Source organism: Thiocapsa sp. UBA6158 (assembly GCF_002423035.1).
Lineage (GTDB): Bacteria > Pseudomonadota > Gammaproteobacteria > Chromatiales > Chromatiaceae > Thiocapsa.
Genome location: NZ_DIUM01000020.1, coordinates 1 through 56,941 on the forward strand (window position 1 = coordinate 1; position 56,941 = coordinate 56,941).

51 protein-coding genes and 2 pseudogenes are annotated in these 56,941 nt (G+C 65.3%); 21 read left to right on the plus strand and 32 right to left on the minus strand.

Annotation, left to right across the window (positions count from 1 at the left end; translation table 11 throughout):
* Positions 1–200: 200 nt before the first annotated feature.
* Positions 201–551: a hydrogenase maturation nickel metallochaperone HypA gene (locus B4N44_RS02815; RefSeq protein ID WP_296696732.1), complete on the minus strand. Its 351-nt coding sequence runs from the start codon at positions 549–551 to the stop codon at positions 201–203.
* A 3-nt stretch (positions 552–554) separates the two neighbouring features.
* The gene (speA, locus tag B4N44_RS02820; RefSeq protein WP_296696734.1) at positions 555–2,435 is read right to left on the minus strand and encodes a biosynthetic arginine decarboxylase; all 1,881 of its coding nucleotides are present in this window, start codon (positions 2,433–2,435) and stop codon (positions 555–557) included.
* Positions 2,436–2,480: 45 nt separating this feature from the next.
* Between speA and B4N44_RS02825 the strand changes: the two genes are divergently transcribed.
* Positions 2,481–3,536 carry an esterase/lipase family protein gene (locus B4N44_RS02825; RefSeq protein ID WP_296696736.1) on the plus strand — a complete coding sequence of 352 codons (1,056 nt, stop codon included), beginning with the start codon at positions 2,481–2,483 and terminating at the stop codon, positions 3,534–3,536.
* Between the two features lie 91 nt (positions 3,537–3,627).
* Here the strand turns inward: B4N44_RS02825 and B4N44_RS19860 are convergent, their stop codons facing one another.
* Positions 3,628–5,061: a sigma-54 interaction domain-containing protein gene (locus tag B4N44_RS19860; protein WP_422664309.1), complete on the minus strand. Its 1,434-nt coding sequence runs from the start codon at positions 5,059–5,061 to the stop codon at positions 3,628–3,630.
* Between the two features lie 199 nt (positions 5,062–5,260).
* Here B4N44_RS19860 and B4N44_RS02835 point away from each other — a divergent pair, with 199 nt between their 5' ends.
* From B4N44_RS02835 to B4N44_RS02860, 6 genes are all read left to right on the plus strand, one after another.
* On the plus strand, positions 5,261–6,760 hold the full coding sequence (locus B4N44_RS02835; RefSeq protein WP_296696738.1) for a cytochrome c: 1,500 nt from the start codon (positions 5,261–5,263) through the stop codon (positions 6,758–6,760).
* On the plus strand, positions 6,757–7,980 hold the full coding sequence (locus tag B4N44_RS02840) for a hypothetical protein (protein ID WP_296696740.1): 1,224 nt from the start codon (positions 6,757–6,759) through the stop codon (positions 7,978–7,980). Before B4N44_RS02835 ends, B4N44_RS02840 begins: the two co-directional genes overlap by 4 nt.
* A 2-nt stretch (positions 7,981–7,982) precedes the next feature.
* Entirely contained in the window at positions 7,983–8,606 is a 624-nt protein-coding gene (locus B4N44_RS02845) for a c-type cytochrome (protein ID WP_296696741.1), read from the plus strand.
* On the plus strand, positions 8,603–9,964 hold the full coding sequence (locus tag B4N44_RS02850; protein WP_296696743.1) for an NAD(P)/FAD-dependent oxidoreductase: 1,362 nt from the start codon (positions 8,603–8,605) through the stop codon (positions 9,962–9,964). Before B4N44_RS02845 ends, B4N44_RS02850 begins: the two co-directional genes overlap by 4 nt.
* A gap of 14 nt (positions 9,965–9,978) precedes the next feature.
* Complete coding sequence (locus B4N44_RS02855) at positions 9,979–10,725, plus strand: c-type cytochrome (RefSeq protein WP_296696745.1); 747 nt, start codon at positions 9,979–9,981, stop codon at positions 10,723–10,725.
* 359 nt (positions 10,726–11,084) lie between these two features.
* Positions 11,085–11,270, plus strand: coding sequence for a hypothetical protein (locus B4N44_RS02860; RefSeq protein ID WP_296696746.1), 186 nt, complete (start codon positions 11,085–11,087; stop codon positions 11,268–11,270).
* 18 nt (positions 11,271–11,288) lie between these two features.
* Here B4N44_RS02860 and B4N44_RS02865 read toward each other — a convergent pair whose 3' ends face one another.
* The 8 genes from B4N44_RS02865 to glgC all read right to left on the minus strand — a co-directional run bounded on the left by B4N44_RS02865 (position 11,289) and on the right by glgC (position 17,818).
* Entirely contained in the window at positions 11,289–11,954 is a 666-nt protein-coding gene (locus tag B4N44_RS02865; RefSeq protein ID WP_296696748.1) for an EF-hand domain-containing protein, read from the minus strand.
* A gap of 204 nt (positions 11,955–12,158) precedes the next feature.
* Positions 12,159–12,854 carry a class I SAM-dependent methyltransferase gene (locus tag B4N44_RS02870; protein ID WP_296696749.1) on the minus strand — a complete coding sequence of 232 codons (696 nt, stop codon included), beginning with the start codon at positions 12,852–12,854 and terminating at the stop codon, positions 12,159–12,161.
* 93 nt (positions 12,855–12,947) lie between these two features.
* On the minus strand, positions 12,948–13,757 hold the full coding sequence (locus tag B4N44_RS02875) for an ABC transporter permease (RefSeq protein ID WP_296696751.1): 810 nt from the start codon (positions 13,755–13,757) through the stop codon (positions 12,948–12,950).
* Complete coding sequence (locus B4N44_RS02880) at positions 13,754–14,473, minus strand: ABC transporter ATP-binding protein (RefSeq protein WP_296696753.1); 720 nt, start codon at positions 14,471–14,473, stop codon at positions 13,754–13,756. Before B4N44_RS02880 ends, B4N44_RS02875 begins: the two co-directional genes overlap by 4 nt.
* 13 nt (positions 14,474–14,486) lie before the next feature.
* Positions 14,487–15,188, minus strand: a complete 702-nt coding sequence (gene trmB / locus B4N44_RS02885) for a tRNA (guanosine(46)-N7)-methyltransferase TrmB (protein WP_296696824.1) — start codon at positions 15,186–15,188, stop codon at positions 14,487–14,489.
* Between the two features lie 273 nt (positions 15,189–15,461).
* Complete coding sequence (locus B4N44_RS02890) at positions 15,462–16,265, minus strand: thiazole synthase (RefSeq protein WP_296696756.1); 804 nt, start codon at positions 16,263–16,265, stop codon at positions 15,462–15,464.
* A gap of 67 nt (positions 16,266–16,332) precedes the next feature.
* A complete protein-coding gene (thiS, locus tag B4N44_RS02895; protein ID WP_296696759.1) occupies positions 16,333–16,533 on the minus strand; it encodes a sulfur carrier protein ThiS in 201 nt (66 codons plus the stop codon).
* Positions 16,534–16,546: 13 nt separating this feature from the next.
* Positions 16,547–17,818 carry a glucose-1-phosphate adenylyltransferase gene (gene glgC / locus B4N44_RS02900; RefSeq protein ID WP_296696762.1) on the minus strand — a complete coding sequence of 424 codons (1,272 nt, stop codon included), beginning with the start codon at positions 17,816–17,818 and terminating at the stop codon, positions 16,547–16,549.
* A gap of 271 nt (positions 17,819–18,089) precedes the next feature.
* Here glgC and glgB point away from each other — a divergent pair, with 271 nt between their 5' ends.
* The 3 genes from glgB (at position 18,090) to B4N44_RS02915 (ending at position 21,506) form a co-directional block, all read left to right on the plus strand.
* Entirely contained in the window at positions 18,090–20,363 is a 2,274-nt protein-coding gene (gene glgB, locus B4N44_RS02905) for a 1,4-alpha-glucan branching protein GlgB (RefSeq protein WP_296696764.1), read from the plus strand.
* 14 nt (positions 20,364–20,377) lie between these two features.
* A complete protein-coding gene (locus B4N44_RS02910) occupies positions 20,378–20,836 on the plus strand; it encodes a YaiI/YqxD family protein (RefSeq protein WP_296696765.1) in 459 nt (152 codons plus the stop codon).
* A 97-nt stretch (positions 20,837–20,933) separates the two neighbouring features.
* Positions 20,934–21,506: an NnrU family protein gene (locus B4N44_RS02915; protein WP_296696766.1), complete on the plus strand. Its 573-nt coding sequence runs from the start codon at positions 20,934–20,936 to the stop codon at positions 21,504–21,506.
* Between the two features lie 7 nt (positions 21,507–21,513).
* Here the strand turns inward: B4N44_RS02915 and B4N44_RS02920 are convergent, their stop codons facing one another.
* Both B4N44_RS02920 and B4N44_RS02925 read right to left on the minus strand, forming a co-directional pair.
* Positions 21,514–21,768 carry a hypothetical protein gene (locus B4N44_RS02920; RefSeq protein WP_296696768.1) on the minus strand — a complete coding sequence of 85 codons (255 nt, stop codon included), beginning with the start codon at positions 21,766–21,768 and terminating at the stop codon, positions 21,514–21,516.
* 49 nt (positions 21,769–21,817) lie between these two features.
* A complete protein-coding gene (locus tag B4N44_RS02925; protein WP_296696770.1) occupies positions 21,818–22,243 on the minus strand; it encodes a hypothetical protein in 426 nt (141 codons plus the stop codon).
* Positions 22,244–22,481: 238 nt separating this feature from the next.
* On the opposite strand from B4N44_RS02925, the gene moaE reads away from it, so the two are divergent.
* Positions 22,482–22,952, plus strand: a complete 471-nt coding sequence (gene moaE, locus B4N44_RS02930; protein ID WP_296696772.1) for a molybdopterin synthase catalytic subunit MoaE — start codon at positions 22,482–22,484, stop codon at positions 22,950–22,952.
* Positions 22,953–23,030: 78 nt separating this feature from the next.
* Here the strand turns inward: moaE and ureG are convergent, their stop codons facing one another.
* The 4 genes from ureG to B4N44_RS02950 all read right to left on the minus strand — a co-directional run bounded on the left by ureG (position 23,031) and on the right by B4N44_RS02950 (position 26,092).
* Positions 23,031–23,645, minus strand: coding sequence for an urease accessory protein UreG (gene ureG, locus B4N44_RS02935; protein ID WP_296696774.1), 615 nt, complete (start codon positions 23,643–23,645; stop codon positions 23,031–23,033).
* Positions 23,646–23,655: 10 nt separating this feature from the next.
* The gene (locus tag B4N44_RS02940; RefSeq protein WP_296696775.1) at positions 23,656–24,342 is read right to left on the minus strand and encodes an urease accessory protein UreF; all 687 of its coding nucleotides are present in this window, start codon (positions 24,340–24,342) and stop codon (positions 23,656–23,658) included.
* Positions 24,326–24,784, minus strand: coding sequence for an urease accessory protein UreE (ureE, locus tag B4N44_RS02945; protein ID WP_349681059.1), 459 nt, complete (start codon positions 24,782–24,784; stop codon positions 24,326–24,328). Before ureE ends, B4N44_RS02940 begins: the two co-directional genes overlap by 17 nt.
* Before the next feature lie 90 nt (positions 24,785–24,874).
* A complete protein-coding gene (locus B4N44_RS02950; RefSeq protein ID WP_296696779.1) occupies positions 24,875–26,092 on the minus strand; it encodes a phosphatase PAP2 family protein in 1,218 nt (405 codons plus the stop codon).
* Between the two features lie 169 nt (positions 26,093–26,261).
* Here B4N44_RS02950 and mgtE point away from each other — a divergent pair, with 169 nt between their 5' ends.
* Positions 26,262–27,674: a magnesium transporter gene (gene mgtE / locus B4N44_RS02955; protein ID WP_296696780.1), complete on the plus strand. Its 1,413-nt coding sequence runs from the start codon at positions 26,262–26,264 to the stop codon at positions 27,672–27,674.
* A gap of 140 nt (positions 27,675–27,814) precedes the next feature.
* Here the strand turns inward: mgtE and B4N44_RS02960 are convergent, their stop codons facing one another.
* The 6 genes from B4N44_RS02960 to B4N44_RS02985 form a co-directional block, all read right to left on the minus strand.
* Positions 27,815–28,390 (minus strand): universal stress protein, encoded by a 576-nt coding sequence (locus B4N44_RS02960; protein WP_349681058.1) that lies wholly within the window; start codon positions 28,388–28,390, stop codon positions 27,815–27,817.
* Positions 28,273–28,791, minus strand: coding sequence for a universal stress protein (locus B4N44_RS02965; RefSeq protein ID WP_296696783.1), 519 nt, complete (start codon positions 28,789–28,791; stop codon positions 28,273–28,275). The genes B4N44_RS02960 and B4N44_RS02965 overlap by 118 nt, the downstream gene beginning before the upstream one ends.
* 48 nt (positions 28,792–28,839) lie before the next feature.
* Complete coding sequence (locus B4N44_RS02970; RefSeq protein ID WP_296696785.1) at positions 28,840–30,204, minus strand: hemolysin family protein; 1,365 nt, start codon at positions 30,202–30,204, stop codon at positions 28,840–28,842.
* A 22-nt stretch (positions 30,205–30,226) separates the two neighbouring features.
* The gene (locus B4N44_RS02975; RefSeq protein WP_296696786.1) at positions 30,227–31,579 is read right to left on the minus strand and encodes a hemolysin family protein; all 1,353 of its coding nucleotides are present in this window, start codon (positions 31,577–31,579) and stop codon (positions 30,227–30,229) included.
* Entirely contained in the window at positions 31,572–32,915 is a 1,344-nt protein-coding gene (locus B4N44_RS02980) for a hemolysin family protein (protein WP_296696788.1), read from the minus strand. Before B4N44_RS02980 ends, B4N44_RS02975 begins: the two co-directional genes overlap by 8 nt.
* 248 nt (positions 32,916–33,163) lie before the next feature.
* The gene (locus tag B4N44_RS02985; protein ID WP_296696790.1) at positions 33,164–34,615 is read right to left on the minus strand and encodes a glycosyltransferase family 2 protein; all 1,452 of its coding nucleotides are present in this window, start codon (positions 34,613–34,615) and stop codon (positions 33,164–33,166) included.
* Between the two features lie 364 nt (positions 34,616–34,979).
* Here B4N44_RS02985 and B4N44_RS02990 point away from each other — a divergent pair, with 364 nt between their 5' ends.
* On the plus strand, positions 34,980–35,363 hold the full coding sequence (locus B4N44_RS02990; protein WP_296696793.1) for a hypothetical protein: 384 nt from the start codon (positions 34,980–34,982) through the stop codon (positions 35,361–35,363).
* Between the two features lie 43 nt (positions 35,364–35,406).
* On the opposite strand, the gene B4N44_RS02995 is transcribed toward B4N44_RS02990, so the two are convergent.
* The 7 genes from B4N44_RS02995 to B4N44_RS03025 all read right to left on the minus strand — a co-directional run bounded on the left by B4N44_RS02995 (position 35,407) and on the right by B4N44_RS03025 (position 42,329).
* Complete coding sequence (locus B4N44_RS02995; protein ID WP_296696794.1) at positions 35,407–36,318, minus strand: Tim44 domain-containing protein; 912 nt, start codon at positions 36,316–36,318, stop codon at positions 35,407–35,409.
* 121 nt (positions 36,319–36,439) lie between these two features.
* Positions 36,440–38,182: a gamma-glutamyltransferase gene (ggt, locus tag B4N44_RS03000; protein WP_296696797.1), complete on the minus strand. Its 1,743-nt coding sequence runs from the start codon at positions 38,180–38,182 to the stop codon at positions 36,440–36,442.
* Positions 38,157–38,408 carry a YfhL family 4Fe-4S dicluster ferredoxin gene (locus tag B4N44_RS03005; RefSeq protein WP_296696798.1) on the minus strand — a complete coding sequence of 84 codons (252 nt, stop codon included), beginning with the start codon at positions 38,406–38,408 and terminating at the stop codon, positions 38,157–38,159. Before B4N44_RS03005 ends, ggt begins: the two co-directional genes overlap by 26 nt.
* Positions 38,409–38,476: 68 nt before the next feature.
* The gene (gene coaD, locus B4N44_RS03010) at positions 38,477–38,953 is read right to left on the minus strand and encodes a pantetheine-phosphate adenylyltransferase (RefSeq protein ID WP_296696800.1); all 477 of its coding nucleotides are present in this window, start codon (positions 38,951–38,953) and stop codon (positions 38,477–38,479) included.
* 86 nt (positions 38,954–39,039) lie between these two features.
* Positions 39,040–39,618, minus strand: coding sequence for a 16S rRNA (guanine(966)-N(2))-methyltransferase RsmD (rsmD, locus tag B4N44_RS03015; protein ID WP_296696826.1), 579 nt, complete (start codon positions 39,616–39,618; stop codon positions 39,040–39,042).
* Positions 39,605–40,963: a M16 family metallopeptidase gene (locus B4N44_RS03020; RefSeq protein ID WP_296696802.1), complete on the minus strand. Its 1,359-nt coding sequence runs from the start codon at positions 40,961–40,963 to the stop codon at positions 39,605–39,607. Before B4N44_RS03020 ends, rsmD begins: the two co-directional genes overlap by 14 nt.
* Positions 40,953–42,329: a M16 family metallopeptidase gene (locus B4N44_RS03025; protein WP_296696804.1), complete on the minus strand. Its 1,377-nt coding sequence runs from the start codon at positions 42,327–42,329 to the stop codon at positions 40,953–40,955. Before B4N44_RS03025 ends, B4N44_RS03020 begins: the two co-directional genes overlap by 11 nt.
* 297 nt (positions 42,330–42,626) lie before the next feature.
* Between B4N44_RS03025 and ftsY the strand changes: the two genes are divergently transcribed.
* From ftsY to B4N44_RS03065, 8 genes and pseudogenes are all read left to right on the plus strand, one after another.
* A complete protein-coding gene (gene ftsY, locus B4N44_RS03030; RefSeq protein ID WP_296696806.1) occupies positions 42,627–43,916 on the plus strand; it encodes a signal recognition particle-docking protein FtsY in 1,290 nt (429 codons plus the stop codon).
* Positions 43,917–43,928: 12 nt separating this feature from the next.
* Positions 43,929–44,597 (plus strand): cell division ATP-binding protein FtsE, encoded by a 669-nt coding sequence (gene ftsE / locus B4N44_RS03035; RefSeq protein WP_296696808.1) that lies wholly within the window; start codon positions 43,929–43,931, stop codon positions 44,595–44,597.
* Positions 44,598–44,599: 2 nt separating this feature from the next.
* Positions 44,600–45,580: a permease-like cell division protein FtsX gene (gene ftsX, locus B4N44_RS03040; RefSeq protein WP_296696810.1), complete on the plus strand. Its 981-nt coding sequence runs from the start codon at positions 44,600–44,602 to the stop codon at positions 45,578–45,580.
* Positions 45,581–45,704: 124 nt separating this feature from the next.
* Positions 45,705–47,117, plus strand: a complete 1,413-nt coding sequence (locus B4N44_RS03045) for an SLC13 family permease (RefSeq protein WP_296696812.1) — start codon at positions 45,705–45,707, stop codon at positions 47,115–47,117.
* A 50-nt stretch (positions 47,118–47,167) separates the two neighbouring features.
* On the plus strand, positions 47,168–49,099 hold the full coding sequence (locus tag B4N44_RS03050; protein WP_296696814.1) for a sensor histidine kinase: 1,932 nt from the start codon (positions 47,168–47,170) through the stop codon (positions 49,097–49,099).
* Complete coding sequence (locus B4N44_RS03055) at positions 49,096–49,581, plus strand: response regulator (RefSeq protein ID WP_296696816.1); 486 nt, start codon at positions 49,096–49,098, stop codon at positions 49,579–49,581. The genes B4N44_RS03050 and B4N44_RS03055 overlap by 4 nt, the downstream gene beginning before the upstream one ends.
* 521 nt (positions 49,582–50,102) lie before the next feature.
* A complete protein-coding gene (gene rpoH, locus B4N44_RS03060) occupies positions 50,103–50,942 on the plus strand; it encodes an RNA polymerase sigma factor RpoH (RefSeq protein ID WP_296696818.1) in 840 nt (279 codons plus the stop codon).
* Between the two features lie 251 nt (positions 50,943–51,193).
* A pseudogene (locus B4N44_RS03065) lies at positions 51,194–53,523 on the plus strand (YgiQ family radical SAM protein).
* On the opposite strand, the pseudogene B4N44_RS03070 reads toward B4N44_RS03065, so the two are convergent.
* Positions 53,405–54,604: pseudogene (locus B4N44_RS03070) on the minus strand (BPSS1780 family membrane protein); the annotation flags it as partial. The pseudogenes B4N44_RS03065 and B4N44_RS03070 overlap by 119 nt on opposite strands.
* A 222-nt stretch (positions 54,605–54,826) precedes the next feature.
* Positions 54,827–56,788 carry an SEC-C domain-containing protein gene (locus B4N44_RS03075; RefSeq protein WP_296696822.1) on the minus strand — a complete coding sequence of 654 codons (1,962 nt, stop codon included), beginning with the start codon at positions 56,786–56,788 and terminating at the stop codon, positions 54,827–54,829.
* Positions 56,789–56,941 lie beyond the last annotated feature (153 nt).

The window sequence follows — 56,941 nt, forward strand, 5'->3', positions numbered from 1 at the left end:
TTTTCATATCCTAAAGCGCGTCTAGAGCGAGATGCTCACTTTCGAGTGAGGTCGGCGTTTGGTGCGTCCACGGCTCTTGGCGGGGGCGCGGTTTAAAAGTTTATTATTTTTAATCTCTTAAGCCGCGCCGTCTCCAGCGGTCGTCAAATCCGTCGGGGCCGATCCCATCCAAAAACAGCCTATACCGCACTGGGTGCGGTTTAGTCCGGGATGGTCAGCTCCAGGTTTGCCAACAACAGCTCATCCCCGCTCACCAGGCGCGTCTTGTAGCTGCCGCAGTCCCCGCACAACAGTCGATTCGGGGTGGCGTCGGTCTGCGCGCCGCAGTCGTTGCAGGCCACGCGCACCGGGGCCGTCTCGATCACCAGCTCGGCGTTCGCCGCGATGGTCCCGGCCGCGGCCAGGGGATAGGCGTGCAGGAGCAAAGGTCCCTCCACACCCGAGAGCGGGCCGACCCGCAGCAGGATGCGCTCCACGGCGCTGGCTCCGTGCTCGACGGCGATCCGCTCGACCTGATCGAGCAGCGCCTGACAGATGGAAAGCTCGTGCATGGATCAGCTGCCCAGATAGGTGTAGCCGTAGAGCCCGGCCTTGAGCTCGACGAAGAATTGCTCGCGTGTCGCCCGGTCCAGGCCGGCGGCGTCCAGCTTGCGTCGATAGTGTGCGAGCAGGGTGCGCGGCTCGAAATGGACATAGCTCAGAAGCTCGTCGGTGGAGTCGCCGCGCTCGGCATCGAGCAGACGGTAGCCGCCCGGCGCGCTCGCATCCAGCTCGACATTCACGGCATCCGTGTCGCCGAAGAGGTTGTGGATGTCGCCGAGGATCTCCTGATAGGCGCCGACCATGAAGAAGCCTATGAGATAGGGTGACCCCGACCCGGCGCCGGCATGCACCGGCAGACTTGCCTCCACGCCGCCCTCGTCGACATAGTGGTCGATACAGCCGTCGGAGTCGCAGGTCAGATCGTGCACCATCGCCCGTGCCAGCGGCAGCTCGTCGAGACGCTGGATGGGCACGATCGGGAAGATCTGATCGAGCGCCCAGACGTCCGGCATCGACTGAAACAAGGAGAAGTTGCAGAAGAGCTTGTCGGCCAGCAGTGCATTGACCTCGTCCGCCAGCTCGCGGTGGCGTCGGATGGCCGGGTCCAGCCGTCCGGCCAGTCGCCGACAGATGGCGAAGAAGAGCTCCTCCGCGCGCGCCCGCCCGGTCAGGTCGAGTCGATCCGCTGCAAAGCGCTCGCGCGCTGCCCCCATCAGCTCGCGTGCCTCCGAATAGACCTCTTGGGGCGGTGCCTCGTCCGCAGCGCGCAGCTGTTCGGCAAGCGCATCGAGCAGCGGATCCCCTTCCTCGGACTTGGGCTGGACGCCTTGGCCGCCGGCCTCCTCGCGATCGATCACGTTGGTGATGAGCACGGCATGATGCGCGGTGAGCGCGCGACCCGATTCGCTCAGCAGATCCGGCTCGGGCAAGCCCCGTCGCCGACACTCGGCCGCGACGCTTTCGACGATCGCGCTCGCGTAACCGGCGAAGCTGTAGTTGACCGAGCAGTAATTGCGCGTGCGGGTCCCCTCGTAGTCGACACCCAGCCCGCCGCCGACATCCAGAACGGTGATCGGCGCGCCCAGTCGGCGCAGCTCGGCGTAGAAACGCACCAGCTCGGAGACACCGGAGCGGATGTCCTGAAGATTCGGGATCTGTGAACCCAGATGGGCATGCAGCAGATTGAGCCAATGCAGCCGTCCGGCGGATTCGAGCGTGTGGACCAGGTCCAGGATCTGGTTGGCCGAGAGACCGAACTTGGCCTTCTCCCCGCCGCTGCTCTGCCAGTTCCCCGCCGCCGCGGCGGCGAGCCGCGCACGCACGCCGAGCAGGGGCTCCACGCCCAGCCGCTCGGCCTCCTCCAGGATGAGCGCCACCTCGGAGGGCTTTTCGATCACGATCTGCACGCGTAACCCGAGCCGTCTGCCGATCAACGCGAGCCGGATATACTCGCGATCCTTGTAGCCGTTGCAGACCACCAACCCCTCGGGGGGCGAGAGTGCCAGCACCGCCATCAGCTCGGGCTTGCTGCCGGCCTCCAGACCCGCATGACCGGAGCGCAGGATCTCGCGCACCACGCCGGCCTGCTGGTTGACCTTGATCGGATAGACAGGTTGGTAGCGACCGCTGTAGCCGCTCGTCGCGCTCGCATCGACGAAGGCTTGGTGAAGCGACTCGACGCGATGGCGCAGGATATCGTTAAAGCGCACCAGCACCGGCAGGGAGAGACCCTCCGCGTCGAGCTGTTCGGCCAAGAGGGCCAGATCGACCTCGGTCGCGCCTTGCGGGTTCGGTCGCGCATAGAGATGACCGGCGGGATTGATCCCGAAATAGCCCTCGCCCCAACGGTCGATGGCATAGATCTGATTACAGCGCTTCACACCTTGGTCCATTGCGACGGGTCTCGTTCGGTGATGTCGATGGGAGGATGGTAAGGCATGAACGCGAAATCCGTGCGGTTCCGCCGTCGTCTGGTGCTGCTCCTGATCACGATCGGTCTCCTGCTTGGGGTCGCCGTTTGGACCTGGTGGGCCGAGGGGCATCCGCGCGAGGAGCGGCGCCTGCGGGTGCTCGTCCATGACCGGCTCGACGCCTGGTTTCCGCAGGCGATGGCGCCGGTGGACGGCTGGCATGGTCTCATACCCCGCATCCAAGTCGTCCCGGACGGGGCGGATGGTGCCCTGCCGCTGGTTCTGCTCGTCCACGGGCTCGACGAGCCCGGCGACATCTGGGACGACCTCATCCCCGTGCTCGGCTCGGCCGGTTTCGAGGTCTGGGAGTTCCGCTACCCCAACGACCAAGGTGTGGACCGCAGCACGGACCTCCTTGCCGCGCATTGGCCCGAGCTTGCCTCCGACCGGCCGGTCGCCTTGATCGGACACAGCATGGGCGGGCTGATCATCCGCGACTTCGTCACCCGCTGGCGGAACCCGGTGGGCGCGCCGGCACGTGTCGAGGATGCGGCCGTGCGCGGCGTCATCCTGGTCGGCACACCCAATCAGGGCTCGGAATGGGCGCGTCTGCGCATCTGGTTGGAGCTGCGCGACCATATGGCCGCCGGACCGGAGCGTCGTTTCTCGCTCTTCGCCGGACTGCGCGACGGCATCGGCGAGGCCAAGATCGACCTGCGACCCGGCAGCGCCTTTCTGGAGGAACTCAACGCGCGGCCCTGGCCCGAGGGCGTCCCGATCCGTTTGATCGGCGGTCTACTCACCGAGCCGCCCGAGTCGATGGCCGAGAGTCTCGAAGCCATCTCCGCCGAGCTCGGATCGACCGACCTCGCCGAGGTGCTCGAAGACTGGTGGTCGAGCCTCGGCGAGGGTCTGGGCGACGGCGTCGTGCCCCTCGCTTCGCTGCGGATCCCCGGCGCTCCGCCGCCGGTGCTCGTACAAGCCTCCCATCGCGGGATGCTTGCGCGCCTGTTCCCGAACGATCCCGAGCCGGAGGCGATCCCGCACATCGTCGCGATCCTCAAGGGTTGGTCCGGGCGATGAGCCTCCGGGATTGTACTGCCGCCTGCACTCCGCGATGCGGCCTTCAAACCGGACACCGCCGACGTCAAACGGCCGGTTCGAGATGCTCAACCTAGCCCATACACTCGCCCGAGGCTTCAGCCTGGGTCCAGCCTCCGCAGGCGTCGGTACAGGGTCCGCTCGCTGATGCCGAGCTTTTCGGCAAGGGTTCGGCGGCTGCCCCGGTGCTGCTCCAGGGTANNATGTCGAAGGTGCGCTCGTCGGTCTCCTGAGTCGGGTTCGGCATCGGAGCAATGCACCCTGCAACTGTGCGCGTCCACTCCCCGCAAGGCTCGGTGTCGAAGTGTCTCGGCTCAATCAGCGTGCCGTCGCACATCAGACTTGCCCGCTCGAGCAGGTTGCGCAGCTCTCGTACGTTGCCCGGGAAGGGATACCGACTCAGGTGCAGCAGGGCTGCCTCGGACACCTGCAAGCGACGGCCGCGGGCGACGCGGGTGAGCAGAGTCTGCGTGAGCAGCGGTAGATCCTCGAGCCGGTCGCGCAGGGGTGGCACAAGGACGGGAAAGGTGTTGATGCGATAGTAGAGATCCTGGCGGAACTGCCCTTCTCGGACCATGAGCTCCAAGGGGCGGTGCGTGGCGGAGATGAGTCGGATATCGGCCTGATGCAGCTCGCTGGAGCCGACGCGGCGGTAGGCGCCCGTCTCGAGCAGCCGCAGCAGCTTGACCTGGATGCCCAATGGGATGTCACCCACCTCATCCAGAAACAAGGTGCCGCCGGCAGCGGACTCCACCAGCCCGGTCTTGCGCGCGATGGCGCCGGTAAAGGCCCCGCGCTCGTGACCGAACAGCTCGCTCTCGAACAGGGTCTCGGTGAGGCCCGAGCAATCCACGGCAACAAAGGGCCCGTCCGCACGTGCGCTGGCCTTGTGCACCGCTTGAGCGACCAATTCCTTCCCGGTGCCGGATTCACCCAGCAGCAGGACGCTGGCCTCCGCCGGCGCCACCCGCGCGACCAGCTCAAGCATGCGCCGGAACGCCGGCGAGCGGCCGATGAGCACGCGGTGCCCCGTCTCGTCCCAGGCCCCGCGCAGGCGCTCCATCTTCTCCACGAAGCCGATGATCTCGCCGGCCTGATCCAGCACCGGCGTGAGCTCGATGTTCACATACTTTTCGCCATGCGGGGTGTGGTGCAGGTGCAGCACGCGCTCGCGCTGGCGCGACTCGAGGCTCGCGGCGAGGGGGCAAGACTCGCCGGCGCGATCGCAGGGCACCTCGTAGCGATGGGAAGCGCTGTAGCAAGTCTTACCGACCAGAAGGCCGCCTCCGCAATGCTGACGGTAGCTGGCATTGGCAGCCAGGATGCGGTAATCGCGCCCCAGCACAATGTGGGGCTCCGGCAATTGCTCGATGTCGGCGATCAGGTTGGCAAGGTCGGGTAGATCGAGGGGCATGTTCCGCAAGCGTTGGAGGCCATTGGCCTCGTCAAGGAGTAAGCCATCGCGGGGGATGTCCGCGCACTGACAGGACTGTCGATAGACTGCCATCCATGGCAGCACATCATCCTGGAGATCCGTCAATCGTGGCAGCCCGGCCAAGGTTCGCGATGCGTCAAAACTTCACCGCTCTGATTCCAAAAGCCCATCAGGGATGGTGAAAGTTGGCGTCCTTATTGCTCGGAGCGCGGACTAAGACTCCGCCTCGCGTGGGGCGGTTCTTCAGAAACAGCACAAAGCAGGCTAAGCGATGGATTTCATAGGTCTTTATCCCACCTGGTTCGAGCCGGGTGTGGGCAGCGGCTGGATCGTCGGCCTCATCGCCACGGTCCATGTCCTTTTCTCCCATACCGCCGTCGGCGCGGCCATCTTCTTCGCCTTTCTGGCGAGCTATGCCCACCGCAACGAGCGTCCGGACCTGCTGGAATTCATCCGTCGCTACGGTCTCTTCCTGCTTGTCTTCAGCTACGTGCTCGGCTCCATCACGGGGCCCGGCATCTGGTACTCCACCACGGTAGCCAGCCCCCGCGGCATCTCGGCCCTGATCCACAACTTCGTCTGGATGTGGGCCACCGAGTGGGTCTTCTTCGTCATCGAGGTGGTGGGCGTCTACATGCTGGTCTATCTCGCCAGCCGCGTGGACCGGCAGACGCACCTGCGGCTGTCGATCATCTTCGGCCTGACCTCCTACACCACCATGCTGGTCATCGTCGGGATCCTGTCCTTCATGCTCTGGCCAGGCAAGGCGGACTGGTTCACCGATACCGGGGTGCTCAACGGCTTCTTCGGCCCCAATACCTTTGCCCAGCTCGCCATGCGCACGGCCTTCATGTTCACCATGACCGCCGTGGTGGGCGGCATCGTCGCCGCGGGCTTCAAGGATGCGCAGTTCAAGCGCGATGTGGCGCGCAAGCTCGCCTGGCTCGGCATCGGCTCGGCCGTGTTGGGTGTGTTGTTCTTCCGCTGGTATCTGATGACCCTGCCGGAGACGGCCACCCTGATCATGAGCAACCGCATGCCGGAGTGGTTCCCCATCGGTGTCATGGGCATGCTGGCCGCGGTGGCGGCCTACTTCATCATGACCCTGATCCAGCCGCGCATGCTGGTGGCCTCGGGCGCTGCAGTGATGACCCTGGTGGTGCTGGTGTTCGGTCTCTGGCCCGGAGAGGTCACGCGTGAGTCCATCCGCAAGCCCTGGGTGGCGGGTCAGTATGTCTACTCCAATCAGGTCATCGGCCGCGATGTGCCGGGCCGGGGCATCCAGTCCGAGATCCCGCTACTCGAGGAGCAGGGCTTCCTGCGAAGTCTGGTCTTCGTGCCGGAGCATCTGCGCGAGGTGACCCCGGACAATGCCGTAGCGGCCGGACATGCGGTGGCGCTGGCCGCCTGCTCGAACTGCCATTCGCTCACGTCGACCGGCATGCGGCCGCTGCAGCATTACTTCACGGCCGACAGCGACGTCGAGGCCATCGTCGATTATCTGCATGCTGGTCTGGCCTCCGGAAACACCCTGTACATGCCGCAGATCCCCTTCACCGACGACGAGGCCTTCGCCCTGGCACGCTTCATCACGACCCTGACCGCACCGGAGTCCGGCACTGACGCGACGGCGAATGCCGCGACACCCCCGGTGCGCGATGCGCCTTCCGTCGCCAACCCCGACTCAGACGAGCCTTCCAGTGATGCCGCCGGGCAGCCCCTGGCCGCTCTGGTCTCCAGCCCAGCCGCCCCGCGGGAGATGCACCCATGACCCCCGAGATCCTCTATGCACTGCGCGACCCCGCCGGGGTCCCGACCCATCCCTGGCTGTTCCTGATCCTCGGCGCCCTGACCCTGGCCCTGCATCTGGCCGCGGTCCATGTCATGCTCGGCACCGGGGCGCTGACCCTGCGCGGGGCCTACAGCCAGAGCGCGCATTGGCGCAGGCTGGCAGCGCATATGCTGACCACCTCGAAGATCGCCGTCTCGGTGGCCATCGTCATCGGCGTCGCCCCGCTGCTGTTCGTTCAGGTGGTCTATGACCCCTTCTGGTACACCTCGAACGTGCTCTCCGGCTGGTGGGTGATCGGCTTCATCCTGATCCTCATCGCGGGCTACATCGCGCTCTATGCCTACTACTGGAAGAACCACCATCTCGAGACCCAGGGCGGGCGCTCCGGGCATTGGATGGTCTTGTCGCTGGCCCTGCTGCTCGGCGTTGGCTTCATCGTGCACTCGCTGACGAACCAGATGCTCTTCCCCGAGAACTGGATGGCCTGGTATGCGCCGGACGGCAATATCGAGCCGACCGGGCGACAGCTTCATTATGCCCATCCGCTGCGCTTCGGTTTCTTCATTGCCCTTTCGCTACCGGTCACCGGTGCCTGGCTGCTGGCCTACCGCCGCTATCAGCAGGGCCGGCCCGATCCGGACGCGGCCTACATCGCCTGGCTCAAGCCCCTGGCCATGCGTCTGCTGACCCTGGGCGGCGTGCTTTCTGTCGTGCTCGGCGCCCTCTGGATGCTGACGCTGCCCGAGAAGATGGCCTGGTTCGCCCTCTCGCCCTGGTCCATGCTGGCGCTGGCCGCGCTACTGATCACGGTCGCCGTTCCGCTGCTGCTCGGCGCGCGGATCGACCGCGGCATTTGGGGCTATGTCACCTTCGGCGTGGGCGCCGTCGCCCTGATCGTCGTCTGCGCGGTGCGCGAGGTCTTGCGCTACGTCACCCTGGTGGGCAGCCACGGCTACGATGCCCTGGACTACACGGTGCATATGGACTGGTACAGCCTGCTGCTGTTCCTGCTGACCTTCGCCGTGCTTGGCGGCGTGACCCTGGGCTACATGCTCACGGTGGCCTGGCAGGCCGGTCAGAGCACGGGCCGCTACAGCCCGAGTCCGGCGGTATCGCGGCTTGGAAACCTGTCCATCGGTCTGCTCGGGATCTGGATCCTGGCCTACTTCGGCATCGGCTTCTACGTCTGGGCGAGCTGAAGATGAGGACGATCGTCAAGCACCTTTCCATGGCCCTGGGGCTTTGTCTGGTCATGCCGGCGGGCATCGTCTGCGCGGTCGACGAGGTCTTGCCCACTGAGCCAACGGGGGCGGACATGGCCCACACCTGCGCGGCCTGCCACGGCACCAACGGCGAGCTTGGGGATGAGTATTTCATGTCCCTGGCCGGCATGCCTGTGGAGCAGTTCGTGACCAGCATGCTGGAGTTCCGCAGCGGCGCGCGCGCGGCCACCCTTATGGGCTTCGTGGCCAGCGGCTTCTCCGATGCCGAGATCCAGTCCATGGCCGAGTTCTTCGTCACGGCGCCGGAACTTCAGCCGATGCCGCCAACGGAGCCGACCGGTGCGGACATGGCCCACACCTGCGCGGCCTGTCACGGCACCAACGGCGAGCTTGGTGACGAGTATTTCATGCCCCTGGCCGGCATGCCCGCAGAGCAGTTCGTGACCAGCATGCTGGAGTTCCGCTCGGGTGCGCGCGCGGCCACCCTCATGGGCTTTGTGGCCAGCGGCTTTTCCGATGCGGAGATCGCGGCCATGGGTGAATTCTTCGCGGCCCTCGAGCCGCCGGCGCAGCCCGAGCTTGCGCTAGGAGTGACACAATGAATCTGACCAATCCTGAACGCCGCCGCTTCCTCGCGGCCTCCCTCGGCCTGGTGTCGCTGAGCGCGTTGCCGACCTGGGCGCGACCGCTGCCGAGCACCGGCAAGGCGCACGTCGTCATCGTCGGCGGCGGTGTCGGCGGCTGCACCGCGGCCAAGTACCTGAAGCTCTTCGATCCCGGGCTGCGCGTGACCGTCGTCGAGCGCAATCCACTGTACCTTCGCCCCTACGGATCGAGCGAGGTGCTGACCGAGCATGTCACCATGCAGGACCTTGAGGTCAGCTACGACGCACTGAAGGGCAAGTATGGCATCGAGCTCATCATCGATACCGTCACGGGCTTCGATCCCGAAGGACGCACCCTGAGCACCGACGGTGGTCAATCCATCGGCTACGACCGGCTCATCCTCTCCCCCGGCATCGAGCTGCAATACGACGCCTACGAGGGGCTGAATGCGCAGGTTGCCGACAGCAGCATCCCGGCGGCCTGGATCCCGGGCCCGCAGACACAGGTGCTGGCCAGGAAGATCCAAAACATGCGTCAGGGCGGCACCTTCGTCGTCGGCGCACCACCGAATCCCTACCGCTGCCCGCCCGGCCCCTACGAGCGTGCCGCGCTGGTGGTGGAATGGCTGCGCCGGAACAATCCCCGCGCCAAGGTCATCCTGTTGGACCCGAAGGACAGCTTCGTCACCGACGAGACCATGCTGCTCGGTTGGAATCGTCTCTACGACTTCAATGTCCCGGCGGACTACCGCGAGCGACTGGAACAGAAGGTCGAGGTCATCGAGCACTCCAAGACAAGCATGCTGAGCTGGGTGCGCGGTCAGGATGGCGGACGCATCCTCGCCGTCGACGCCGAGAACAACCAGGTCGAGACCGAGGCGGGCGTCGTGGACGCGGACGTGATCAACATCATCCCGCCCATGAAGGCCGGCCGGCTGGCCATGGACCTGGGGCTGGCTGATGCGAGCGGCTGGTGTCCGGTGGAGCGGCGCGACTTTTCCTCCAGTCTTCAGCCAAACGTGTATGTCATTGGCGACGCCTGCATCGCCGACGCCATGCCCAAGTCCGGTTTCTCGGCCAACACCCAGGCCAAGACCGTCGCGCGTGCCATCGTCGAAGAATTGGCGGGCCGTCCAAGTCCCGAGCCGGTCTGGGAGAACACCTGCTATGCCCTGGCAGGCACCGACTACGGTCTCTTCGTTGCGGACGTCTTCCGTCTCGTGGATGGCAAGATCGCTCGGGTCAACACCGCCGGCCGTTACCTGCCCTTGGATGCGTCCCCGATGCAGATCAGGCTGGCCGCGCGCTACCAGCAGAGCTGGCTGCGCACCTTTACCGAGGACTGCTTCGCGTGACCGGAGACCCCACGATGATCAAGCCCACTGTCAAAACACGTCTCTGCACGGCCTTGCTCTTGGCCGGTCTCGTCGGAGGCGGGCCAACCCTGGCCGCCGGGCATGCAGCGCCTACTTCGGTAGAGAACTGGACCCCGGCCAGCTTGCGCAAGGCCTTGGATGCCATGCCCGCCGGTGACACCGAGCGCGGCCGAGAGCTCAATCAGACCCTCTTCTGCGCCTCCTGCCATGGCAATGAAGGCGTCGCGCCATCGATGAACTGGCCGCATCTGGCGGGGCAAAAGGCGGACTACACCATCAAGATGATGCTCGACTATCAGAGCGGCTTGCGTCACGAAGGCCTGCGCGCCCGACTCATGCATCACGTCGCCGTGCTCGTCTCGGCGCAGGAGATCGCCGATCTGGCCGCCTTCTATGCCAGCCTGCCGGCCCCGGCGGAGGCGGTGACACCGCGGCCCGAGGTCCGTCTGGCTGCCGGCGATCTGCCTGCAGAGGTACTGGTGCGCAAGGGCGACCCCGGGCGTCTGATCACGCCCTGTGCCAGCTGCCACGGCGCCACGGGCGAAGGCGGCCGGCGCGAAGCCCCGGAGCTCGCCGGCCAGAACCCCATGTACTTTGTGCGCACCATGCATGACTATCATGCTGGTGTGCGTGCCAACGACGGCAAGAAGACCATGCGCGCCTTCGCCTACCGCCTGACCCCGGCCGAGATCGACGACTTGGCCAACTTCTACGCCGACTTGCCGCTGAGCTCGCTGTAAGTCCAGCCTGCCCCTGGCTCGCAGACAGGGGCAGGGTACGCCGGCCGATGATTCGGCGGGATCGGCGAAGGTGCGAGGCAACGCACCGCTTTGTCCGACCTTGCCATCGAGCTGGCAGCGAAGTCAGCCGGCCCGCGTCGGAGCCTATGGTCCGGCATCGTCAGCGCCTTGGCCGATCTGGTGCGGTCGATGAATTGTGACTACAGCAACCTGATCGAGGGGCACGACACCCACCCAATCGACGTCGAGCCTACGCCAACCAGGGAGCAACGGGCGCCATCCCAGCTGCGGCGACGGCGCACCACCGACTCTTGTTGATACATCCGTTCCTGGACGGGAACGGTCGGGTTGCGCCCCTCATGTCCTACGCCGTTCTGCGTCGGACCCTGGAGGCCGGCGGTCTCTGGTCCGTTGCCCGCGGACTGGCCCGCAACGAGTGCACCAACAAGTTACTGCTTGCCAACGGCGACCTTCCATGTCGCAACGATCTCGACGGGCGCGGACATCTCGGCGAGGAAGCCCTCGTCTTCCCCGATCGGCATTGAGCGTGGCCCGATCGCGACTCAGGGCGCCCGCATACCCTGTCGGTGATGCTGCGCTTGAGCGGCGGTAAATTCGTCGGGTGTAATTCGCCCGTCGCCGTTCTGATCGATCGCCTCGAACGACGGCGCGTTCGCGAGGTTTCGCATCGGATAGCCTTGCTGCGAGCGCTCTTTGATGCGATTGGCCCGCGCCTCGTAAAATTCCTGCTCGGTCAAAGCGCCGTCGCCGTTCAAGTCGAATTCGGCGAAGGCGGGCATGTTTCGACCCATGCCTGCGCCGGGTCCCATCCCCATCCCTGGCCTTCCGCCTGGCCCCATACCGCTAACGGGTCCCATTCCGCCGCCCGGTCCCATACCCCCGCCGGGCCGTCCCTGCATTCGCGATTGCTGAACGGTTGCGAGCTCCTCCGGCGTCAGCCGCCCGTCGCCGTTCAGGTCGAAATCCGAGAAGGCCGGTGCGTTCGCAGCCCCCCGCATCGGCGCCCCCTGAGCGGCGCGCTCCGCCATGCGTTGAGCCCGCGCGGTGTCGAACTCCACCTCGGTGACGATCCCGTCTCCGTCGATATCGAACGCGGAGAAGCTCATTGGGCCGCGCGGCGACGCGGGTTGCTGGGCGAAGGCCAAGGGTGCGGCGCAGGCCGCCGCGACCGTCACTGCCATGATGGATCTACACATCGTTGTCTTCATGGAAACCTCCGTGGTTCGATCGGATGAAGGTCCGCGCCGGTATCGGCGTGACCCGCTCATCTCTAAACCGCGTCCAGAGCGAGATGCTCACGTTCGAGTGGGCTCGACGTTTGGTGCATCCTCGGCCCTTAGCAGGGACGCGGTTTAATCCTTATTGAAGCACCTGAAGATGCAGAGAGTGTGAAAACGCATGGGTGCCGAACCTCAGGCATCGACCTTTCGAAAAAGCAGGAAATAATTCAAACGCAGCTTGATCGGCTCGTCGATCAGCTTGAAACCGGCCTGCTCCACCTCGCCGATCACCTCCTCCCGACCGGCCCTCACGTGCCCCAGGATCCAGCGATGACTCACCCCCGGCTCACGCCTGAAGTCGATGATCGCCAGTATCCCGCCGGGCACCAGTGCCGTGCGGATCGAGTCGAGCATGGCGCGCGGATACTCGAAGTGGTGATAGGTATCCGATGTGAACACCAGGGCCACGCTCCCGGGCGGGAGCTCGGTGCTCTTCTGTTGGCTGAGCACCGGGAGCACATTGCCGAGGCCCGCCTGCGCCGCGCGAGCCGCGATCGCGGTGACGAAGCTCTCGGAGATATCCACCGCGAACACCCGTCCGCTCGGACCGACCGCCTCGGCAAACAGCATCGTGTAGAGCCCCGAGCCGGCCCCCACGTCCGCGATCCGCATGCCGGGTCGGATCTTCAACGCCTCCAGGATCTCGAAACGCCGATCGTAGACCTCTCGCCCGTCGCTTTCGAAGATGTCGCGCCAGCGGTCATGGTCGGCCCCGTGATAGTAAGCGTTCATGTCCGGGCCGACGGCGGGGGACTCGGCATGGGCGGAGAGCTGGCCGAGTAGAATCAGGGGTAGCAGCAGGGCCGCGCGGTAGCGGTGTAAGGGCATGCGGGAGGCTCCCGGAATGGTGCGAGGACATGAAGGACACCGATTGGGGCGGTGCCGGCAAATGGGAGAGCCGAAGAAGCGGAACGGTTGCTCTCAACTCGACCGGCTCGCCGCGGCGAGCCGGTCGAGACGCAGTCGCTGGCGGTCGTCGAACAAGCGGCGCGAGCCGATCCAGACCGCGGCCATCGAGCCGAGTCCGGTGCCGGCGGCGATGAGGAACATGATGAGGAGCTGGTATTTGGCGGCTTCCATCGGCGGGCTGCCCGCGAGGATCTGCCCGGTCATCATGCCGGGGAGACTGACCAGGCCGGCGGTGGCCATGGCGTTGATGATGGGGATGAGGCCCGAGCGCAGGGCGTCGCGACGCACCTCCTCGATGGCCTCGTCCCAGGTGCCGCCGGCGAGCAGGCGTGCCTCGATGCGTCCGCGTGAATCCCAGGCCTGGCGGGTCAGGCTGTCGAGCGCGATGGCGATCCCGCTCATGGTGTTGCCGAGCAGCATGCCGAGCAGCGGGATCAGATACTGCGGCTGATACCAGGGCTCGACCCCGATGATGACCGTCAGGGCGAGCAGCGTCACGGTGAAGGCCGAGAGGAACATCGAGAGTGCGCCGATCCCGTAACCCCAAGCGCCGCGGTATCGTCGCTTCTGGCGCTGCATCACCTCGTAACCGGCAACCGAGAGCATCACCAGGGCCATCAGGCCGATCAGCGGAAGACTGGTCTGGGCGAAGAGCACCTTCAGCACCAGTCCGACGAGCATGAGCTGGAGCGTGCTGCGCGCGGCCGCGATCAGGACTCGGCGCTCGATCCCGAGGCGCAGCCGCCAGGACATGCCGGCGAGCAGGAGGACCAGGATGGAGGCCAGTCCCAGATCGAAAGGGCTCAGATGGATGAGGGTCACGCGTCGGGCTCCAGGCGCTCGTTGCGGATGACCAGCGAGCGCCCGCCGATCCGACGGCGTTGCTCCGGATCGTGACTGACCCAGAGCACGGCCGCGCCCTGCGTCTTGCGATAGATCTCGACAACGGATTCCACGCGTGCGCGGTTGCTCGGATCCAGGTTGGCGGTGGCCTCGTCCAGCAGGAGCGCCTCGGGTGTCTGTGCGAGCAGGCGCACCAGCGCCAGGCGTTGACGCTCGCCGGTCGAGAGACGCGTCACCGACCAGCCGAGGACGTCGGGCGCGAAGCCGAGGCGATCGAGCCAATCGGTGATGGTCGAGGAATCCGGCAGGGCAGGGTGATTCGAGACGCGTCCGGGCGGGCGACGAAAGGGTTTGGGCAGACCTCGGGTGGCCGGGTGAAGCGTTGGCGTAGCCTGATCCGCGGCGGTGCTGCGGTCAACCGGCAGATGCTCCCCGACGGTCTCGGCCCACCAGAAGGCCTCCGCAGGGAGAAGACCGACCCGCCGACGCCAGTGTGCGGGGGCGATGCGCGAACGCGGCTCTTCGCCAAGCCAGACCTCGCCGTCGTGCGGATCCAGGTCGGCAACCGCGCGCAGCAGAAGGCTCTTGCCCGAGCCGGACGGTCCCGACACGAAGACCAGCTCGCCTGCAGCGACCGTGAGATCGAGCGGTCCGAGTGCGCGCGATCGGATCCTGTCGAGCCTGAGTCCGGACATCGGCGTCCCGGTCTCAGCGCCGTCGAAACATCAGGTCGCGAACCCGATGGCCGAGACGCTCGCCACGTTGCTCGAAGCGGGTGAGCGGGCGTGCCGCCGGGCGGGGCGAGAATCCGTCGGCTCCGGCGAGATTCTCGAAGCTCTCCGAGGAGGCCTCCAGGATCTCCAGCATCTGCTCGGCATAGGGCTCCCAATCGGTCGCCGCGTGAAAGACGCCGCCCGGGCGCAGGGCGTGCGCGAGCAACCCGATCAGCTCGGGCGTCAGGATGCGCCGCTTGTGATGACGGCGTTTCGGCCAGGGGTCGGGAAAGAAGAGCTGAACGCGGTCCAAGCTGCCGGGTGCAATGCCTCGGGCGAGCACCTCGACCGCGTCGTGCCGAATCAGCCTCAGATTGGTCAACCCACGCCGCTCGATCTCGAGCAGCAGGTGCCCGACACCGGGGCGATGCACCTCGATCCCCAGCCAATTGCGCTGCGGATCTTGCTCGGCCATCTCGGCGAGCGAGGCACCGTTGCCGAACCCGATCTCGAGGACGACGGGGCGTGGGTTGCCGAAGAGCCCCGCGAGGTCGAGCGGCGCGTCCGGCGTCCAGTCCACACCGTAGAGAGGCCAAAGGTCTCGAAAGGCGCGCTCCTGCGCGGAGGTCAAACGACCTTCGCGCAGGACGAAGCTCCGGATGGGGCGCAGGAATTTAGGCGTGGTCTCGGCCGTCATGAGGTCCTTACAACCGGCCTCTCGGCCGTACATCACTCGGCCGCTTTCGTGGCCGGAGCGCTCGCAGGCGATTTCCGTGATTAGGCATCACGACTGCGCATGCCCGGGAAGGTGTGTAGGGCGAATAAATTCGCCCCTCTACGCGGATAGTTCCTGTGCGAAAATCATCAAACCATTGGATTCAACCATTTTGAACCGCGTCGGGCACGTACCCCGGTCGTAACCGCGGACGCCCGCCTCACGGCGACCATCGCAGTCCGCTCGGGACGCGGTTCAGTGTTGGAAGAACAGCCCTTCGATCGGCGAGGACGCCGAGGCAAAACGCTTCGGCGCCATGCGTCCGGCAAGGTATGCCTCGCGCCCGGCCTCGATCCCCTTGCGCATGGCGCTGGCCATCAGGATGGGATCGCGTGCCGCGGCGATCGCGGTGTTCATCAGCACGCCATCGCAGCCGAGTTCCATCGCGACGGCGGCATCCGATGCCGTGCCGACACCTGCGTCGACCAGGATCGGGACACGGGCGTTCTCGACGATGGTGCGGATGTTGAGCGGGTTGCGGATGCCCAGACCGGAGCCGATCGGGGCGGCCAAGGGCATGACGGCGATGCAGCCGATCTCTTCGAGCTGCCGAGCGACGATCGGGTCGTCGTTGGTGTAGACCATGACCTGGAAACCGTCCTTGACCAGCTCCTCGGCCGCCTTGAGCGTGGCGATCACGTCCGGGAAGAGTGTCTTCTCGTCGCCCAGGACTTCGAGTTTGACCAGGGTGTGGCCGTCCAACAGCTCGCGCGCCAGTCGGCAGGTGCGCACGGCAGTCTCCACATCGTAGCAGCCTGCCGTATTGGGCAGGATGGTGTAGCGTTCGGGCGGCAGGATATCGAGGATATTGGGCTCGCCCGGGGTTTGGCCGAGGTTGGTGCGCCGCACCGCGACCGTGACGATCTCGGCGCCGCTCGCCTCGATGGCCCGTGCAGTCTCGGCCATGTCTTTGTACTTTCCGGTGCCGACGAGGAGTCGGGAGCTGTACTCGCGTCCTGCGAGGGTGAAGCGATCGGTTGCGGTGGTCTCGGTGGTCATGGGTGTCGTGGCCAAAACGAAAGAAAGATCCAGGATAAAGGATTCGGGGCTGGACCCCCAAGCCTGGTCATCCTCCTCCGACGGCGTGGATGACCTCGACCCGATCTTGCGGCGCGAGCCGGTGCTCGGAGAAGCGGCTGCGCGGGACCAGCTCGGCATTGACCTCGACGGCCAGGCGGCGGCTGCCGAGCTCGAGCTGCTCGATCAGCTCCGCCATGGTGAGTGCGTCGGCCACCTCGGTGGCGGCGCCGTTCAGGATAATCTGCATTCGGACAAAGCCCTCAACGGACGTGGTTGGCGTCTTGGCCCAGCATCTCGGGGGTCACGAGCGTGACGCCGCCCTCGCTCACGTAGAAGCCTGCTTTGCGATCGGCTTCCTGATCGAGGCCGATCACGGTTCCCTCGTCGATCTGGCAATAACGATCGATCACCGCATTGCGGATCGTGCAGTTTCGGCCGATCACGACATCGGGAAGGACGACCGAATCCTTCACGTAGGCATAGGAGTTGACGCGGACGTTCGAAAACAGCAACGAGTGACGAACCGTGGCGCCCGAGATGATGCAGCCGCCCGAGACCATGGAGTCGACCGCCATACCGCGTCGATCCTCGTCGTCGAACACGAACTTCGCCGGCGGCAATTGCTCTTGATAGGTCCAGATCGGCCAGCTTTTATCGTAGAGGCTCAAAGGCGGCGTGACGCCGATCAGCTCAAGGTTGGCCTCCCAAAAGGCATCGAGTGTACCGACGTCCCGCCAATAGGCCTGCTCGCCGCTGCGCGGGTCACGGAAGGTATGGGCCATAACGCGATAATGTTTGATGACGGAAGGAATAATGTCCTTCCCGAAGTCATGCGAGGAGCGCGGTGTGTCGGCATCCTTGATCAGCTGCTCGAACAGGAAGCCACGGTTGAAGACATAGATTCCCATCGAGACGAGGCTCTTGCCGGGCGATCCGGGGATGGCTTCCGGCTCCTTCGGCTTTTCGGCGAAGCGCAGCACGCGCCCCTCGCTGTCGACCGACATGACGCCGAACTCGCCGGCACGCTCGGTCTCCATCTCGAGACATCCGACCGTCATATCGGCGCCGGACTCGACGTGGTAGGCGATCATGGCGCCGTAATCCATCTTGTAGATGTGGTCGCCTGCAAGCACCAGGATATAATCCGGGTTGTGATCGCGAATGATGTCGAGGTTTTGGAATACCGCGTCGGCTGTTCCCGCATACCAAGCGGTCTCCGCAACACGCTGCTGGGCGGGCCACAATTCCACGAACTCGCCGAATTCTCCGCGCAGAAATCCCCAGCCCTTCTGGATGTGCAGGATCAATGAATGCGCCTTGTATTGCGTCAAGACGCCAATGCGGCGAATCCCGGAGTTGATGCAGTTCGAAAGCGGGAAATCCACGATCCGAAATTTTCCGCCGAAAGGAACGGCCGGCTTGGATCTCCACGCCGTCAGGTGCATCAGGCGCGAACCCCGCCCCCCGGCCAGGATCAGCGCCAGGGTATTTCGGGTCAGGCGGCTGACGAACCGGGGATTCGTTTGGGGCATAAGTCCTCCTGTCGTGGTCTAGGCGAGGGCATGAGAGTCGTCCCCCTTATGTTAACATCAAGACGGTCCGAAGCGTCGGCGCACTGCCCTGTGGTCGCGTTCTTCTCGAGCCGCACCACGGGCCGTCGATCCCGACGAGACCCCGAACTTGTCGCGCCCGTCTGCCGCCAGCCCGCAGACTCATGGCGCGGCGCCGCGATATCGAACGGTTTCCGTGACAGCGCCGATGGCAGGCGACATCGAGAGCCGACAGCGAAGGAAATACTTCAGAATGGCAACCGCGACACAGCACGCCCCCAAGGTTCCGGAACCCTTGCAGCGCATCATCGAGGCGCGTCACCACGACCCGTTCGAGGTTCTCGGCCGGCACCTCGAGGGCAACCGGGCAGTGGTCCGCGTGTTCCTGCCGGGCGCCGAGTCGGTTGCCTTGGTCGAGGCATCCGAGCCCTGCGCCCGGATCGAAGGAACGGATTTTTTCCTTTGGGAGGGTCCGGCGTCCAAGGTTCCCGAGCGCTACCGCATCGACTGGATCGATGCCGCCGGTGACCATCATGTCCATCACGATCCCTACTGCTTTCCGCCCCAGCTCGCGGATTTCGATCTCCACCTCTTCGGCGAGGGCCGCCACTGGCACGCCTATCGGTTTTTGGGCTCGCACCTGACCGACGTCGACGGCGTGTCGGGCGTGCAGTTCGCGGTCTGGGCGCCGAGTGCCGAGCGCGTGAGCGTCGTCGGAGATTTCAATCAGTGGGACGGGCGCGCCCACCCGATGCGTGTGCGCGGCGGCACCGGTGTTTGGGAGCTTTTCATTCCCGGAATCAGGCAAGGCGGCTTCTACAAATACGAAATCCGCGATCGTGCGACCAACATCCACGTCAAGATCGACCCTTACGCGCAGGCGTTTCAGGAACGGCCGCAAACGGCCGGTTTCATCTGTCCGGAGAGTCGCTTCCGTTGGACCGATCAGGCCTGGCTGGCGGCGCGCGCGAAATCGGATTGGCAGCATTCCCCCTTTTCGGTTTACGAGGTCCATCTGGGATCCTGGCAACGCGGTGCGGACGGTGAGTTTCTCAATTACCGGGTCCTCGCCGAGCAGCTCGCGGATTATGTGATCGAGCTGGGTTTTACCCATATCGAGCTCCTTCCCATCACCGAGCATCCCTTGGACGCCTCCTGGGGCTATCAATGCACCGGGTATTTTGCGCCGAGCGCCCGCTTCGGCTCGCCCGACGACTTCCGCTTCTTCGTCGATTATCTGCATCGCCGCGGTATCGGCGTGCTGCTGGATTGGGTTCCCGCCCATTTCCCGAAGGATGCCTATGCGCTGGCGCGATTCGACGGCACTGCCCTTTACGAGCACGCCGATCCGCGCATGGGCGAGCACAAGGATTGGGGAACCCTGATCTTTAATTTCGGCCGCAACGAGGTCAAGAACTTCCTCTTGTCGAGCGCGCTCTATTGGCTGGACGAGTTCCATCTCGACGGGTTGCGCGTGGATGCCGTCGCTTCCATGCTGTATCTGGATTACTCGCGCAATGCCGGTGAATGGATCCCGAACAAATACGGCGGCAACGAAAACCTCGAGGCGGTGGATTTTATCCGCCAACTCAATACCGTCACGCACGAGCAGCACCCGGGCACCCTGATGATCGCCGAAGAGTCGACGGCCTGGCCGGCCGTCTCGCGTCCGACCTATCTGGGGGGGCTCGGCTTCAGCATGAAATGGAATATGGGCTGGATGCACGACACCCTGTCCTATATGCAGAAGGATCCCATCTATCGTCATTATCATCACGATCTGCTGACGTTCGGCCTTCTCTACGCCTTCACTGAGAATTTCGTGCTCCCCTTCTCGCACGACGAGGTGGTGCACGGAAAGAAGTCTATGCTGGATAAGATGCCGGGCGATGCCTGGCAGAAGTTTGCGAGTCTGCGCCTGCTCTATACCTTGATGTTCAGCTATCCGGGCAAGAAGCTGTTGTTTCAGGGCTGCGAGTTCGGGCACGGCGCCGAATGGAACTTCGACGCGGCGATGGATTGGGATCTGCTCGAGCGACCGCAGCACGCAGGGGTCAAGCAGATCGTGTCGGATCTCAACCGGCTCTATCGGGAACAGCCGGCGTTGCATGAGGTTGACTTCGACGGCTCCGGGTTCGAGTGGATCGATTGTCACGACAGCTCACAATCCGTGCTCAGCTATCTGCGCAAGGATCTCTCCGGCGAGCAGATCGTCGCCGCCGCATTCAACTTCACTCCGGTGCCGCGCACCAACTATCGGATCGGCGTCCCCGAGCCCGGTTTCTATCGGGAGGCACTGAACTCGGACGCCGCGCTCTACGGCGGCAGTAATGTCGGCAACCAAGGCGGCGTCGAGGCCGAGCCGGTGAGCTGGATGGGGCGGCCATATTCCATCCCGATCGCCCTGCCTCCGCTCGCCGGGATCGTTCTGGTGCATGAGCCGATGTCCGCTGCCGTGGTCGACAGCGAGACGGATGCCGTGATCGCCGATGCCGATGTTTCGCCTGTGACGGCCGAGGCGAGCTGACGGGTTCGCGGCGGGTGGAGATCTGGGTCGATGCCGACGCCTGTCCGAATGCCGTGAAGGAGATCCTTTTTCGCGCCTCGGAACGGCTTGGCGTCCGGATCACACTGGTGGCGAACGGGCCGGTGAGCACGCCGTCATCGTCTTTGGTGCGTTCCGTCCGTGTCTCCGCCGGGTTCGACGTCGCCGACAATGAGATCCTGAAGCGATTCGCCCCGGGCGATCTGGTCATCACCGCGGATATCCCGCTCGCGGCGGAGGTTATCGAGTGGGGCGGCCAAGCCCTGAACCCCCGCGGCGAGCTCTACACCAAGGACAACATCCGCGAGCGCCTGACGATGCGCGACTTCATGGACACCCTGCGCGGCAGCGGCATCAACACCGGCGGGCCGCCCGCGTTCGGACCGCGGGATCGACAGGCGTTCGCGAACGCCTTGGACAGTCTTCTCGCGAAATCCAAACCGCGTCCGGCGTAATCCGGGGCGTTTCGAGTGAGCGCGAGCTCGCCGGGTCCCACGATTTTGCCGAGACGCGGTTTAGGTCATTTTTCAATGCTTTTGGAGGAATCCTCGGATGGCAGTACTCGTCCTCGGTTTGGTCCTGTTTCTCGGTATTCACTCGGTGTCCATCATCAACAGTCAATGGCGCACCGATCTGGTCGCGCGATTCGGCGAGATCCCATGGAAGGCCGTCTATGGGCTCTTGGCCTTGGTCGGGTTTTATTTGATCGTCTCGGGATACGGGGCCGCCCGCCTGTCACCCGTCGTCATCTACGAGCCGCCGCTCTGGATGCGGCATATCAGCCTGTTGTTGATGCTGCCGGTCTTTCCGTTACTGCTTGCCGCTTATCTACCGGGTCGGATCCAGTCCGCGACCAAGCATCCGATGTTGCTTGCGGTGAAGATCTGGGCAACGGCACACCTGCTCGCCAACGGCACGGCTGCCGACATCCTGCTGTTCGGAACCTTTCTCGCCTGGGCGGTTGTCGACCGCATCTCGCTGAAGCATCGCACGACCCCGACCGTCTACGGTGCACCGCCCAATCAGGTCAACGACGCCATCGCAATCGTCGGCGGCATCGGGCTCTACCTGCTGTTCATGTTTTGGCTGCACAAGCTCCTGATGGACGTTGCACCGATCGGGTGACCGAGGTTCAAGGCTGTTCGTCCAGAAGTGAAAAGCTCGCGAAGGTGGCGATCAGCACGAGGGTCGCGATACAGCCGGGGCTCGGGCAGAGCAGCATCAGGACGGCGGCACCGCTCCAGACGAACAAACAGAGTGTGCGCCGTGTCCTGTGGGTCGGGGTGGCTTTGCGCCGCTGGAAGTCGGTGTAGTCGGCTCGACCGCTACAGAGCCAGTGGATGGCGCGCTGTGGCCACCCGACGATTTGCGAGATGAGCGGAGGCATCGTCGAGTGATCATCGCGAGGCGCTTCGGCGCCTCGCGATTCGCACCGATCAGAATTTGGTCACGACGACGTTGACGCCGTCTTCTTGACCCAGGTCGAAGGTGTTGTCGCCCAGCTTGGCGACCGTGCCGATCGTGTCGACAACAAAGGCGGGATCGGCCCCCGCGTTGACGACGAGACCATTGCCCGAGCCATCCTCGATCACGAGTGTCGCGGCATCCGGCCGAGTGATCGAGATACCATCGGCAGGCGAGACGATGGTCAAGTCAGCGTTCAGGAAGCGCACCGTCAGCGCCGAGGGATCGCGATTGGCCTCGACGAAGGCATCGGCGGCGTCGACCGCGCCGGTTTTGACCTTCTCGACCAGACCCAACGCCGCCGCCTTCGCCTTGCCCGCGATATCGCGTGCGTTCTCGCTGGTGGCGGCCTCTCTGACCGCAGCAACCGCTTTGTCGAGTTGTTCTTTCCAGTTCATCGTCGTTTCCTCTTGGTGGATGATCGAACGAAACAGGGACTCGGGGCACGGCATCGGGCATGATTCAAGCCCGAGCGGTTCTCCGTCGGCGGGGGCGATGCCTGGATCGGAGCGAAGGCCGGCGGGAGCCGAGGCGAAACGCTCGCACTCGAAAGTATAGGATCCCCCTGATTCCTCTGCCGAGTGGACCCGGCAGATTGGGGTCGAACCCCGGACACCAGCGTCGGAGAAACCGCACATGCAACGCATTCGAGTTCAACGCGACCTATTCGACATTGCGGAGGAGCAAAAAATTCTCTCCCGCGACAAGCCGCAAGTCGGTGCCGTGGTCACTTTCATCGGACTGATGCGCGACATCAACGAAGGCGCCGAGGTTGCCGCCATGACCCTGGAGCACTATCCGGGGATGACCGAGAAGTCACTCGGCGCCATCGCCGAGGAGGCCGCGCAACGCTGGGATCTGGAGGACATCAGCATCCTCCATCGTGTCGGAGAGCTGAGGCCTCAGGATCCGATCGTGTTCGTGGGTGTGAGCAGTCGGCACCGGGGCGAGGCCTTTCGTGCCTGCGAGTTTCTGATCGACTCCCTCAAGACCCGCGCACCCTTCTGGAAGAAGGAGCAGACTGCACAGGGCGAGCGTTGGGTCGATGCACGCGGGACGGACGACGACGCGGCGCGGCGTTGGGCGGGGGGGTCTTCCGACGCTTAAACCGCGTCCCACCGAGATCGAGGGCATCCCCGAAGCCAAATGCAGAATGTAAATGACGCATGTCGCTCTGGACGCGGTTTAAGCCCCAAGCATCCCTTGATGCTCGATGAATTGGAGGATTCTCTCCAGTCCCTCGCCGGTGCGCAGATTCGTGAAGACGAACGGCCGCTCCCCGCGCATGCGTTTGGAGTCGCGCTCCATGACCTCCAACGATGCACCCACGTAGGGCGCCAGATCGATTTTGTTGATGACCAGGAGGTCGGAACGGGTGATGCCCGGTCCGCCTTTGCGCGGGATCTTCTCGCCTTCGGCCACGTCGATGACATAGATGGTCAGATCGGCCAGCTCGGGGCTGAAGGTGGCCGCGAGGTTGTCGCCGCCGCTTTCGATGAAGACGAGGTCCAGGTCCGGGAAGCGGATCTGCAGATCATCCACCGCGGCCAGGTTCATCGAGGCGTCCTCGCGGATGGCGGTATGCGGACAGCCGCCGGTCTCCACGCCGACGATGCGCTCGGCGGGCAAGGCTTCGGAGCGGATCAGGAACTCCGCGTCTTCGCGGGTGTAGATGTCGTTGGTGACCACCGCCAACTGATAGCGCTCTCGCAGCGCCTTGCAGAGCGCGTCCAGCAGCGCCGTTTTGCCGGAGCCGACGGGACCGCCGACCCCGACGCGCAGGGGTGTTGCATCGACCATAGTGTCTCCTTCAGGAACGAAACAAGCGGGTGTATTGGGTCTCGTGTGCGGAGCTGGCGATCGCCAAGGCCGGAGTCGAGGCGCCGATCTCTTCGTCCGCGACCTCCAGGGCCGCGGTGACGGCGCTCGGGATGAGGGTTGCCAGTCGTGCCAGGGTCTGTTGGCCCCGCGTTTGGCCCAAAGGCACGAGCTTGATTCCGGCCAGGATCAGATTTTCGAGCCAGCTCCAGGCATAGCCGGACGCCGCATCGCGCGGCTCGATCCGCCAGGACGCCGCAGCGAAGGCGAATCCGGCGGCTTGGCTCCGGGCGAGCTGCGGTTTCCAGGCGAGCGCATCCTCCAGCCCCCAGGCGATGAGCAGATCGGCGAGCGCGCGTCCGCGATCGGATTCCTCGCGCCGCAGCTCGGCGGTTTCCCGCCCGGCCAAGAGTCTGTCGACCCAGCCGCCCATCCGTGCTCGATCGTGATCGAGCGCCGCCGCCTGCATCCGCACCAAGAGCGGGAGGTCCAGATACCGAAGACTGTTCCCGATCTGTTCGGCCATCCAGCCCTCCAAGTCGTCGGCATCGCGGATCCAACCGGTCTCGACCGCCCACTCGATGCCCTGCGAGTAGGTGAAGCCGCCGACCGGAAGCCCGGGGCTGACCAGATGCATCAGGCGCAACAGGGGCAAGGCCCCCTCAGTGCTCGTGTGCATGACCCGGATGATCCGCGCCCTGAGCGCCGTAGGCACCGGGCTCCGGCTCGAAGGCGGCGTCCACGAGCCTGACCTCGAGTCCGAGACCGCGCACCATCTCGTCGAGGACCTGATCCTGTCGGTAGCTGAGTCGTCCGGGCTCGATCTGCAGGGGTACATGCCGGTTGCCAAGGTGATAGCAGGCACGCGCGAGCAGCAGCGGCTCCGTGCTCTCCACGCGCGAGAGGTGCTCCGGTGCGGCGATGATGCGTGCGACCAGCCCGTCCTCGGCGATCAGTGCGTCCCCGTGATGCAGGATGGTGCCGCGGGGCAGAAAGAGTCCGGCCTCCCGGCCGTCGTCGAGCATGACGCGCAGCCGACAGCGCGTGCGCTGCTCCAACGTGAGCGTGAGGGTCACATCCGCCGGGATATCCGCGGCGGTCGTGCGAATGAAGCGGATCAAGGGTTCGGATTGCGGCACTGCTTCGCCCCGGTTGTGGTCAAGACTGCGGTCCTCGCAGGTGGTTGTCGATCGCTACGCGTGCGTCGCCGATCAGGGGTCGACCCGGATCACCTCGCCGTCGCCCGTCTGCAGGTCGAGCTCGGGCAACGGGTCCTGCGATGGATGGACCCGGATGTCGCCCGAGTCGATCCGCACCTCGACCCGATCCCAATCGTGCGCGACGATCCCCATGACGACCTTGGTGTCCTTCTCGGTGAAGACCCCCTGGTGGCTGACCCGATAGGTCAGCACCTGATGATCGCCGGTCAACTCAGGCTCGACCTTGCTCCAGGGCAGCCCGAAACCACGCGCCTCCAAGCGAATCTCGGCCGTGCGGTGTGCGCCGCCCGGCCAGAAGAGGATCACATAGGCCTGATCGGCGACCAGGCGCAAGACCTTGGGCTGTGGATCGAAATCGCCCGGCCGGACCCATTGGATCTGCACGTTCTTCAGCGGCGTCGCCAAGAGCACCGCTCCGACCATCAAGACCGCGACGAGGGCGTAGGCCGCCACCGTCAACTTGGGGCGTCGCAGCCGGGGTATCGGCGACGGCGGTGCCGCCGCCTCGTCGGCCTCGCGCCTCGGGATGCGCAGGACGAAATAATAGAGCCCCCAGGCAATCCCGTAGGCGATGACCCCGGACCAGATGACGTCCGAGAGGAAGTGATCGCCCGCGGCCATCCGCCCGATTCCGAGCAGGCTGCCGAAGGCGAGCGAGCCCGCGAGCGCCGTCCAGGCGAGCGCCGGCCTGCGTTTGCGCCAGATGATGAAGAAGACGCCGAGCATGTAGCCGATCGAGCTGTGTCCGCACGGGAAGGATTTGCCGTCGCCGTGCTCGGCGATCGCGAGCGGGGGGATATAGTCGCGCGTTCCGCCGAGCTGCTCGATCTGATGCGGTCTCGGCCGTCCCCAGTTGTCCTTGAAGACGCCGTTGACGATGAGTCCGGGTCCCAGGATGGTCGCGACGATCAGCAGGATCGCGTAACAGCGCAGCCGTCTGAATGACGGCCAGATCGCCCCGGCACCGAGAACGAGCAGTCCGCCGAGCATGACGAAGCCGGTCAGGAGCGGCGAGGCGACATAGAGGAAGGACCAAAGCGGCGCTTGGGCCTCGAACCAAGGGTCGTCCGCCTCCGGGTGATAAAAGAGCGCGGCGACTTGGATGTCCAGGTCGGTGAGCCAGAAGGGCAGGGTTCCGACCAGGGCAATCAGGAGGAGGGCGATGCCTTGCGGGATCCAATCCCGACGCGGTGCGGTGGTTTGGGACATGGGCCTTTCTTGTGTCTCAGTCGAAGTGCTTGAGCCAGAACGCCATCGGTTTCGGCGACATCATAACCCGGTCGGATTTGATTTGATCCGTCGGTCTTGCCACACTCCGGCGGGTTTCGAATCTCCGAAACGCCGATCAGCAATGCCACACCCCGGGACCGCCTCAGCCATGACAGAGACCACCGAAGCGCCTCGGCTGCGTTGGACCCGCGGCCGGCCCGGCGAGACACTCGACGTGAACCGTCCGGTGGTCAAGGCCATCGGGCGCTTGATCAAGGCGGGTGAGCGCGAGGAGATTCGCCGTCTGCTGCGAACCTGGCATCCGCGCGACATCGTCGAGCTGCTCGTGCAGCTTCCACTGAAGCGTGCGCGCAAGCTCTTTTTGGTCTTGCCGGCCGGACCCGCAGCAAAGGTGGTTGCGGGGCTCAACACCGATTTTCGCGGCGCCTTGCTCGAAGACGCCACGATCGAGCGCCTCGCCGAGATCCTCGATGGCCGGGATGTCGAGGACGTGGTCCAGGTCCTGACCGAGCTTCCCGACGAGGTCCAGGAGCGGCTCATCCCGCACCTGCGCGAGGCCGATGCCATCCGCGAGCTCAAGGCATATCAGGAGGATTCCGCCGGCAGCATCATGACCCGTAAGCTGGTCGCGGTGCCGCCGGACTGGAGCGTGGGCCAGGTCGTGGCCGAGGTGCGTCGTCGCGCCGATCTGATCAAGAAACTCTCGGCGGTCTATGTCGTGGATGCGGACCGCAGGCTCCTCGGCTATCTGAAGCTTCGCGACCTGCTGCTGCGCCCGAGCGACATCCCGGTGGAGCAGGTCATGCGCACCGATCTCGTCTCGGTCAGCTCGGATATGGATCAGGAAGAGGTCGTGCGGGTGACCACGGAGAACGACCTCGTCACGGTGCCGGTCGTGGATGCCGAGGGTCGTCTGCTCGGGCGCATCACCGCCGACGAGCTGCAACGCGTGGTCCGCGACGAGGCGGAAGAAGACGTGCGTCTGCTCAGCGGCGTCTCGCCCGACGCACGGCCCAACGACCCGGTGCTCGGCATCGTGAAGAACCGCCTGCCTTGGCTGCTCGCGGGGTTGGTCGGTGCGCTCGTCTCGGGCAGCGTCATCAACGCCTACGAGGCGCAGATCGCTGCCGCGGCCATCCTCGCGAGCTTCATCCCGATCGTCATGTCGATGGCCGGCAACGCCGGGATCCAGGCCGCGACGGTCGCCATTCAGGGCCTCGCGGCCGGCACACTCTGGATCGGTGATTTGCCCTGGCGTCTCGTCAAGGAGATGCTTGCGGCCTTGCTGAACGGGTCGATCGCGGCCCTGATCCTCGCCGCGATCGTTTTTGTCGCGGGACCCCTGGTGGGTGTCGCGGACCCGCTGCGTCTGGCGTTCACGGCAGGCGTCGCCTTGACCCTCGTCACACTGCTCGCCGTGACCATGGGCGCGGCGGTTCCGTTGATCCTCCACCACTTCCGCATCGATCCGGCGATGGCGACGGGCATCTTCATCACCACAGGCAATGACATTCTCGCGGTCCTGGTGTTCTTTCTGGTCGCTTCGCTGCTTTACCTTTGAGCGCTGTGCGAAACATCGATGTGCTCGACATCCGCACCCACTCCGCTCCGCAGCTCTTGTTCGGCGTGAGCCTCGACGGGATCGTCGACAGCGTGGCTGTCCACAAGGGGTTGATCGTCGCTGCGGTCGGAGTCCTGTCCTCAGGCATCCAGCGTCACAGGAGTGACGAAACCGGGCGGCTTGATGGCCAACACCGAGCAATCGACCTGCTGCAGGATCGTTTCCGCGGTGTTGCCCATGATCAGGCCGGGGATGCCGGTGCGGCCGACGGTACCCATGACGACAAGATCGACGTCGAGTTTTTTGGCCAGTGCGGGGATCTCTTTGCGCGCGCTTCCCCTGACGAGATGTGTCTTCAGCTTCGGACAATCGGACGCGAGCGGGACCGCGACTTCGGGGACTTCCCCCAAAAGTGCCTCCAAATTGGCTGCGCCGCGTTCTTTCACCTGCCTGACATAGGACGCGACGTACTTCTCCGGCGTGTCGACCGTGGTCCCGCGCATGAGGGCTTCGCCGACCGCGTCCCAGGCATAGGCAACATGCAGCTCCGCGCATTCGGACCGGGCCAGCGCGCTCGCGACCTCCAGAATCCGGCAATTCATGGCATGACGCGTCTCCTCGCCGGGTCGGTCGCTGTCGCCGACATCGACGGCCGCCAGGATTCGCCGGAAGGAGCCTGATCCCCTGCACTTGATGAGCCACACCGGACAGGGCACTTGCGCAAAAGGTTCATCTCATCGGTGCCGATCAATCTGCCCGACGAGGCCGCACCGTCCGGGGGGCGGATCACCAGGTCATGCCCCTCGGACAAGACCTCGCGGACGATCTCGAGGTACGGCGTGCCGATCAAGACATCGGTCCGAATTCGGTGGCGCCGCCCATACGGCTCGATCAGAGAGCTCAGGCGCACCCGCTGTTGGGCTTGCGCTGCGCCTTGCAGATCGTCGGAGGTCGTCCCGTCGCCGGACAGATGAATGCCCGCATGCAGGCGAGGGATGACCGCGACAACCGCGAGATCGGCCTGGTTGTGCGCCGCCAGTGCCACAGCACGCTCCAGCGCCGGCTGACAGGACTTTTCGGGATCGACGACGAACAAGATCTTCTTGAATCGTTCCATATCAGACTCCGATATCGCCGTCCCCGGGTCGGTCATCGCTATCGTTTCTCATGGTTTCGGCCACTCGCCGTTGGCTTCCGTTTCGGTCGAGGACGGCCCCCCGTCCGTCGCAGCGGCCGGCTCGACAGCAGACTCGAGCAGCGCAGTCGCCAAGACCTTGTCGATACGCCTACCGTCGAGGTCGATGACCTCCAAGCGCCAACCTTCCCAGGTGGAGATGTCGCCCGTGCTCGGCAAGCGGCCGAGCAGCCACATCATCATTCCCGAGAGCGTGTGATAGCGGCCCTTCTCTTCCTCGGGGACACGCTTGATTCCCAACCGGTCCTTCAGCTCGAGGATCGGAATCAAACCATCGAGCAGCCAGGAGCCGTCCTCGCGCTGCACGGCCCAGGATTCTTCCGTGCTCTGGGGGAGAAGCTCGCCGGTGACCGACTCGATCACGTCGCGTAAGGTCACCAGACCCTCGACCCCGCCGTATTCGTCCACGACGAAGACCATCTGACTGCCCGAGCTGCGGAACTGGTCCAGCAGCTCCATCCCCGTGAGCGACTCCGGGACATAGACCGGCGCCATTAAATCCTTTTGCAGATCGACCTGCTCGCCTGTGAGCGTTTGGTTGAAGAGCTGCTTGGAGGTCACGATGCCGATCATGTCGTCCAGGCCGCCCTCGCACACGGGGAAGCGCGAGTGAAATGACTCGGCGATGAGCGCAAGGTTCTCTTCCAGCGGTCGACCCACATCAAGCCAGACGACCTCCGAGCGTGGCACCATGAGCGAGCCGATCTGGCGATCGTCCAGTCGGAAGACGTTGCGCACCATGACGTGCTCGGTCTTCTCGATGACGCCCGCGTCCGATCCCTCTTCCAACATGGCGTGGATCTCTTCCTCGGTGACGGTCGGCCCCGGGGTCTCGCGTTGACCGATCAGCCTCAGCAGCAGCGCGGTCGAGCCTGCGAGCAAGTGGACGAAGGGGCGCGAGGCGATCGACAACAGGTACATGGGTCGTGCGACCAAGCGGGCGATGCGTTCCGGGTTGATTTGGCCGATACGCTTGGGCACGAGCTCGCCGACGACGATCGCGACATAGGTGATCATGACCACGACCAGGATTGTCGCGCCGACCTCGCTGGTGCGCTGCTCCATGCCGAGCCCCTGTAGCCCGATCGCGAGTGGCTCGGCGAGTGCCGCCTCGCCGAAAATCCCGCTGAGGATGCCGATCGAGGTGATGCCGATCTGGATCGTCGACAAGAACCGGTTCGGCTCCTCGCCGAGTCGCACCGCAATGGCGGCAGCGCGATCGCCATCGTCCGCAAGTCGGGCGAGGCGTGCCCGTCGCGCGGTGACGAGCGCGATCTCGGACATGGCGAACAGGCCGTTGAGAAGGATCAGGACGACAAGAACTAGAATCTCCATGGTCTCTGGCAGAGGTCAAGGATCAGTCCGCATCCTCCGGCTCGGCATCCCGATCGGCGGTGGCCTCCGGCACCTCGAACGTCAGGGTGGCCTGGCGGACACCGCGGCCGAAGAGACCGCTGACCTCGAAGTGCAGGCCGTTCCACCGGACCGCATCCCCGAGCACGGGCGGGCGGCCCAGCTCGCTCAGGATCAGCCCGGAGACGGTGTCGATCTCGGGGTGTTCGAGCTCGCGCCCGATCAGATCGCCGAGTGTATCCAGGCGCACCGTGCCTTGGACCTGATAACCCGAGGTACCCACCGGCAAGACATCCGGGACGTCCTCGACACCCTCCTCGATATCCCCGACCGCCTCGGCGCAGATGTCCTCCATCGTCAGGATGCCCGCGGTCCCGCCGTGCTCGTCCATGACCACGATCATCTGGTTGTGCACCCGGTCCATTGCGGCGAGGACATCGTCCAAGGTCGCGGTTTCGGGCAGGTAAGCGGTCTCTCGGACCACCGCGGGATCGAGGCCGGTGCCCGCGCGCAGCAGCGCCATCAGATCCTTGATGTGAATGGTCCCGATGATCTGGTCGAGACTGCCCTCGTAGACCGGATAACGGGTGTGTCGATGCCGATGCAGGATCTCGCGGAGCATGGCGTCGGTTGCGCCGACCGGGATCCCGCTCGCGCGCACCCGCGGCACCATCGCCTGCACGGCGGCGATCTCGCTGAAGTCGGCAAGCTCGAGGAAGATCCGACCGCTCTCCTCGCTCAAGAGGCCGCTCTCTTGGCTCTCGCGGGCGAGCGCCTCCAGCTCGTCCTGGCCCAGATAGTGTGCCGCGCTGCGCCCGCGCTTGAAGCCCACCAGACCAAGCAGGAGGTTTCCGGTGAGATTGAGCGCGCGGACCAAGGGATAAAGCATCAAGCCGATCACCAGCATGGGCGGGGTGACCCACATGGCGACCGTCATGGGCCGTGTCAGCGCAAGCGCCTTGGGGACCATCTCGCCCAAGACGATATGCAGATAGGTGATCGCGATAATGGCCAGCACCGCCGCGAGCCCGTGCGCCGTCATGAGCGCGCCCAGGTCGGTGAATCCCGCAAGCACAAGCCAGTCCTCGAAGTACCCGGCCAGGGTGTGCTCGCCGTACATCCCCAAGCCTAGGCTTGCGAAGGTGATGCCGAGCTGGGCCGTGGCGACGTAGCGATCGAGTCGCGCCGGGTCGTCGAGGATGCGGGCGATCCGCCGTGCGAGCGCATCGCCCGCCTCCGCCCGCGCGGCCATCGCGGCGCGCGAGGTGCCGATGATGGCGAACTCGGCGGCGACAAAGAGTCCGTTGAGGGCCACCAAGGCCATGACGATGATCAGGACGATCCAGAGCTCATGCATGAGCGTCTCCCGATGCGCCGCCGACGACCCGGACCACGACGGATGCGATCGCCGGGCCATCCATCGCCTCGATCTCAAACGCAAGGCCGATCACCTCGAGCCTGTCGCCCACCTCCGGGATGTTGCCGAGCTGCTCGAGCAACCAGCCGGCGAGGGTCTCGGCTTGACTGTCGTGCCAAACGACCGGGTCGGTGTAGGGGCGTGCCCAATCGATCGCCTCGTCGAGCGGGAGACGTCCGGGCAGGCGCCAACGGTTGTCGTCGAGCTGCTCGGGTGCAAGCTCGCTGTTGGATTTGAACTCGTCGGAGAGCTCGCCGATCAGCTCGCGCACGATGTCTTCCAGGCTGATGAGACCCTCGACGTCGCCGTATTCGCTCACCACCAGTGCAATGCGGGCGCGTCGATCACGCATCTGCCCCAGCACCCGATCCAGGGTCAAGCGGTTCGGCAGCGCCAGGAGCGGGCGGACCAGCGGCTGAAGCGCGAGGATCTCGCGCCCGCCGGCGGTCGCGATCGCCAGATCCTTGACATGGATGAAGCCACGCACGTTGTCGAGCCCGCCCCGGTGGACCACCAGGCGCGTGTAGGGCGACGCGTCAATCTCGGCCAAGAGCTCATCGAGCGGTGCGGCCAGATCCAGACTCGCGATCTGTCGCCGCGGCACCATGAACTGACGCACCGTGTGGCGGCTCAGGCGCAACACCTCGCGCAGACGCTTGCTCGCCTTGGCCTCCAGCATCCCGCCCTCGTTGCTCTCGCGGATCAGCAGCTCGATTTCGTCCGGAGAATGGACATGCCGATGACTGACCTCCGGGTCGATGCCGAACCGTCTCAGGATCAGGTTGCCGCTCCCGTTGAGCAGTCCGATGAAGGGATAAAACAGGACCAAGGACCAGCGCATCGGCAGGTAGGTGTACATGGCCGTCCCGACCGGGTATTGGAGCGCCACCGTCTTGGGGATCAGCTCACCGAGCACGACCTGAGTCGAGGTCAACACCACCAGGACGATGGTCGCCGACAAGGCATAGGCGCCCACCGTCTCCATCCCCCAGTCCGAGACCAGGAGTGCACCGAGCGCAAGCGCGATCGTCGCCTGTCCGAAGGCGCCGAGGATCAGGCTGGAGAGTGTGATCCCGATCTGGCAGGTGGCGATGTAGCGGTCCAGGCGCGTCGTGTCCTTAACGATGGGCAAGAGTGCCGCCGCGAGCCGATGTCCCTGCCGGGCAAAATGCTCGACGCGACTCGCACGAGCACCCACGATCGCGAACTCGGCCGCGACATAGAGTGCATTGATCAGGATCAGAATGCCGACGACGAGAAACATCCAGACGCTCATGGTGCGGCTCCGCCAGGGCAGCGACAGCGGCTCGAACGGCGAGGTACCGAGTCGGTCGGGTACTGTGGGGCCGGGACAAAGCCCGGACTGTGGGGGTCCGCGGAGTCGGTATCGTCGGGCTCGCCGACGACGAGCAGGGGTGTGTGGTTCATGTCGGAGAGTCTATCAGGCAAGCATGGGGGGCAAGCGTCGTCGTGCGTGCACCCGAATCAGCCGAATACAGCTTCGGCCGACCCGAGCGCATGGCTTCAGGATCCGGCGCCTGTTTGTTTCGACAGCGCGCGCCCGTCCAGGAACTGTAAGGTTCCCACGCCCAGCAGGCCGCCGATGACCATGACCAGATAGATGACGGTGACCGGCTGCTCCATCAGGGCAAAGCCCAAGAGGCCGAGGCCGGCACTCAGCTCCAGGAGTCCGTTCGGCCAGCGCACCATCCTGCGCGGGCCGGCCGTGATCGCGCCCTTCGGCGTGCGCACGAAGGGACTGCGATAGCCGAGCAGGGCCTCCAAGCCGGCGCGCGCATTGGAGAGAAGCAGTCCGGTGGTCAGGAAGAGGGCACTGAGGACCTCCGTCGCGGTTGGCCTGGCTCCGGAGCGGACGCCCGCGAGTGTCAGAAAACCGATGGGTGCTGCGAAGCCAAGTATCGAGGTGAGGATCGCGACTCGGCTCAGTGCCTCGCCGGGAACCGCCGCGCCCGCGATGAAGGGCAGCCCCAAGATCACGCAGGCAGCGCCGATCAGGAACGCCAGGGGTTGACCGAGCTGGAAGCTGATCATGACCTTCTGCCAACGCGGCAGCGCAGGGCTGGCCCAGATCATCGGCAGCAGTTTCACGAAGCACTGAGCGAACCCCTTGGTCCAGCGAAACTGTTGGGTCCGCCAGGCGCGCACCGAGACGGGCAGCACGCCGGGGACCGGGAGATCCTTCATGAACCCGGAGCGCCACCCGCGCAGACGGGCCCGCAGACTCAGGTCCAGGTCCTCCGTGAGGGTGTCGCCCTGCCAGCCGCCGGCGTCCTCGATCGCACGGCGACGCCAGACTCCGCAGGTTCCGTTGAAGGGGACCGGCAGACCCAGACGCCAACGCGCCTCCTGCTCGACCTGGAAGTGAGAATCGAGCAGTCGCGCCTGCGTGCGAGTCAGCAGACTGTCGTCCCGGTTGATGTGTGCCCAGCGGGCTTGGACGTAGGCGAGATCGGGCTGTGCCAGCAAGGGGTCGATGATTTTTCGCAGGAAATCCGACGGCGGCATGAAATCGGCGTCGAAGATGGCCACGAACTCCGCATCCGAGCGCTCGAGGCCGGCCGCCAGTGCACCGGCCTTGAAGGCGGTGCGTTTGATCCGATGCAGGAGCTCGATCTGGACACCTTCCCGGCGCAGCTTCGCAACGGCCCGCTGGCTGAGCGACAGCGAAAACTCGTCGGTGCTGTCGTCGAGCACCTGGATCTGCAAACGGTCTCTCGGCCAATCCAGGGCCATCACGGCCTCGAGGACGCGATCGACCAGCTCGCCCTCGTTGAAGAGCGGCAGCTGAACCAGCACCGACGGGAGCGGGCTGGCGGTCGGTGCCGTCGTGAGGAGACGTCGAGCCGGCATCAGCAGACGCGCGAGCATGAGTCCGAGAAGATTGAGCGATGACATCGCCAGGAGGATCAAGCCAAGCGTCAGGAGCAGCTCGACAATCGGTTCCGCTGCGAGCATGTGAATATATCCGTAGGATCTGAATCGGTTGTAAGGATGAGGTTGGCCGGTCGACCGGCGGTGAGGGCAACGGGGCGAGCATATGGCGAGAACCCCGGCAAGGACGTCTCGATTCGAGTCGCGGGTTCGGATCCTTCGCCGATCATCCGACTGATCGGCGGCTCCGCTCGTCCGCGCGACAGGATAGAGCGAGCTGTATCGCGACGGCAAGAGCCGCATCGCGCAGCCTGTCTTGATTCGTGCGTGAAAGGTCCTCGAGCGACGAAAGGCGGCATACAAGCGCGTTGTGCCTCGTAAAATCAGGCCGCTATCCTAATGTCCAATATCAAGCCGCCATCCGACCCTCCAACCGCAGGCACCGGACATGCTCGATCTTATGCAGCAGATCGCCGTGCGTTTCGCACCGGCGCGCGCCTTCTTCATCGGCCTCTCGGTTGTCGGAGCATTGGCCGCGGGGATCTCTTTGGTCGCATTCGACGCGGCGAAGGGTGATCTGGTCCTATTTCCCGCCTTGGTCGTACTTCTTTGGGCCGTGCTGGGGGTGGTCTTTGTCGATCTGTTTGCCCGAATCCCGGGAGTTCCCGAGGCGGGCGGCGGCTGGCGCCGATGGATGCGGAGGCTGTTGCGAAGGCTCTACTGGCTCCTTGCCATGGGCTTTTTGATCCTGGGCTTGATCGCCGTGGATGTGAGTTTCTCCATCGCACGCGAGTGGTTCAACGACAGGGCGCCGATCGGGCAAGACAAGTAAGGATGCCGGCCTGCGCCGCGTGCGGCGCAGGCCGGACCCGGGATTATTTTTCGACCTGCTGGATGCCGGCAATATGCCAGTCGCCCTCGGCGCCGTCCCAGCGATGCTGGACATGCCAGATCTCGCTGAACGCGTCGGCCGCGCCCTTCTCGTCCTCACGGATCAGGCCGGAGAAGAGCACGCTCGCCACGACCAGATCGCCCTCGCGACGTACACCGATCAGCTCGGCATTCAAACGCACGACCTCGGTGGATTGGCTCCCTTCGGTCTTGAGACGCTCGCGCTGTAGATCCGCGAAGAGTTCGGGTGTCATGTATTCGCGGATACCGTCGAAGTCGGCTTGGTCCCAAGCCGCTTGAAGATTGATGAAGTGCGACTTCGCGCCTTCCAGGAAGCCGGCGCCGTCGAACCAGCTCGGTGACTGGTTGTCGCCGGCCACCGGGCCGCCCTGAGCGCCCATGCCCGGGTGCAGGATGCCGCTGTCCGCCTGTCCGCGGCGCTCGTAGGCCGGAGCGGATCCGGCGTGTGGGAACCCGCCGCCCACACCGGCCGCGGCCATCGCCGGTTTGGCCTGGTTGCGCTTCCACATGCGAAACAGCATGAAGCCCCCGACCGCAAGCAGTGCGATCAGCAGGAAGTCCATGATCTGAAAACCCTCGAAGCCGTCGCCGAAGAACATGGAGGCCAGGAGACCGCCGGCCGCAAGACCGGCCAAGGGGCCGAGCCAACGGCTCGCACCGCTCGCCGGACGTTGGCCGGCAGCGGCTTGGGCCGCATTGGGCTGGGCCGGACGTTGCGCCGTCGCGGCGGGTTGGGCCTGGCGTTGCATCCCGCTGGACTGCTTGCCGAGGTTCATGCCGCCGCCCATGCGCTTGGCCTCGACATCGGCGGGGACGGAAAGGACGGTGACCGCAATGATGGCGACGGCCGCGGTCATGAGTGTTTTGAATCTCATGCGAGTCGGGACTCCTCGGTAGGTGAGTTGATGTGATCAATGTCGAATTCGACGGTAACCCTTTAGCATCCGGGCTGCGGCGCGAAAAACAATTCGAACCTGGCCGCCGTAACCGCCGGATTCACCGAGTCTCGGCGTGCCCGGCACCGCGCGGATCGCTCGCGGCCTTCACCTGCCCGTTCGCGCGGTCCCAGAGGATCGCCTGCATGTCTCCGATGGGGCGGATCAGCAGCTCGAGCCGATGCCCCATCGCGGTGAGATCGCGCTGTTCGGTCGGGCTCAGTGCACCGGACTCGAACTCGAGCCGGTCCGGAAGATATTGATGGTGGACCCTGGGTCGCGCGATCCAGTCCTCGAGCGGGATCCCGTCGACAGCTCCCAGAACACCCTGCAGCACCATCGTAATGATACGACTGCCGCCGGGTGTGCCGAGGATGGCGACCGTCTCGGGCGACTCGAGAAAGGTCGGCGACATGCTCGAGAGCATGCGCTTGCCGGGGGCGATGGCGTTGGCCTCCCCGCCGACCAAGCCGTAGGCGTTCGACACACCGGGCTGTGCGGAAAAATCGTCCATCTCGTCGTTCAGCAAGACACCGGTGCCCGGCGGGACGAATCCGGAGCCGAAGGGATAGTTGATGCTGAGTGTCGCGGCAACCCGGTTGCCCTCGCGATCGAGAATCGAGAAGTGTGTGGTATCGCGGCCCTCGGAGGCGGGCGCATCGGTCTGGACGGTCGTGCTCGGCGTGGCACGGGTCGGATCGAAATCGCGGATCAGGCCGGCCGCATAGTGCGGATGCGTCAGTCGTTCGATCGGCATCTCAACATGATCGGGGTCGCCGAGGTAGCGCGCGCGGTCGCGATAGGCCCTGCGCATCGTCTCGACGAGCGCGTGGACCCGAGCGGTGTCGGATTCCGGCTGTGGCTCGATGGCGGAGAGCATGTTGAGGATTTGGGCCAGCAGCACGCCCCCGGAAGAGGGCGGTGCGGCACTGACGAGGCGCCAGTCGCGAAAGTGCGCGACGACCGGCTCGCGCTCCACGGCACGGTACTCGGCAAGGTCCTCGAGTGTCCAGATCCCGCCCGCGGCACGCACACCGGACACCAAGCGGTCCGCGGTCTCGCCGGCATAGAAGCCCGCATGGCCGCCGCTTGCGAGTCTCTCCAGGGTGTCGGCGAGATCGGGCTGGCGCAGACGATGTCCGCGCGGCGGCACCTCGTCGTCGACCAAGAACTGCGCGGCGGCTGCCGGCGAGGTCTGTAGTGCGGGTAGACGCCATGCGGCGACGCGCCGATACCCGTCGCCGATCTCGAAACCGTCGCGCGCGAGAGCGATGGAGGGAGCGAGGGTCTGTGTCAACGGCAGGCGTCCGTAGCCTTCTGCAAGATGCGCGAGCGCGGCCGGTGTACCGGGGATACCTGCGGACAGTGGGCCGACAAGGGCCGACTCGGGGACGAATTGTCCGGCGTCGTCGAGAAAGAGATCGCGATGTGCCGCCAGCGGCGCACGCTCGCGTCCGTCGAGCATGATCTCGCGGCAGTCGTGCGCGCGATGAATCAGCCAGAAGCCGCCGCCGCCGATCCCCGACCCGTAGGGCTCCACCACCGCCAAGGCGGCGCTGACCGCGACGGCGGCATCGAAGGCGTTGCCTCCGGCGTCGAGGATTCTCAGACCGGCTTCGGTCGCCAAGGGATGAGCCGTGGCAACCGCAGCCCGATCGGGACGGACAACGGGCCCATCGCAGGCGGCTCCGACCTCCGCGGATACAAGCAGGAGCGCCGCGATCCACGCGCCGCCGCACCACGGGGCGCGGTGTCGGCTTGCGGTGCTCCGGGCGAGGTCAGCTCTCGCCGGTGATGCGCTCATACTTGGCCCGAAGCTCCTCCTCGGTCTCTTCGTGATCCGGATCCTTGATGATGCAGTCGACCGGGCAGACCTCGACACACTGCGAGGTCTCGTAGTGGCCGACACACTCGGTGCAGAGCGAGGGTTCGATCACATAGATCTCGTCGCCTTGCGAGATGGCGCCGTTCGGGCACTCGGGCTCGCATACGTCACAGTTGATGCACTCGTCGGTAATAAGCAGTGCCATGAGATGACTCCTGGTCGAGGGGGGTTAGGGTAGCTGAACCCAAAGGGCTGTATGGGGATGCGCGGATCTTATCCAAACCGCTCGTTCAGTGCAGCCTGTACCGCAGGCGCCACAAAGGTCGAGACATCCCCGCCGAGCCGTGCGATCTCGCGTACCAGCGAGGAGGAGATGTAGGAGTAGGTCTCGGCCGGCGTCAGAAACAGAGTCTCGATGTCCGGGGCCATGCGTCGGTTCATGCCGGCCAACTGGAATTCGTACTCGAAGTCCGAGACCGCGCGCAAGCCACGCATGATCACGCTGACACCGAGCTGCCGGGTGAATTCCACGAGGAGGCCCTGAAAGGGCATGACCTCGACGTTATCGCGCGGCCCGAGCGCCTCTCGGACCAAAGCCACACGCTCGTCGGTCGAGAACAGAGGCGCCTTGCCCGTATCCACGGCCACGGCCACGATCACACGGTCGAACAGTCGCGCAGCGCGCAAGATCAGATCGGTATGACCATTGGTGACGGGATCGAATGTCCCCGGATAAACCACGCGTCGCAAACCCGTTTCCTCGCTCGGATGAAGAGCCCGGAGCCCCCGGGCCGTCGGCGGTGCGCACAATACCACAGCGCAGGCTCGGGTAGGAGTCAGGCGGCTTCGGCATCCGAGCCGACGAGGACGAGCCCGTAGTGCACCTGCCCGGCCGTTTTGTCCCGAACGAGATCCCAACCCGCCGGCAGATCCGGAAACTCGCCGTGCGCCGGGGCCTCCAGATAGACACGACTGCCCGGTTTGAGCCAGCCCCGGTGGGCCAAGCGCTCGATTGCGGGTGCCCAGAGCACCTCCGCGAAGGGCGGGTCGAGGAAGACGATATCGAACGGCGGGCCCGAGCCGTCGAGCCAGCGGATCGCATCGCCGCGCAGGATCCGCGTCTCTTCGGCGCCCAGTCGACGGGCGTTCTCTTCAAGCTGGCGCGCCACCGCGCCGGACTGCTCGATGAGGACGACCTCGCCGGCGCCGCGCGAGGCGGCCTCGAATCCCAGCGCGCCGCTCCCGGCAAAGGCGTCGAGACAGCGCGCACCCGGAACCACGGGCGCCAGCCAGTTGAAGAGGGTCTCGCGCACGCGATCGGACGTCGGCCGCAGCCCGGTTTCGCTGGGGATCGGCAGGCGACGGCCGCGATAGCGACCGCCGATGATGCGCAGCTCCCCTCTAACCTTCTTCACCGACACGCGCGGTCTGCTCGGTGCCGCCCCCCACCACTACGATGGCCAGTCGATCCGGATGGAGACGACGCGAAAAGGCCTCCTTGATCTGCTCGGCCGTCACCGCCTCGATACGGTCGTTGAAGCGGTCGAGATAGTCCAGCGGCAGGTCGTAGAAGCCGATGACGGCGAGATACCCGACGATGTCCGAGTTGCTTGCGATCCGCAGCGGGAAGCCGCCGGTGATGTTCTTCTTCGCCGCGGTGAGCTCAGCCTCGCTCGGTCCCGATTCGATGAAGCGGTGCAGGGTGTCGAGCATGACCTCGCGTGCCTGGTCGGCCTGATCGTTCTTGGTCTGCAAGCCCATCAGGAAGGGCCCGGGCTGCGCCAAAGGCAGGAAATAGCTGTAGGTGCTGTAGGAGAGTCCGCGCTTCTCGCGAATCTCCTCCATCAGCAGGGAGACCAATCCGCTGCCCCCGAGGATATGGTTGCCCACGTAGAGTGTGAAATAGTCCGGGTCGCCGCGACGCATGCCGGGCTGGCCCGCCACCACCGTGGTCTGGCTGGACGGGAAGGTAATCTGCTCGGTCACCGCGACATCCAGATCCGCCACGCCGGGCAGCGGCGCCAACTGCTCGCCCTTCGGAAGGCCGGCGGTGATCCGGTCCGCGAGCGCCTCGGCTTGCGCACGGTCGAGCGCACCGACGATCGCCACCACCGCGTTGGCCGCCGTGTAATGACGCCGATGGAAGTCGACCAGATCCGCGCGCATGATCGCCGTGACCGTCTCGGCCGTGCCGGACGGGTCCGCCGCGTAGGGATGGCTGCCGAAGATCTTGCGATAGAGCGCCTTCTGCCCGACGGTGCGCGGCGACTCATCGTCCTGACGCAGTGCGATGAGCCGATTGCGGCGTTCCCGCTCGAGATCGGCATCGGCAAAGGTCGGGGCGCTCACCAGGGTCGCGAGTGTCTCCACGGCCGTGTCCATGGCAGGCTGTCGGGTCAGGGTGCGCAGCGACACCGTGGTCTTGTCGCGATCCGCGCTGGCGCCGAGCTTGGCGCCGACATCCTCGATCCTGACCGCGATCGCGTCGGCGTCCCAATCACCCGCGCCCTGAGTGAGCATGTCGGCCGTCATGGACGCCAGGCCCGAGCGTTCGCCGTCGCGGGCACTGCCGGCATCGAAGACCAGATTGACATCGACCATCGGCAGCTCGGGCGAGGCGACGAAGAGCACGCGGGCGCCGCTCGCGGCCTGCCAGGTCTGGATCTCGGGGGCGGCGTGAAGTGGCCCGGTGCTGCCCAAGACGCCGACGAGCAGGAGCGTGCTCGACCAGACGGAGACTCGGCGGGGATCAGTGCACATTGGTCTGCATCTCCAGCGCGACCGGCGCGCGCGCGGTTTGTTTGTCGTCCATCGGTTGCGGATCAAGTACGCCGACGGTGAGCTTTTCGGGCACCAGGTATTTTCGAGCGACGGCGCGGACCTGCTCGGGCGTGACTGCCGCGAGTCGGTCGACGTAGGTCTCGGAGAGCTCCCAACCCAGGCCGACCGTCTCCAGTTGGCCGAGGATCATGGCCTGGTAGAAGAGAGAGTCGCGCTCGTAGACCTTGTCCGCGATCAGCTGATTGCGCACGCGCTCCATCTCCCGGTCGTCGACGAGCTCGGTTCGGACGCGCTCGATCTGTGCGAGCAGCGCCGCTTCGACCTGCTCGATCGTCTGTCCCTTGGCCGGCACGCCGCTCAGCATGAACATGCCCGGCAGGCGACCGAAGGCGCTGTAGCTTGCGCTCGCCGAGGACGCGATCTGGCTGCCGCGCACGAGCTCACGCTCCAGCCGGGTGCTGCTCCCGCCGTCCAGGACCGAGGTCAAAACCTCGAAGGCATAGGGTTCCCGGGTCTCTTCGGCATCGATCAGGGCCGGCGCTTTCCAACCCATCAGCAGATAGGGCTCTTGCGCGGGTGCCTTCACGACGATGCGCTTGGCCCCGAGCTGCTCGGGCTCGGGTTGCATCTTCGGCGGCCGGATCCGCTCGGGCGCGAGCGGGCCGAAGTGCTTCTCGGCCAACCGGAAGACCTCCTCCGGATCGACATCGCCCGCGACGACCAGGGTTGCGTTGTTCGGGGCGTACCAGAGGCGGTACCAGTCGCGCAGATCCTCGACGCTTGCCTGCTCCAGATCGCCGGCCCAGCCGATCACCGGGATGCGGTAGGGGGAGGCGACGTAAGCGACGGCGTTGAAGCGTTCGAAGGTCAGGGACTGGGGGTTGTCGTCGGTGCGGGTACGGCGCTCCTCCTTGACGACCTCCAATTCTTTGGCGAACTCCTCCGCCTCCAAGGCGAGATTGCGCATGCGCTCGGCCTCGAGCTCGAAGGCGATCTCCAAACGGTCGTTCGCGAGCGACTGGAAATAGGCGGTGTAGTCACGCCCGGTGAAGGCGTTCTCCTCCCCGCCGTTCTCCGCGATGATGCGCGAGAACTCGCCCGGGGCGAGCCGCTCGGTACCCTTGAACATCATGTGCTCGAGCAGGTGCGACACGCCGGTGATCCCGCCGTACTCGTAACTCGATCCCACCTTGTACCAGACCTGCGAGATGAGGATCGGGGCGCGTCGGTCCGGTTTGACCAACACCTTGAGGCCGTTGTCGAGTGTCCGTTCATAGACGGTTTGGGTCGCCGACAGCGCAAGGGCCGGCAGACACAGGAACAGGCTGAGAAGGATTCGGTGCATGGAGACTCCGGTCGGATGCAGTTCGGAAGGCGCAATCGCGCCCCTGCGCGCAACGTTGGGGCAGAGCCGGGGCCTTGGTAGTTCCCGGAGATGACGGTTTGTTAAGGCCGGGGTTGCCTCGGCCCGAGCGGGCGAGGTCCGGGCGAGCCTCGGGCGATCTGATCGCGGCGATCTGATAGCATTACGTCCACACGGGCGGAGCGGCCTCTTCTGCGGTCGTGTCGCAGTACCCGTCGAGTACTCGACGGATTGCTCGCCTGCCCCTCGCCGTTTCTCTCCCCCTTCAGGCATGTCGTTATGTTCGGTTTCGGAAAAAAGCACAGGAAAGCCGCGTTGCCGGAGTCGGATCAGTCGGCTGCGGACGAGCCGTCGATCGAATCCGGTCGGTCCGGCGCGTCGGACCCGGCGGCGGTAGCCTCGTCGGCGCAGATCGAGCACCTTGTGTCTCGGGTGCTGCCGGAGCCGATCGGCGGTTTGCCGTTCGTGCCGACGCCGGAGCGGGTCGAATCCGAGCCGCAGTCGAAGCGGGGCGGTTGGTTTCGCTCCAAGCGCCGGGCGGTCGAGGCGGATACGCCGAGCGCGGCTGCGCCGCCGTCTGTCGAGCCGCGCGTCCCCGAGCCCCTTGTTGCTCCCGCCCCGGCTCGCGTTCAGGAAGAGTCGACGGAAAAGAAGTCCGGTGTCTTCTCGCGACTGCGCGAACGCCTGACACGGACTCGCGAGACGCTCGGCGATGGTCTCGGAACGCTCTTCATCGGTCGCAAGCGCATCGACGACGCTCTCATGGAGGAGCTGGAAACCCTGCTGCTCACGGCGGATGTCGGTGTCCCTACGACCGCCCGCATCATGGAGGATCTGGCGAGCCGAGTGAAGCGCAAATCGCTCGCCGATCCTCAGGCATTGCTCCGAGCGCTCAAGGGCGAGCTGCGCGCCGTCCTTCAGGCGGCCGATGCGCCGGTCCGTCAGCCTGCACCCGGTCGCCCCCAGGTGATCCTCATGGTCGGCGTCAACGGCGCGGGCAAGACGACCACGATCGGCAAACTCGCCAAGCGTCTCCAGGAAGAGGGCAACAGCGTCATCCTGGCCGCCGGGGACACCTTCCGCGCGGCCGCGGTCGAGCAGCTCCAGACTTGGGGCGAGCGCAACCGCGTGAGCGTGGTCGCGCAGCAGACCGGGGCGGATTCGGCATCCGTCATCTTCGATGCCCTGCAGGCGGCCACGGCCCGCGGGGCCGATGTGCTGATCGCCGATACGGCCGGTCGGCTGCACACCAAGTCCAACCTAATGGAGGAGCTGGCCAAGGTCGCTCGGGTCATGAAAAAGATCGACCCCGAGGCGCCCCACGAGGTGATGCTGGTCGTGGATGCGACGACCGGTCAGAACGCGCTCAGCCAGGCACTGAATTTCCATCAGGCGGTCGGATTGACCGGGATCACCCTGACGAAGCTCGACGGCACGGCAAAGGGCGGTATCCTCTTCGCGATCGCGGACCGTCTGAAGGTGCCCATTCGTTTCATCGGCGTCGGCGAGACCATCGATGACTTGCGCCCCTTCGACGCCGACGAATTCCTCGATGCCTTGCTGAGCTGAGGAGGCGGAGCCGTGATCTCTTTCGAGCACGTCTTCAAGCGCTATCCGGAGCGCGGCGAGGCCCTGAGCGACCTCAGCTTCGAGATGCAGGCCGGCGAGATGGCCTTCCTCACCGGACACTCGGGCGCCGGCAAGAGCACCTTGCTCCGTTTGATCGGCTTGCTCGAGCGACCGAGTCGCGGCCAGGTCATCGTCAACGGGCGCAATCTCGCCGCCCTGCCCAGACGCAAGATCCCCTATCACCGCCGCGAGGTCGGGATGATCTTCCAGGATCATCGATTGCTCCCTGATCGCAGCGTTTTCGACAATGTCGCCCTGCCGTTGGTCGTCGCCGGACTCGGGCAGCGCGAGATCGGTCGGCGTGTCCGGGCCGCGCTCGATCAGGTGGGTCTGCTCTCGCGCGAGCGGGCCACCCCGGTCGCACTCTCGGGCGGGGAGCAGCAACGCGTCGGCATCGCGCGCGCCGTGGTCGGGCGTCCGCCGCTGGTGTTGGCGGACGAGCCGACGGGAAACCTGGATCCCGACCTCTCGCGCGAGATCTTCGGTCTCTTCGAGCGCTTCCATCAGGTTGGCGTGACCCTCTTGATCGCCACCCATGACCTGAGTCTCGTCATGTCCATGCCGTATCGAACCCTCACCCTCGCCGACGGACGATTGGCCAACGATTCGGGGACCTGTTGAGCATGCCCAAGCCCAAGACGTCCAAGCGCACGCCGCATCGCCGCAGCGGTCCGCGTCTGCTTGACATGCCCGGGCTCTGGGCGAACAGGCATCTGCAGAGCGCGGTCGCGACCCTGGGGCGCCTCATGCATACGCCGCTGCCGACCGGGATGACGATCGCGGTGATCGGGATCTCGCTGGCCTTGCCCGCCGCGCTCTTCGTCGTGACGGAGAACCTGCGCACCATGGCCGGCGGATGGGACCAGGCGGCAGCCATCTCGCTGTTTCTGAAACAGGATGTCGACGACGCCGGGGCCGCACGGTTGGCGGAGCAGTTGCGCGCTCGACCCGAGCTTGCCCAGGTCCATCTGATCAGTCGCGAGCAGGCGCTCAACGAGTTTCGGGCACTCGGCGGATTCGAGGACGCCCTCTCGCAGCTCAAGAGCAACCCCTTGCCGGCGGTCCTGGCGCTTTATCCGCAGGCGGTCTCATCCGCGCCCGAGCGGCTGCAGGCGCTTCACGACGAGCTGATGACCCTGCCCGAAGCGGACTTCGCCCGAATGGATACGCTCTGGCTGCAACGCTTCCAGGCGATCCTCGACTTGGCGCAGCGTGCGGTTCTGCTGCTCGGCGGGCTCTTGGGTCTCGGTGTCTTGTTGATCGTCGGCAACACCATCCGGCTCGAGATCCTGAACCGGCGCATCGAGATCGAGATCATGGAGCTGGTCGGTGCGACCGGGGCCTTCATCCGTCGTCCGTTTCTCTACGCCGGGGCTTGGTACGGCCTGCTCGGCGGTCTGACCGCCTGGTTCCTGGTGACCATCGCTGTCGTCCTGCTCCAGCAGCCCGTCTCGCGTCTGGCGACCCTCTATCGAAGCGAATTTCCGCTCACCGGTCTGGGGCCATTGGCGATGCTGGTGATCCTCTCCGGGAGCATGCTCTTCGGTCTGATCGGCAGCTGGGTCGCCGTGAACCGTCATCTGCGCGGTGCCGAGCCGGGCTAAACCGCATCCGGAGCGGCATGCGCCCTTGTTGGGTTGGATCGGCTAGGGTCGGAACCATGGGTGTCGGAGCTGACGCGGTTTAGATCCGACTTAAATCCCGAATCGAATCAGGACTTTTTTACCCATGTCGACTCCGACGACGCGAGCGCGCGTCAGCTTGCCGCGTCCCACCCCCGTGCAGCGTCTCGGGTTGCTCCTGGGCTCCATCGCCTTCCTGGTGCCGCTCCTGGTCGAGATCCCGGGCTTGGCGCCGGCCGGGCATCGGATGCTGGCGATCTTCCTGCTTGCGATCCTGCTCTGGGTAACGGAGGCGATTCCCCTTTATGCCACGGCGATGCTCGTGATCTTGCTTCAGGTCCTGATGCTCTCGGATCAGGCGCTGTTCGGCGGCGTCGGCCCGTTAACCTCCGCGGCGAGCTATTTCGCGGCCTTGGCGAATCCGGTCATCATCCTCTTTCTCGGTGGTTTCTTGATCGCGGACGGCGCCCATAAATTCGGCTTGGATCGCAACCTTGCGGCCGTGATGCTGCGGCCCTTCGCCGGGAACGCCCGCACCTCGGTGCTCGGACTCATGGCGATCACGGCGCTGCTGTCGATGTTCGTGTCCAACACAGCGACCGCGGCCACCATGTTCGCGGTCGTCATCCCGATCCTGGCCGCGCTGCCGGCCGGACCCGCCCGCACCGGCGTCGCCTTGGCAATTCCGGTCGCAGCGAACGTCGGCGGGATCGGAACCCCGGTGGGCTCTCCACCCAACGCCATCGCGCTGGGCGCCCTGGAGGCATCGGGTCAGGGGGTCTCGTTCATCGGATGGATGCTCCTGGCGGTTCCCCTGATGCTGGTGGTATTGCTCTTTGCCTGGTGGTTTCTGACGCGTCGCTACATCGCCGCGGATACCCCGTTGACGCTCCAGCTCTCGGCCGACTTCGACCGTTCCCCCGCGGCGATCCTCTTCTACCTGATCGCCGGTGCCACGGTGCTGCTCTGGTTGACCGAGCCCTTCCACGGCATCTCATCCTCGACGGTCGGCTTTCTTCCGGTCGTCGCGCTGCTCGCAACCCAGGTCATGGGCGCCGACGACATCCGGCGTCTGCAATGGCCCGTGCTCTGGCTGGTCGCCGGCGGGATCGCGCTGGGTGCCGGGATCGGCAACAGCGGTTTGGATGCCTGGCTGGTCGGTTTGGTGGCCTGGGATGCCCTGCCGTTGACGCTGTTGCTGTTCCTGCTGGTAGGGGTCTCGCTCGGACTCTCGACCGTGATCTCCAACTCGGCCACGGCCAACCTCCTGGTGCCCCTGGCGCTGAGCCTGGCAATCGGGCTGCCGATCGATCCGACCGCGGTCGGCGTGATGGTCGCACTCGCCTGCGCGCTCGCCATGGCCTTGCCGATCTCCACCCCGCCGAACGCGGTCGCCTACGCGACCGGCGAGGTGCAAACGCGCGAAATGGTCGTCAGCGGCATCGTCATCGGTGGCTTCGGTGCGCTCCTGCTGGCACTCGTGATGCCGACAGTGTGGGGAGCCTTGGGTCTGCTATGACCGAGATGGGTCATCGCATGGGAGAGGATGGGCGCGGAAGGGGTCATCGGATGGACGATCTGTTTGTCCTGGTCGTGGCGCCCGAGCCCTTGGCCGCCACGATCGCGGAGGAGACGGCCCGCGGGTTGATCGGCATCGCGGATGTGGCCTGTGCGGCGGATGTCGTGGAGGCCGCCGCCTTGGTGACCGCACATCCTGAGCGCGTCGTCCCGCTGGTCCTCATCACGGCCTTTGCCGAGTCGCCCGAGTCAACGGACGCGCGGATCGCGCTGCTCGACGCGCAGGCGGTCCTGAGCCGGGCGAGCGTCTTGCTGTTGACCGACCGTGCGCTTCACGATGACCTGTCTCTGTCGGTCGACCGCGACCGGTTGCATGCCGTGATGACCTCGCCGTGGTCGCCCGGCATCCTCGCCTGGCACGCGCGGGCTCAAACGGTGCGCTGGCTCAGCTCGCACCGACCGGCCGACCCGCGCACCCGTGCGCTCGTGGCGGCCGACGGTCGCCCGGTGACCCAGCCCGAGAGCGACCTGCTGCGTCTGCTCGAGCTCGACACCCATGAGGTGACGACCCAACTGCTCGCCGGGATCGAACGCGTCCTGGGTCCGCGCCCGCGTCTGCTCCTGCCGGCCGGCACACGCCTGATCCACGAAGGCATCGACGTGGATGCCGTGCTCGTCGTGTTGCGTGGCCGCGTCGCGCTCGACCATGCCTCGGCCGCCGGCGATCTGCGGCTCCACCACGACTCCACCGGGTCGGTCGTCGGCCTGCTGTCGCTGGCACAGCAGCAACGCGCCTTCTTCACCGCGCGTGCGACCACCGAGGTCGAGGTCGTACATCTTTCCTTCGAGCAGCTCGATCGTGCGCTGGCTGTCGAGGCCTCGCTCGGTGCGGCGATGGCGGCGGTCTCCATCCGCGCCTTGGCGAAACGGCTGCGACGTGCCGATCAGCTTCAAGTCGAGAAGACCCAGCTTAACCATGCCCTGGAGCGCGAACGCCGGCAGCTCTCCGAGGCACTGCATCAGCTCGAGCAGGCCCGCTTGGATCTGGTCGAGCAGGCGCGCTACGCCACGCTCGGCGAGATGGCCGCCGGGATCGCCCACGAGCTCAACAACCCGGTCGCGGCCATGCTGCGTGCGACGACATATGTCGGCGAAGATCTGGAGCGCGTGCTCGCGAGCCATCCGCAAGGCCGGCTCGCGAGCGAGATCTTCGCCGCCGAGCGTGACCGCGCGCCGCGCAGCACGCGCGAGGAGCGTGCTGCGCGTCGGCGCCTCGAGGCTGCCCTCGGCGATGTCGGTTTGGCGCAACGTCTGTTCGATGCCGGGATCGAAGATCCCGACCGGGCGCGTACGCTTGCCGCGGATCCGCCGAGCCTCGATCTGGTCGAGGCGGTCGCCGGCATCGGCTCGGCGGTGCGCAACCTCGAACTCGCCTCCCGGCGGATGTGCGAGCTGGTGACCAGCCTGCGCGCTTATGCCCGCCCCAAGGGCGAGCCGGTCGCCGGGATCGATCTGCACGCGGGTCTCGAAGACACGCTGCGTCTCATGGCGCACCGGCTGCGCGATGTCGAGATCGAGCGCAACTACGGCGATCTGCCGCGGATTCGCTGCCACCCGGGCGAGCTCGAGCAGCTTTGGACAAACCTTCTGGTCAACGCCTGCGACGCACTCGGGGAGGGCGCCGACGGACGCGGGCGCATCGCATTGATCACGGATGCACCCGACGCGGCGCATGTGCGTGTGCAGATTCGCGACAACGGGCGCGGGATCGATCCGCAGGTCCTGCCGCGGGTCTTCGAGCCACGTTTTACCACCAAGCAGGGTGCCGTGCGCTACGGGCTCGGGCTCGGGCTCGCCATCGCGCGGCGGATCGTGGATGCTCACGGCGGCAAAATCGAGCTGAACTCGCGCCCCGGCTGCACACGGGTGACTGTGACGCTGCCGGTGGCCGGGCCGCCGGACGAGGAGGACATCGAGACATGAAACTGGCACTGTTGATTCTGGAGGACGAGCGCCCGGTCCGCGAGGCGCTCAGACGCGACCTGGCGTCGTTCGCGCGTCATGTGCGCATCGAGGAGGCCGAGGACGTGCCGACCGCGCTGGAAGTGATCGAGGAGATCGACACGGCAGGCGATCGGCTCGCGCTCGTGATGGTCGATCACCGTTTGCCCGGAACCAGCGGTGTCGACTTTCTGATCGGACTCGCGGACGACGATCGGACCGCAGCCGCGCGCAAGGTCCTGGTGACGGGTCAGGCCGATCAGGAGGATACCATCCGCGCCATCAACGAGGCCGGACTCGACCGCTATGTCGCCAAACCCTGGCAGGCGGATGCCTTGTGCGACATGGTCCGGGACCAACTCACCGCGTTTGTCGTCGCGGCGGGTGTGGATCCCCTGCCTCACCTCGCCGTCCTGGACGCCGAGCGGGCGCTCTCGATCGTGCGTGAACGCGGGGATCTTTGAGCCTAAACCGCGCCCGGTGCGATATGCGTCGTTTGTTGGATTGGCTTGGCCGCGCCAGCTCCGACGACTGTCGCAGCTGGCGCGGTTTAAGATATTAAAAAGATTAAAATTTAAACCGCGTCTCACGGAGATCGAGGATATCCCCAAAGCCAAACACAACCTAAACTCGAGCGACCCTGCCGAGGCGTGAATCACGTCTACGACTTGAACAGGTGCCCGAGATTAAATCCCGTGATTGTTCAGGGTGAAATGGACCCGTCGAGCGTCTCCGAAAAACGTTCTGAAAATCTTAGTTTATTGTATTGATGATCATTTTTTATTCATCAGCGCTGGCGATGGAAATAATCGGAACATACGATCTTGATTTTGACCGCCCCCGTCTTGTCGAATCCAGGAACCTCTCCTAGAGTCTGGTGAACTTTTGTCGCGGTCCGGGCTCCAAAACCCCGCCGAAAGTGCTGGCAAAATCCCGAGCGTACTGCTAGGATATTTTCCAAGGTAAACAACTCAGGTATTGGATCATGGCCAAAGACTTCGCTCTCATGCCGACGGGTACCATCGACTCCTACATCAGCGGCGCCTACCAGATTCCGGTCCTGACCCCGGAAGAAGAGAAGTCGCTCGCGATTGCGCTGCGCGACCATGGCGACATGGACGCGGCCAAGCGGCTTGTGACCTCTCATCTGCGCTTCGTCATCCGCATCGCCCGTGGTTATCTCGGTTACGGGTTGCCGCTTCCGGATCTCATTCAGGAGGGCACGGTGGGCTTAATGAAGGCGGTGCGACGCTTCGAGCCCGACATGGGCGTGCGTCTCGTCTCCTTTGCCGTGCACTGGATTCGGGCGGAGATCCATGAGTACATCCTGCGGAACTGGCGAATCGTGAAGGTCGCGACGACCAAGGCGCAACGTAAACTTTTCTTCAATCTGCGCAGCGCGAAGAAACGTCTGGGCTGGTTCACGAAGGAGGAGGTCGAAGCGGTTGCCGCCGATCTGGGCGTGAAGCCGGAGACCGTCCTGCAGATGGAATCGCGGTTGGCCAATCAGGATCTGTCGTTCGACGGCTTGGAAGACGACGACGACGACTCGCCCTCCGCCCCCTCCACCTACCTGCCCGACATGCGGATGGAGCCCGCCAAGCTGCTCGAGCGCCAGGACACCGAGCGCGACCAACATCAGCGCCTCTACTCCGCGCTGAAAGGTCTAGACGAGCGCAGCAAGACGATCCTGCGCGAGCGCTGGTTGTCGGAGAAGAAGCAAACGCTTCATGAGCTTGCCGAGCAGTTCGGCGTGTCCGCCGAGCGCATTCGCCAGATCGAGAAGAATGCGATGAAGAAGCTCAGGTTACAGCTTGAGGTGTAAGGTGGTCGGGTACCGGGGCCGCGGTGTGCGCTCGTGAACGCCTCCTCGGCTTTATGGCCGGCGAACGGCAACCGAATTTTCTCCCATTCGCACACACCTAAACCAAGGCGGTGGTCACCCTGATCGGTGGCCACCGTTTTTTTGTTTGCCCCTTCCGATGATCCTGGATCCGGCTACTGACCGCTTGTTGATAGAGACAACAGATGGATACGAATGAACATTCCAAGGGCCTTTCAACGGCCGGATCCAGGATGATGACTGCACCCGATATCTTCTCCCACCGCAAGCATTGGGCCTACAAGCTGGGGACCGCCCCGGAGCTGCCCATGTCGCGCGCCGAGATGGATCTGCTCGGCTGGGACAGCTGCGATATCGTGGTCGTGACGGGGGATGCCTACGTCGATCACCCCTCGTTCGGGATGGCGATCATCGGGCGACTGCTCGAGGCGCAGGGCTTTCGTGTCGGCATCATCGCCCAGCCGGACTGGACCTCGGTCGAGGATTTCCGACGTCTCGGACAGCCGAACCTCTTTTTCGGCATCACCGCCGGGAACATGGACTCGATGGTGAATCGCTACACCGCCGATCGGCGTCTGCGCTCGGACGATGCCTACACGCCGGACGGTGCCGCGGGTCGCCGCCCCGACCGTTCGGTGACCGTCTATGCCCAGCGCGCGCGCGAGGCATTCAAGGGCGTGCCCATCGTCATCGGCGGCATCGAGGCGAGCCTGCGACGGATCGCCCACTACGATCATTGGTCCGAGCAGGTCCGCCGCTCCGTCCTGGTGGATGCGAAGGCGGATCTCCTCATCTACGGCAACGCCGAGCGCGCGCTGGTCGAGCTGGCGCATCGCCTGGCGCGCGGAGAGCCGATCGAGCAGATCCGCGATCTGCGCGGGACCGCCTTCATGACCTGGGGTCGGCCGGAGGACTGGTCGGAGATTGATTCGAGCGGGCTCGATCGACCGGGCCGGGTGGATCCGCATCCGGATCCCTACGCGGTCGCCCCGAAGGAGACCGACTCGAACGCCTCCCCGGCGACCTCCGACGGGGAGGCGTTCATCCGATTCCAGCCGCGCCCGCAACGCACGGATCGGACCCGCACGGTGGTGCGTCTGCCCTCGTTCGCACAGGTCCGCGAAGACCCGGTGCTCTACGCCCATGCCTCGCGTGTCTTCCATCTGGAGACCAATCCGGGGAACGCGCGTGCAATGGTCCAGGCCCACGGCGATCGCGATGTCTGGCTCAATCCGCCGCCGATCCCGCTGACCACCGCCGAGCTCGACCGCGTCTACGAGCTGCCCTACAGCCGCCGCCCCCATTCGAGCTACGGCGAGGCGCGCATCCCGGCCTGGGAGATGATCCGCTTCTCGGTGAATATCATGCGCGGCTGTTTCGGCGGCTGTACCTTCTGCTCGATCACGGAGCATGAGGGCCGCATCATCCAGAGCCGCTCGCACGANNGGCCGCATCATCCAGAGCCGCTCGGAGGAGTCCATCCTGCGCGAACTCGAGGAGATCCGCGACCGCACCCCGGGCTTCACGGGCACCATCTCGGATCTCGGCGGACCGACCGCCAACATGTACCGGCTCGCCTGCAAGGATCCGCGCATCGAGTCGTCTTGTCGGCGTCCGTCCTGTGTCTACCCGGACGTCTGTCCGAACCTCAACACCGATCACGCCCCGCTGATCCGGCTTTATCGGCGCGCGCGCGCCACCCCCGGCATCAAGCGCGTCCTGATCGCCTCCGGGCTGCGCTACGACCTGGCTGTGCGCTCGCCCGAGTATATCCGCGAGTTGGTCACACACCACGTCGGCGGCTATCTCAAGATCGCACCCGAGCATACCGAGGCCGGACCGCTCAGCAAGATGATGAAGCCCGGCATCGGGACCTACGACCGCTTCAAGGAGCTGTTCGACCGCTATTCGCGCGAGGCGGGCAAGGAGCAGTACCTCATCCCCTATTTCATCGCCGCCCATCCGGGTACGAGCGACGAGGACATGCTCAACCTCGCGCTCTGGCTCAAGCGCAACGGTTTCCGTCCCGACCAGGTCCAGGGGTTTCTGCCGACACCGATGGCGACCGCCTCGGCGATGTATTACTCGGGTCGCAACCCGTTGAAAAAGGTCACGCGTGATTCGGAGCGAGTCCCCGTGGTGCGCAAACAGCGCCAGCGGCGTCTGCACAAGGCATTCCTGCGCTACCACGATCCGGAGAACTGGCCGCTGTTGCGCGAAGCCCTGAAGGAGATGGGCCGTTCCGAGCTGATCGGCAACGGCAAGCGTCACCTGGTGCCGTCCTTTCAACCCATCGGTACGGGACTGTCGCCGGAAGGGCGCCGCAGCCCTGTTCGCTCCGGTCGCTCGGCCGTGCGAAATCGCCGACCGGCGAAGACTCAAGCATAGAAGATATCCCGATAGGCCGTATAGATCGCGATGCTCAGGAGGGGCACGACAACGAGGAGCCCGAGCATCAGCGGCAGGGAGCCGAGGATCACCAGCACCATCGCGACCAGCCCGTAGATCAGGAAGGGCAGGATGTTCTTCAGGCAGCCCGAAAAGCTCAGCCCGAACGCCTTGAACACCGGGATCTGATCGAGTGCCACCAGGCTCGGGGCGAAAAACATGGCCATCGCGAGCGGGACACCCAGCAGCATCGCCACCAAGACGGGCAGGAGGACGATCGGGTTGGCGAGGAAGAGGCCGATGTCGTTCGGATCCATCGTCGAGGGATCCATGCTGCTCCCCATGGACGCGAACACCGCTGCGAACAGCAGTCCCGTGATAAGCGCGATGCCGAGCGCAAGCAGCAGATAGACCAGACCCACCAAGGCGAGCGGTCCCGGGCTCTGCGACACACCCGCAAAGAGGTGACTGATCTCGAAGCGACCCTCCCGAGACTGCTGGTGTGCGCCGATGACGAGGCCCGCGCTCAGCATCGGCGCGAGGATGGTCACGGCCAAACCGCCGACCAGGGGCACGATGCTGACTAGGATCAGGATGATGTAAAACAGCACCACTGCACCGATCCAGGCGCCCGGCTGTGCCTTGAACAGCTTCCACGCCTCGGTGATCCACAGCCAACCGTGTCCGACCGGCCGCGATTGAGGTGCCTGCAGCGCGTCCTCTTCAGGCTCGGCCCGAGGCGGTGTCAAATCGGCTCGCGACGGTGCAAAGGGGTTGTCGACCCGGTTTGGCGGGCGTGGTGGACGCCTCCCGCGGTTGGCAAGGTCGCGCTCCACGACCACGCCGCAGGCCTGGCAGATGCCGGTAAGCTCGGAGACGGCGTCGGCACCACACTTCGGACAGCGTGACTGACCCCCTTCGGAACCATCTTCGAGTCTTGTGTCGGCCTGACGCGTGTTGTGGGACCGGGACGATGCCTCGGCGCCGAAATGCAGGGGTGTCGGCTGGGCAGGCGCCGCGTCCGGTCGGCCCTCGACGGTTGCCGGTGCAGTGTTTGTCGCGGATTCGGGTTCGATGGCGACCTTCAGGCCGATGCCCTTCAGGGCATCCCGACAGCGCTGCGCGTCGCCGTTCGTCAAACTGTGCTTCAAGACTCGGCCGGGTCCGCCGAGGATGAGATCCCGCGCGGTGTCTTCCTGAAGCTTGAACTTGGCCGCCAGCCGCGGCACCACCTCCTGCAATGCATGACCGGGCATGAGTTCGCCGGCGTAGAGGATCCGATAGCGTCCTTCCACCGCGGTTCTCCTGAGAAAGGCAATGATACGGGCGCGGCTCGGTCAAACAATGTCCAACAGACCGCCGCACGGACAAGAGACGATCTGCCCAAATGCTTCATCTAAATCGCGTCCAGAGCGAGATGCTCGCTTTCGAGCGAGCTCGACGTTTGCTGCATCTGCGGCCCTTAGCCGGGACGCGGTTTAAGCGGTCAGGCGTCTCAGCCAGGCGAGTATGCCCGGCTCGGCCGCCCAGACGTCGCGCATCGCCTCGCGGTACATCCACGCCTGGTCGTCGCCGCCCGGGAGGGTGTCGGGCGGGGTGAAGCGCGGACGTTTGATGCGCTTGCGGGTCAGATACTGCGGGATCCTCGGCAAGCGGTTGACGGCGGTCGTCAGCACCAGGCGCGCCCTGTCCTGCCGCCCGAGGCGGTAAAGTGCCAGTACCTCCCCGTAGGCGAGATCCGCCAGTCCATCATTCGGAAAGCGTCGGGCCAACGCCAGCGCGAGCTCGTCCTTGCCGTCACGCAAATAGTGATTCATGAGTTCCGCGCGCACCCCGTGGTTGTCCCGAGGGTTGAGCCGCAGCAGGGTTTCGAGCGTCCGTGCCGCACCCTTCGGCTCGTCTTCGTCGATCTGGCAGAGATACTGTCTGAAGAGCAACCGCAACGCCGGGCGATTGGGGGGCGCAGACCAGGGAATATGTTGCGGCGCATCGGCGGGTAGCGCCTGATCCAGGATGCTCCGCGCGCGCTCGAGGAGCGGACGCAACAGGAGATGGGAGATCCATGGCAATGCGCTCTCGGGATGCAGGTAGAGGGCGGTGGCGAGATCGTCCAGCACTTCCAGACTGTCGGCGAGCGCGGGGTTCGCCTGCAGGTGATCGAGCCAATCGGGGGTCGACCAAAGGTCGACGTCCTCGTCGGGAACGAGCCGGGTGGACGCTGGTTTTGCCCGGGGAAAGACCGACTTCCAATCCGTGTCGAGTTGACGCACCGCCGCCGGGGCAAGCAGTCGCGCCGGGCTGGGGCCGTATCGCGACAGGTCTAGGTCCGTGTCCTCGTCGGCTCCGCCCGGCACCGGGGCATCGAGGTCGTCGAACAGCGCGAGCTGACCCGGCAGCCACCCGGGTGCATGGACAGTCAGCGGTTCCAGTCGATAAACGGGCAACGGACGTGACTGAATCAGGGTGATCCAGTCGTGAAGATCGAGCAGGACCGGATCCAGTGCATCCGAGTGGCTGTCCACGAGCGCTTCTTGCGGATCCTCGACGGCACGGTTGAGAAAATCCAAGACACCGGGATGGGTGAACCCGATCTGACGAAATCGGAAGAGCCAGAAGCGTGCGCGCTCACGGGCGATCCAATCCTTGTGTTGGGCCGCAAGGAGCGTGATCTCGAGGATCGCCGTGCCGGGATTGTCCGGGTCGCTGCGCAAGGCGGCCGTGAAGGCGGCATCGGCGGTCGCGAAATCGCCGTCGTCGATCGCCATGGTGCAGCGCCGCTGCCAGGCGGCGGCCCGCAAGGCCCGACTGCCCTCGGCGCAGATCCGCGCGAGGAACGTCTCCTTCTTGCGCCGATGGCCGAGGCGATCGTAGGCATCGCAGAGGATGTCGATCGACGGCTCGAACTCACCGTCCAGATCCTCGAGCGATCCCGCAAACAGGGGTTCCAGGAGCGCCGCCGCGCGCTTGGGACGATCCTGCGTGAGCCAGCGATCGGCGATGCGTGCAAGGAGTGGCTCGGGAACCGCGTGCAGGTCGAGCGCTTCGCGCAGCCCGTGCTCGGGCAGCTCGTCGAGCAGGATCTCCCAGACCAGATCGCTCGACAGCTCCGGCACCTCGTCGATGGCGCCGCAGCACTCGCCGTAAGAGTTTCCCGAACCGCAGGAGCAGGGTTCCTCGGGAGGGTGAGGCGTCATCAATCGTGTCTGGAAGGCGTAGGTCGGCTGCGGGGTCGCGTTCCAGATTGCCGTGCCGAGGAGGTTGGCGAGGCGTCGCCGCTCGACCCCGTCGAGCTCGCTCCCGGACAAACCGAGCATCTCCGGGAGATGCGCGCGCGCCCAGTCGAGGAAGCTATCGGGATCAGGGGCGAGCAGAATCTGTCGCACTGAACGCTGAATCACCTCTTCGAAGCGTTCGGTATCGGCCATGTCGTGGTCCAGCATCGCGATCTCCTCCGTCGGATGGAGGCAGTTTGGGGATGCGCCCGCCGGGGTTGAAGCGGTCTCGCGGCGGATCCTGCATCATTTGATTGTAAACCCTCAAGGGCCGGCTGTGTCGATGACCTGAAACAGCGGGTGCGACCGAAACTGATGCGC

Coding starts and splice junctions, on each gene's coding strand:
- ggt (WP_296696797.1), bottom strand. CDS start 38,182: ATGAGCGCATCACCGGCGAGAGCTGACCTCGCCCGGAGCACCGCAAGC.
- B4N44_RS02850 (WP_296696743.1), top strand. CDS start 8,603: ATGAATCTGACCAATCCTGAACGCCGCCGCTTCCTCGCGGCCTCCCTC.
- speA (WP_296696734.1), bottom strand. CDS start 2,435: ATGGACCAAGGTGTGAAGCGCTGTAATCAGATCTATGCCATCGACCGT.
- rpoH (WP_296696818.1), top strand. CDS start 50,103: ATGGCCAAAGACTTCGCTCTCATGCCGACGGGTACCATCGACTCCTAC.
- B4N44_RS02965 (WP_296696783.1), bottom strand. CDS start 28,791: ATGGAACGATTCAAGAAGATCTTGTTCGTCGTCGATCCCGAAAAGTCC.
- B4N44_RS03050 (WP_296696814.1), top strand. CDS start 47,168: ATGGACGATCTGTTTGTCCTGGTCGTGGCGCCCGAGCCCTTGGCCGCC.
- B4N44_RS02825 (WP_296696736.1), top strand. CDS start 2,481: ATGAACGCGAAATCCGTGCGGTTCCGCCGTCGTCTGGTGCTGCTCCTG.
- B4N44_RS02995 (WP_296696794.1), bottom strand. CDS start 36,318: ATGAGATTCAAAACACTCATGACCGCGGCCGTCGCCATCATTGCGGTC.
- B4N44_RS02925 (WP_296696770.1), bottom strand. CDS start 22,243: ATGAACTGGAAAGAACAACTCGACAAAGCGGTTGCTGCGGTCAGAGAG.
- B4N44_RS02840 (WP_296696740.1), top strand. CDS start 6,757: ATGACCCCCGAGATCCTCTATGCACTGCGCGACCCCGCCGGGGTCCCG.
- B4N44_RS02815 (WP_296696732.1), bottom strand. CDS start 551: ATGCACGAGCTTTCCATCTGTCAGGCGCTGCTCGATCAGGTCGAGCGG.
- B4N44_RS03055 (WP_296696816.1), top strand. CDS start 49,096: ATGAAACTGGCACTGTTGATTCTGGAGGACGAGCGCCCGGTCCGCGAG.
- B4N44_RS02990 (WP_296696793.1), top strand. CDS start 34,980: ATGCTCGATCTTATGCAGCAGATCGCCGTGCGTTTCGCACCGGCGCGC.
- B4N44_RS02940 (WP_296696775.1), bottom strand. CDS start 24,342: ATGCACACGAGCACTGAGGGGGCCTTGCCCCTGTTGCGCCTGATGCAT.
- B4N44_RS02950 (WP_296696779.1), bottom strand. CDS start 26,092: ATGTCCCAAACCACCGCACCGCGTCGGGATTGGATCCCGCAAGGCATC.
- glgC (WP_296696762.1), bottom strand. CDS start 17,818: ATGCCCCAAACGAATCCCCGGTTCGTCAGCCGCCTGACCCGAAATACC.
- B4N44_RS02985 (WP_296696790.1), bottom strand. CDS start 34,615: ATGCTCGCAGCGGAACCGATTGTCGAGCTGCTCCTGACGCTTGGCTTG.
- B4N44_RS02845 (WP_296696741.1), top strand. CDS start 7,983: ATGAGGACGATCGTCAAGCACCTTTCCATGGCCCTGGGGCTTTGTCTG.
- B4N44_RS02920 (WP_296696768.1), bottom strand. CDS start 21,768: ATGCCTCCGCTCATCTCGCAAATCGTCGGGTGGCCACAGCGCGCCATC.
- B4N44_RS02860 (WP_296696746.1), top strand. CDS start 11,085: ATGTCCTACGCCGTTCTGCGTCGGACCCTGGAGGCCGGCGGTCTCTGG.
- B4N44_RS02890 (WP_296696756.1), bottom strand. CDS start 16,265: ATGACCACCGAGACCACCGCAACCGATCGCTTCACCCTCGCAGGACGC.
- ftsX (WP_296696810.1), top strand. CDS start 44,600: ATGCCCAAGCCCAAGACGTCCAAGCGCACGCCGCATCGCCGCAGCGGT.
- B4N44_RS02865 (WP_296696748.1), bottom strand. CDS start 11,954: ATGAAGACAACGATGTGTAGATCCATCATGGCAGTGACGGTCGCGGCG.
- glgB (WP_296696764.1), top strand. CDS start 18,090: ATGGCAACCGCGACACAGCACGCCCCCAAGGTTCCGGAACCCTTGCAG.
- ftsY (WP_296696806.1), top strand. CDS start 42,627: ATGTTCGGTTTCGGAAAAAAGCACAGGAAAGCCGCGTTGCCGGAGTCG.
- B4N44_RS03025 (WP_296696804.1), bottom strand. CDS start 42,329: ATGCACCGAATCCTTCTCAGCCTGTTCCTGTGTCTGCCGGCCCTTGCG.
- B4N44_RS02980 (WP_296696788.1), bottom strand. CDS start 32,915: ATGAGCGTCTGGATGTTTCTCGTCGTCGGCATTCTGATCCTGATCAAT.
- B4N44_RS02855 (WP_296696745.1), top strand. CDS start 9,979: ATGATCAAGCCCACTGTCAAAACACGTCTCTGCACGGCCTTGCTCTTG.
- B4N44_RS02970 (WP_296696785.1), bottom strand. CDS start 30,204: ATGGAGATTCTAGTTCTTGTCGTCCTGATCCTTCTCAACGGCCTGTTC.
- B4N44_RS02880 (WP_296696753.1), bottom strand. CDS start 14,473: ATGTCCGGACTCAGGCTCGACAGGATCCGATCGCGCGCACTCGGACCG.
- B4N44_RS03075 (WP_296696822.1), bottom strand. CDS start 56,788: ATGCTGGACCACGACATGGCCGATACCGAACGCTTCGAAGAGGTGATT.
- mgtE (WP_296696780.1), top strand. CDS start 26,262: ATGACAGAGACCACCGAAGCGCCTCGGCTGCGTTGGACCCGCGGCCGG.
- B4N44_RS03005 (WP_296696798.1), bottom strand. CDS start 38,408: ATGGCACTGCTTATTACCGACGAGTGCATCAACTGTGACGTATGCGAG.
- thiS (WP_296696759.1), bottom strand. CDS start 16,533: ATGCAGATTATCCTGAACGGCGCCGCCACCGAGGTGGCCGACGCACTC.
- B4N44_RS02915 (WP_296696766.1), top strand. CDS start 20,934: ATGGCAGTACTCGTCCTCGGTTTGGTCCTGTTTCTCGGTATTCACTCG.
- trmB (WP_296696824.1), bottom strand. CDS start 15,188: ATGACGGCCGAGACCACGCCTAAATTCCTGCGCCCCATCCGGAGCTTC.
- B4N44_RS02975 (WP_296696786.1), bottom strand. CDS start 31,579: ATGCATGAGCTCTGGATCGTCCTGATCATCGTCATGGCCTTGGTGGCC.
- B4N44_RS03045 (WP_296696812.1), top strand. CDS start 45,705: ATGTCGACTCCGACGACGCGAGCGCGCGTCAGCTTGCCGCGTCCCACC.
- B4N44_RS02835 (WP_296696738.1), top strand. CDS start 5,261: ATGGATTTCATAGGTCTTTATCCCACCTGGTTCGAGCCGGGTGTGGGC.
- B4N44_RS02870 (WP_296696749.1), bottom strand. CDS start 12,854: ATGCCCTTACACCGCTACCGCGCGGCCCTGCTGCTACCCCTGATTCTA.
- B4N44_RS03020 (WP_296696802.1), bottom strand. CDS start 40,963: ATGTGCACTGATCCCCGCCGAGTCTCCGTCTGGTCGAGCACGCTCCTG.
- ureG (WP_296696774.1), bottom strand. CDS start 23,645: ATGGTCGATGCAACACCCCTGCGCGTCGGGGTCGGCGGTCCCGTCGGC.
- moaE (WP_296696772.1), top strand. CDS start 22,482: ATGCAACGCATTCGAGTTCAACGCGACCTATTCGACATTGCGGAGGAG.